Below are 57,671 nucleotides of genomic sequence, written 5' to 3'. Positions count from 1 at the left end.
GGTCATAGATATCGTCGGCATCACGCACGCCGTATGGCGCGTTCGCGCTGTCGCCCAGATAGACCAGCGGCAGGTCCGGTAGCCGCTTTGCGATGGCATCAAGAACGGTCAGCCCGCCCAAACCGCTGTCGAAAATTCCCACCGCCATTGCTGTGCCCTTTATACCTTGCCTCGAACTCGAATCCCAAAGCGACGGGATCGATCGGTCTTGGGCTCAGGTCATACGTCGCTTTGCGCAGGAAATCCATGCAGGCATTTGCGTCGTGGCGATGGGCATGAAGGGCAGATGGCGGAATCGGTTTTCCCACGACAAGCCGCACCGGACTGTCCAGTTTGCGGACAAATTCCGGGATCAGCAGCCCCATCCGCAGGTTGTAGTTCAGGTGGCTGGCGATCTGGAACAAACGGCTGTTCGCACCGTCAAAAAAAATCGGCACAACGGTCGCGCCGGATTTGGCGATCATCTTGGCTGCAAACGACCGCCAGACGGGGTCAAGCGGCGCACCGAGCGGTGTCCGCGCGGTCGATACCGTGCCGCCCGGAAAGATGCCGACACAGCCCCCGCTGCGCAGATAGGCCAGCGCCGCGCTGCGCGTCTGCATGTTTTGCACAGTCGCGTCTTTGGTGCCATCAAATGAAATTGGCAGGATGACGCGTTCCAGATCCGCCGCGCGGTGAAACACCTTGTTTGCTAGAATACGAAACTCGCCCTGTCTTGCGTCAGACAGGATGCGGCCCAAAATCAGCCCGTCCAAAATTCCGTAAGGGTGGTTTGCCACAACGACCAAAGGGCCGGTTGCCGGCAGATCGGCAAGACTGCCACCGATGAATTCGATCCCAAGTCCGTAGCGATCGGTCATGTCGGTCCAGAAATTCGCATCCGCCGATAGCCCGCCGTCATAACCGCGCGCACGCCGCAGCAGGCCCAGCCTGCCGCCTGCGTTTTCCATCGCCCGGATCATAAGCCGGCCAGACCGGCGCCGGGCCGCGCTGGCATAACTGATGTCACCTGCAATCTGGCGAATATTCAACGCGCGCCCCGTCCGCTGTTCTGGGGCCGCAACGTGACAGCGTTTTGTGTCAGCGCTGTGACGCGTTATTCCGCCGCGATTTGCTGGTCAGGTCCGTCCAATGCGGACAGCAGGGTTTCGCGGGTCTTTTCCGCCTTGGCGGCGTTGGCCTGTTTGACCGGACCAAAGCCGCGAATATCCAGCGGCAAGCGGGCCAGTGCCACGGCGGCATCGGACGGTGCTTGGTCTGCGATCTTGTCCATATCGCGTTCGTATTGCGCGATCAGCGCCCGTTCCATGCGCCGTTCCTCGGTCCGTCCGAACGGATCGAACGGCGTGCCGCGCAGCACCTTTAGCCGTGCCAGCCATGGAAACGCCGTGGCGATCCCGCCCCCGAATGCGCGTTTCACGGGCCGACCGTCCGGCCCAGTGCGGGACAGCATGGGCGGGGCAAGGTGGTAGGTGAGTTTCAGATCACCATCAAAGGTGTTTCGCACCTTGGCCTGCGTGTCTTGCAGCAGGCGCGCCACCTCGTATTCGTCCTTGTAGGCCAGCAGCTTGTGATAGCCCAGTGCGACAGCCTCGCGCATCGCAGGATCATCAAAACGGTCGACCATGGCGCGATAGCGCCGCGCCAGACGCTTGCCCTGATACGCGGTCAAGTGGCGTTCGCGATACGCGATACGGTCGTCCAGTGACTGGGGCAGCGCGACGACCTGCGGCTGGGCCACGCGGGCGGCCTGTTCGGGGTGCAACACCGCCCAACGTCCCAGATCGAACGCTTGGGTATTGCGCGCGACGGCAGCGCCATTCAGGTCAATGGCGCGGCGGATGGCGTCCAGCGAAACCGGGATCGCACCCATCTGCCACGCAGCCCCAAAGACCATCATGTTGGAATAGATACTGTCGCCCATCGTGGCCTTGGCCAGTTCGGTGGCATCGAACAACGCCAGACGATCGGACAGCCGCCGCGACAGACTAAGTTTCAGCGCGTCCACGGGGAGCTGGAATTCCGTATTACGGGTGAAATCGCCGGTGATGATCTCGTGTGCGTTGACCACGCCGCGGGTGCGGCCGGTTTTCATCAGGCCCAGAGTTTTGGCGCCCGCGCTGACCACCAGATCACCGCCGATCAGGGCATCGCATTCGCCGGTGGCGACCCGGATCGCGCTGATGTCTTCGGGGCGGTTGGCAAGGCGGCAGTGGATGTGGACGGCCCCACCCTTTTGCGCAAGGCCCGCCATTTCCATCATGCCCGCACCCTTGTCGTCCAGATGGGCCGCCATGGCCAGCACCGCACCGATGGTCACAACACCCGTGCCCCCGACGCCGGTGATGACGACGTTATGGGTGCCGTGGATCGCGGGCAGATCGGGCAACGGCAGATCGCCCACATCGACGGTTCTGGTCGCGGCTTTTTTCAGCTGTGCGCCCGCCACGGTCACAAAGGACGGGCAGAACCCTTTGACGCAGGAAAAATCCTTGTTGCAGGACGATTGATCAATCGCACGCTTGCGGCCCAGTTCGGTTTCTGCGGGCACGATGGACACGCAGTTCGACTGCACCCCGCAATCACCGCAGCCTTCGCAGACGTCGGTGTTGATGAACACGCGCTTGTCGGGGTCGGGAAACTGGCCACGCTTGCGCCGTCTGCGTTTTTCTGCGGCACAGGTCTGGATATAGACCAGCGCGCTGACGCCCGTGACCTTGGCCAGTTCCGCCTGAACGCGGGGCAGGTCCGCCCGTTCTGACATTGGCACACCCTTGGGAAAACGGGTGTGATCCACGTCTTCCTTTTCATCATAAACGACACGCACGTCGCGCACGCCCATCGCCTGCAGTTCGCGCACGATCTGGTCGGCCTGCAGGTCGCCATCGTTGCCCTGCCCGCCGGTCATGGCGACCGCGTCATTATACAGAATCTTGTAGGTGATGGTGGTCCCTGCCATCAACGCAAAGCGGATCGCCTGCACACCTGAATGGTTATAAGTGCCGTCGCCAAGGTTCTGGAACACATGGCCGGTCTTGCTGAATGGCGCCTCTCCGACCCAGTTGGCGCCTTCGCCGCCCATCTGGGTAAAACCGACCGTATCGCGGTCCATCCATTGCACCATATAGTGGCAACCGATTCCGGCATAGGCACGCGATCCTTCGGGCACCCGCGTGCTGGAATTATGCGGACAGCCCGAACAGAAATAGGGCAACCGCGCCGCGATTTCGGGCACATTGTCAGCCCGGCGTGCCTGCGCCAGCGTGTCCAGCCCTTGCGTCACCGCGTCAGATGCACAGCCTTCTTCGGTCAGGATGCCGCCCAGTTTTTCCGCGATCCAGATCGGGTCCAGCGCGTGGCGGGTCGGGAATACTTCTTCACGGCGGCCGGCGGAATGTTCGTCGCCCTTATGCCAGCCGTAAACGCGGGTGCGGGTGTCGTCGAACAATGCCTCTTTCACCTGCACTTCGATCAGTTTGCGCTTTTCTTCGACCACGATGACCAGATCCAGACCCTCTGCCCAGTCATGGAACGATGCCATATCCAGCGGCCAGACCTGCCCGACCTTATAGGTGGTGATGCCCAGCCTTTCCGCCTCTGCCGCGTCGATTCCCAGCAGGGACAGCGCGTGGACCAGATCCAGCCAGTTCTTGCCCGCTGCGACGAAACCGATCCGCGCGCCGGGCTTGCCCCATTTGCGCTGGTCCATCTTGTTGGCCCGCGAAAACGCTTCTGCGGCAAAACGTTTATGGTCGATCATGCGCGCCTCTTGCGCGACGGGGGTGTCGATCAACCGGATGTTCAGGCCACCGTCGGGCAAGGCCAGATCGGGTGTCACGAACGACAAACGGTGCGGGTCACCATCGACGACGGACGTGACTTCAATCGTGTCCTTCATGGTTTTCAGGCCGACCCAGACGCCCGCATAGCGTGACAGCGCCCAGGCAAATAGCCCGTAGTCCAGCACCTCTTGCACGCCAGCGGGGCTGACGATGGGCATATAGGCATCGACCATTGCGAAATCGGACTGATGCAGGGTGGTCGAGCTTTCGCCGGTGTGATCGTCACCCATCGCCATGATGACGCCGCCATGCGGCGACGTGCCGGCCATGTTGGCGTGGCGCATCACGTCGCCTGATCTGTCGACACCCGGCCCCTTACCATACCACAGGCCAAAGACGCCGTCGTATTTGCCTTCGCCGCGCAGTTCGGCCTGCTGGCTGCCCCACAGGGCGGTGGCGGCCAGATCTTCGTTCAGGCCCGGCTGGAACGTGACCTGTGCCGTGCGCAGCGTATCACCCGCGCGTTCCATTTGCAGATCAACCGCGCCTAGCGGTGATCCGCGATATCCGGTTACATACCCCGCCGTATTCAGCCCGGCCCGCGCATCGCGTGCCCGTTGCATAAGCATCAACCGCACCAATGCCTGTGTTCCGTTCAACAACACATGCTGCTTGGACAAATCAAAGCGATCTTTGAGCGAAATATCTTGACGGGTCATGCAAACCTCCCTGCACTCCCTATGTTATAGGTCGCACTTGCTGACCTACAAAGCAGAATAATCGAAGGATGTACGATTTGTATTTGTCTTTAATTCAGCGTAATCAAATACCATATACACATTGATGTTTAACTTGGCGGGCCGTTGATGGACTGGGATAAGCTTAGGATATTTCATGCCGTCGCAGACGCGGGTTCGCTGACGCATGCCGGTGATGTCCTGCATCTGTCACAATCCGCTGTCAGTCGGCAAATTCGTGCGTTGGAAGAATCGCTGAACACCACCCTGTTTCACCGCCATGCGCGGGGACTGATTCTGACCGAACAGGGTGAACTGCTGTTCGATGCCACAAAATCCATGACCCGCCGTCTGGACGCCGCATCCGCACGCATCCGCGATAGCGAAGAAGAAGTGTTCGGCGAATTGCGCGTCACGACCACGACGGGGTTCGGTACGCTGTGGCTCGCGCCGCGGCTGCCGAAACTTTACGAAATGCATCCCGACATCAAGATCGATCTGATGCTGGAAGAACGCGTGCTGGACCTGCCCATGCGCGAAGCTGACGTCGCAATCCGGATGAAAGAGCCGTCGCAGGCCGACCTGATCCGCAAACGCCTGATGAGCGTGCGGATGCGGCTTTACGCGACCGAAGAATACCTGAAAGGGCGCAAGCCGCTGGACACCATTACAGACGTGTCCGAACACAGGCTTATCTGCCAACAATTGTCATCGACGCAGGTCAGCGCCGGCGCGATCCTGATTCACCACCTGCTCTCGCATCACGTCGGATCGATCTTTACGGTCAACAACTACTTTGGCGTGCTTCAGGCCGTCATCAACAATCTGGGCGTCGGCGTGCTGCCGGATTATGTCGTGCAGGACTTTCCCCATCTGGTTCGCTGCCTGCCCGATGTCGAAAGCGGCGAAGTGCCTGTTTTCCTCGCCTATCCCGAAGAATTGCGGCAATCCAAACGGATCATGGCCTTCCGCGACTTTGTTCAGGACGAAATTTTTGCCCACCGTAAATCACTGGCAGAGCTTGGGCGCGGCGATTAAGTGTTGCGTCATGCACTCACTGCATGACGGGTCTGCACAAAGGCGTCCGCTTTTTTCTTGATCGCTTAATCTTTGCGCCCTATCTGCTGAAACAGAGGCGTTTACACCTTATGGGTGTGCCTCTACCTCCCTGTTGGACTGCGCCGGGCCTTTGTGCCCGGCATTTTTTTTGCGCGGTCACAGGCGGATGGCTGTCTGGGCGCATCGGCTTTCCCTTCCCCGCGCGCTGTCATAAAAGGCCATTATACAGACGAGGGGGAAACCATGTCCGATCCGATCATCACCGAAGACGTCATTGCGGCCCACGGCTTTTCGCCCGACGAATGGCAAGAGGTGCTGACGATCCTTGGCCGTGATCCGACATTCACGGAAATGGGAATCTTTTCCGCCATGTGGAACGAACATTGTTCCTATAAATCGTCAAAGAAATGGCTGCGGACGCTGCCCACCACTGGCCCGCAGGTGATCTGCGGCCCCGGTGAAAACGCAGGCGTGGTGGATATCGGTGACGGTCAGGCCGTGGTGTTCAAGATGGAAAGCCACAACCACCCTAGCTACATTGAACCCTATCAGGGGGCTGCGACCGGTGTCGGCGGCATCCTGCGCGACGTGTTCACCATGGGCGCCCGCCCGATTGCCGCGATGAATTCGCTGTCGTTCGGTGAACCCGACCACCCCAAAACGAAATCGCTGGTCAGTGGCGTTGTCGCCGGTGTGGGCGGCTACGGGAATTGCTTTGGCGTGCCCACCGTGGGCGGAGAGGTCCGTTTCGACAAATCCTACAACGGCAATTGCCTTGTGAATGCGTTTGCCGCCGGACTGGCCGACGCAGACAAGATTTTCTATTCCGCCGCGTCGGGCGTCGGCATGCCCGTCGTCTATCTGGGCGCGAAGACAGGCCGTGACGGCGTCGGCGGGGCCACGATGGCATCCGCCGAATTCGACGACACGATCGAAGACAAGCGCCCCACAGTGCAGGTCGGCGACCCGTTCACCGAAAAGCGCCTGATGGAAGCAACGCTGGAACTGATGGCCACGGGTGCCGTGATTTCCATTCAGGACATGGGCGCGGCCGGTCTGACGTGCTCTGCCGTGGAAATGGGGGACAAGGGCGGTCTGGGCGTGCGGCTGGACCTAGAAAACGTCCCCCAACGCGAAGACGGCATGACAGCCTATGAAATGATGCTGTCCGAAAGTCAGGAACGCATGCTGATGGTCCTGAAACCGGAACTGGAAGCAGAAGCGCGGGCCGTGTTCGTGAAATGGGATCTCGATTTTGCCATCGTCGGAGAAACCATCGCCGAAGACCGGTTTCTGATCATCCATAACGGAGAGGTCAAAGCAGACCTGCCGCTGTCGAAACTGTCGTCCAGCGCCCCCGAATACGACCGCCCGTGGGAAGAAACCCCTGCCCCCGCCCCCGTGGGTGACGTGCCGCAGGTCGACCCCATCGACGGTCTGCGCAGCCTGATCGGCAGCCCGAATTATGCCAGCAAGGCGTGGGTATATGAACAATACGACAGTCAGGTCATGGCCGACACCCTGCGCACACCCGGCGCGGGGTCCGGTATCGTGCGTGTCCACGGCACGTCAAAGGCGCTGGCGTTCACCTCTGACGTGACACCGCGCTACGTGTTTGCCAACCCGGTGGAGGGCGGCAAACAGGCCGTCGCAGAAGCCTATCGCAACCTGACGTCTGTGGGCGCCAAACCGCTGGCCACGACCGACAACATGAATTTCGGCAACCCGCAAAAGCCACGGATCATGGGCCAGTTTGTCGGCGCGATCAAAGGCATCGGTGAAGCGGTCACGGCGTTGGATATGCCGATCGTGTCCGGCAACGTATCGCTATACAACGAAACCGACGGAGCGGGCATCCTTCCGACCCCAACCATCGGCGCGGTCGGTCTGATCGACGATTACACGACGGCCATCACCGGCACGCTGCAACCCGGCCAGATGCTGTTGTTGCTGGGCGATACCGCGGGCCACATGGGCCAAACGGCACTGCTGGCCGAACACCTGAACCGCAACGAAGGCGATGCGCCCCCTGTCGATCTGTATGCGGAACGCGCGCACGGTGATTTCGTGCGCGACAACCGTGGCTGGATCGCGGCCTGCACCGACCTGTCCGACGGCGGGCTTGCGCTTGCTGCATTCGAAATGGCTGCCGCATCTGGCACAGGCATCACGCTGGACACTGACGACACCGCGCAGCTTTTTGCCGAAGATCAGGCGCGTTATCTGATCGCCGCCGATTTCGACGGGGCAGAGGCACTGTTCACCGCAGCAGGGGCCGCCGGCGTGCCGCTGACGCGCGTGGGCGTGGCAGGCGGCACGGATATCAGCTTTGGGTCCGTCTCCGCGCCGCTGGCCGATCTTGCGCAGGTGTATCAGACCGCATTCGCGCGCAGCGTAGCCTGATCCGTGCGACGCAGGCCACGCGGAAGGCGACAGGCACTTGCCCCCGCCGCGCCGCCTTCTTACCTTAGGCCAAAGACTGCAAGGAGTGCTGCATGACCATCACCGCCCACGATATCGAAAGCCTGATCCGGGACGCCTTTCCCGACGCGCAGATCACCGTGCAGGGCGATGATGGCGCGCATTTCGCGGCAGAAGTCGTTGACGCCAGCTTTGCCGGGAAAAACCGGGTGCAGCAGCAACGGGCCGTCTACGCCGCCCTCAAGGGCAAGATGGATGGCAGCGCCGGTGAACTTCACGCCCTTGCCCTGACAACCCGCGCACCGGACTGATCGGCGCGCGCTCCAGATTTTCGCAGAAAATTTGGCCCCCCATAGATAAGGACACAGCCATGACCGCCGAAGACCAGATCAAACAGACCGTGACCAGCAACGATGTCGTGCTGTTCATGAAAGGCACCAAAACGATGCCGCAGTGCGGGTTTTCATCCCGTGTCGCGGGCGTGCTGAATTTCATGGGCGTGGAATATGCGGACGTGAACGTGCTGGCCGACGATGGCGTGCGTCAGGGCATCAAGGATTATTCCGACTGGCCCACCATCCCGCAGCTTTATGTCAAAGGCGAATTTGTCGGCGGTTGCGACATCATCACCGAAATGACCCTGTCGGGCGAGCTTGATACGCTGTTTTCGGAACATGGCGTGGCTTTTGACAAAGCCGCAGCTGACAAGATCCGCGAAGCGAACGGTTAAACCCCTTCTTATTGTGGGGCGCAGCGCGCTGCGCCCCACAATGACTACACATTGCCGTCCAGATCGTCCGCAAGCGATTCCGCGCGCGCTGCAATCTCTGCAAGGCTATCAGTGACTTCTGCCGGAATGACCGGCACCTCGACCCGTTCCGGCGGCCTGGACTGCATGTCGGACAGTTGCGCCTGCACATGTGCCAACGCGCGCTCTGCCTCTTGCAGACGCTCTGCGATGCCTGCCGTCCGGTCCGCCAACATCAGCCCGGACATCAACAACATCCGCGCTTCCGGCATCCGCCCGATCTGATTGGACAAATGCTGCGCTTCTTCGTCCAGCAACGCAGAGGCCGTGCGCAGGAAATGTTCTTCGCCGTCCTGACAGGCGACTTCGAAACTGCGGCCGCCGATGGTGATTTCAACTTGCGGCATGGGTTCAGTTTCCTTGGTCCAGAACGGGTTTCAATGTGCCCAGCAGGGCCGCGATTTCAGCGCTTTCGGCCGCACGGTCGGCGCGCAGCGCCTCCAGCTCTGCCACCAGCGCACGGTTGATCGCTTCTGCATCGACCACGCCGTCGGTGGCGGCGTTGCGCAGTGCCTCTGCCTCTTCGCGCAGATCGGCATTGGCCGCGCGCAGGCGCTGGATCGCGCCATCCAGTGTTTCCAGACGGTCCGCATGCGCGGTCGCTTCCTCTTCCAGTGCTGCAATCCGTGTGTCCTGCCGATCTTTCAATGCGGCGACACGGTCTTCCAGATCAGCCTTGGCCTGTTGTTCCCGGGTCAGCCGCACTTGCAGATCGGCATCCCCCTTGTCACGCATGGCATGGGCGCGGATACGATCCAACGCCACTTTGATCCGGGCTTCCAATGTCTTGATTTCGCTCATCGCGTCAAAGATCCCTTCCGCACGATTCGTCTTTGCCTACCCGCAAACCCTATGTCAAAGGCCCAAGGCGCACAAATGGCACGCTTGAACTGACCGCCTTGGCTGGTATGACACAGGCCACTGAACATTGCACCCGACAGGAACCGACCCATGGACATCGAAGACCTGAAAACCAAACATCCCGCGCATTGGCAAAAAGCCGCCGCAATCCGCGCGCTGACACTGGATGCCGTCGCTGCCGCAAACTCCGGCCATTCCGGCATGCCGATGGGCATGGCCGACGTGGCGACGGTTCTTTATGAAAAGCACCTGAATTTCGACCCCGCTGCCCCGCTTTGGTCCGACCGCGACCGTTTCATCCTGTCGGCAGGACACGGATCGATGCTGCTGTATGCGTTGCTGTATCTGACGGGCTACGAAGATTTCCCTCTGGAGCAGATCAAGAATTTCCGCCAGTGGGGATCACGCACCGCAGGACACCCTGAATACGGTCATGGGCGCGGAATCGAAGTCACGACCGGTCCGCTGGGTCAGGGCATCGCGAATTCCGTGGGTTTTGCCATCGCCGAAGAACACCAGCGCGCCGTCTGGGGTGAAAAGATCAGCAATCACTACACCTATGTTCTGGCGGGCGACGGTTGCCTGATGGAAGGCATCAGCCAAGAAGCAATCGGGCTGGCGGGCATGCAAAAGCTGGGCCATCTGATCGTTTTGTTCGACAACAACGACATCACCATCGACGGACACGTCGGGCTGGCGGACACCACCGACCAATGTGCCCGTTTTGAAGCGTCGGGATGGCACGTTCAGGCAATCGACGGACACGATCCCGAAGCCATCGACGCGGCCATCACCGCCGCCAAGAAAGACAAGCGTCCATCAATGATCGCGTGCAAGACACATATCGCGCTGGGTCACGCGGCGCAGGGCACGTCAAAAGGTCACGGCGCACTGACCGATCCCCAGCAATTGAGCGATGCAAAGGAACGCTACGACTGGCACTATGGTCCGTTCGAAATTCCCGACGATGTCAAATCCCAGTGGGAAGCCACCGCAGAACGTGGCCGCGCGGCACACAGCGCATGGCAAGAACGGTTCGCCACGCTGTCGGAATCGAAGCAGCGCGAATTCAAGCGGACCTACGATCTGGACGCACCAAAAAAACTGTCCTCGACCATCCGGGCGTTCAAAAAGCAGGCGGTCGAATCCTTGCCGAACGTCGCCACGCGCAAGGCGTCAGAAAACGTGCTGGAAGTCATCAATCCGATCATGCCCGAAACGATGGGTGGATCGGCCGACCTGACCGGATCAAACAATACCAAATCGTCGGATATGGGCGTGTTCGGCCCCGACAACCGCAAGGGTCGCTATATCCATTTCGGCATCCGCGAACACGGCATGGCCGCGGCGATGAACGGCATGGTGCTGCACGGCGGTGTGCGGCCTTATGGCGGCACTTTCATGTGTTTCACCGACTATGCCCGTGGCGCGATGCGTCTGTCGGGCCTGATGTCGGTGCCGACTGTCTATGTGATGACCCACGACAGCATCGGTCTGGGCGAAGACGGCCCGACGCACCAGCCAGTCGAACACCTGTCGATGCTGCGCGCGACACCGAATTACAAGGTGTTCCGCCCCGCAGACACCGTGGAAACCGCAGAAGCATGGGAATTGGCGCTGACCGATCTGGACTGCCCGTCGGTGCTGGCCCTGTCGCGGCAGAACCTGCCGGCGGTCCGCAAGGAACACAAAACCAAGAACCTGAGCGCGCAGGGCGGTTACGTGCTGGCCGAAGCGACGGGCAAGCGCAGCGTGATCCTGATCGCCACCGGGTCCGAAGTGCATCTGGCCATGGAAGCGCGCGACGCATTGCAGGCCGAAGGCATCGGCACCCGCGTCGTGTCCATGCCCTGCATGGAATTGTTCATGCAGCAGGACGAAGCGTATCGCCGCCGCGTTTTGCCCGCTGGTCCGGTCCGCGTCGCGGTCGAAGCAGGCGTGCGCCAGTCCTGGGATATGATCCTGATGGGCGAACGCGGATCTGCGAAGAAAGCGGCCTTTGTCGGTATGACCGGGTTTGGCGCCTCTGCCCCCGCAGAGGAGCTGTTCGAACACTTTGGTATCACGTCCAAAGCCGTGGCCAGCGCCGCACGCGATTTGCTGTAATCATTGGGCAGGGTGGCCGACTGACCGCCCTGCCCTTGACGTTCACGCCGGATCAGACAGCGCCGCCTGTTTCGATGTGAACAACCGTGCCGCAATGCTTGCAATGGCTGGCATCGCGATCATGCTTTTGCAGACCGCATTCATAGCATTCGAACCTGACCTTGTTCGGGCGGAACAATACGCGGGCCAGTTGTAAAAACAGCGTCACACCGAAAATCATCGCCACCACGGCCAGCAGGCGCCCCCACCACCCTTCGGCAACGATATCGCCATAACCGGTGGTCGTCAGCGTGGACACGGTAAAATAGAACGCGTCGGCGTAGTTGCGCACCGCATCATTGACCTGCACCTGCGACGCATAAAACAGCCCCGTCATGACGAATAGAAAAACGCCCAAATTCACGGTCGCCATGAACACTTCTTCGTTCTTGCGGAAATATGCGGAATCGTGCCGCAGGCGTCGCATCGTTTCATAGCTTTTCAGCAGCCGCAGCGTCCGCAGAACACGCAAGAACCCAAGCCCTTGGGCAAAGATCGGCCCCAGAAAACCGATGACCGCAATAATGTCCGCCCAGGTTGAAAGCCGGGTCAGCGCCCGTTTCCAGTCGTTCGACAGCCAGGCGCGGATGCAGAAATCGATCAAGATCAGAACGCCGAACACGACGTCAAACACGAACATCCACGTTTGCGTCACAAAAAACGACGTGACGATCACATAGACCAGTGTGACCAGATCAAACGCCAGCAACCCATAACGAAACGCGATCGCGGTGTCGCTGTCGCCTTTGTATAATTCTCGAAGTTTTTCACGCAAAGCCATGATCCCGCCGCAGTGCCCACGCGCCAGATCCCGCAACAGACAGTGCAAGACAGCCACCCGCCACTGACCAGTTTTTCACAAAGATCGTCAATTGCCACGCATCGTCTTGCGACAGGTAGATCGACAGATGGAAAAAACTGGTCAGGGCGCAATAGCCGGCCACAATCACCGCGACAGACCGCACACCGATCCCCAGCCAAAGCGCCATCCCGGTGACCACGTTGAATGCCAGCGCGGGCCAGACCAATGCCTGTGGCAAGCCACCCCCCGTCAGCAACGCACTGGCACCGTCAGGGCCGACCGCTTTGTTGACCGCACCGCCAATCATCAGGAACCCGATCAGAAACCGGGCTATGAACAGCGCGGCATCCCTCACGCTGGCAGGACGGCGGCGGTGATGGGTTTGATGACCTTTGCCACGACGGGAATCAGCGCCAACCCGATGAAAAAGCCCAGGATACCGTCACTGCCCGCCGTTACGACCCATGCGACAATGCCCTGCCAACCATCGGCGACACCGGCACTGGCCGCCACGGCCCAGCCGTGAATCAGGTCTTCTGGCCCATGCCAGCCCAACTGGCCAAGCGCGTGAACAATGATCTGCCCTCCGACCCACAACATCGCGGCGGTGCCCACCCATGTCAGCACAAACAGAAATTTCGGCATGCCGGCCACGACACCACGTCCCACCATGCGCGTAAGGCCCAGATTGCCGCTTTTCGCCATGAACAGGCCGACGTCGTCTGCTTTGACGATCAGCGCCACGGCACCGTAAACGACGGCCGTGATGCCGATCGCCACGACCAGCAGCACTAGCGCCCGCATCCACAAACTGTCGGTTTCAATGGCCGCCAAGGCGATTGTCATGATTTCGGCGGACAGGATGAAATCCGTCTTGATCGCGCCCTTTACCTTTTCTTCTTCCAGATGCGCGGGGTCGCCGGACGCTTTTGAATGCGGGTCCTTGTGGCCGAAGGCGTGGACAATCTTTTCAGCGCCCTCGTAACACAGATAGCCGCCACCCAGCATCAAAAGCGGCGGGATCAACCACGGCGCAAAGACTGACAACAGCAGGGCCAGCGGCAACAGGATCAGCACCTTGTTCCGGATCGAACCCCAAGCGATTTTGCCGACAATGGGCAGCTCTCGGGCGGGCGCGAACCCTTGCACGTACTTTGGACTGACGGCGGCATCGTCGATCACGGCACCTGCGGCCTTTGCCCCGGCTTTTGTTGCTTGTCCGATCACATCGTCCACGCTGGCTGCGGCAACCTTTGCAATAGCGGCCACATCATCCAGCAGCGCCAATAGTCCGCTCATGTTCAATCCTTTCAAACGTCGCCACGAACCTAGCGCACCGCTGCGCCACTACAACCCTGTAACTGAGGGCGCTAACGGTTAGCGATAACCGGCGCCCGTTACCGTTATCATACTGTTTTGGATGTATTTTTGCTTTGTCCTGCCCCATATTTACCCTAAGCCGACCAGCGACATGCATACCATAGGATACCGTCATGACCGTCACGCTTGGGATCAATGGCTTCGGCCGCATCGGCCGTTGCACGCTGGGGCATATCGCTGAAACCCTGCGCGACGACGTTCGGGTCACACGGATCAATGCCACCGGTCCCATCGCCACGAACGCCCACCTGATGAAATATGACAGTGTGCATGGCCGTTTCGCCCGCCCGGTGACCGTCAGCGGCAACACGCTGGACGTCGGCACCGGACCGATCACCGTCATGTCGACCTATGATCCGGCCCAGTTGGATTGGTCCGGCGTTGACGTCGTGCTGGAATGCACCGGCAAGTTCAACGATGGCCACAAGGCAGCGATCCATCTGGACCGCGGCGCGAAAAAGGTCCTGATCTCTGCCCCGGCCACCAACGTTGATCGCACGGTCGTCTACGGTGTGAACCACCGCGACCTGTCGGGTGGTGATCGGATGATTTCAAACGGGTCCTGTACGACGAATTGTCTGGCCCCGCTGGTCAAGACGCTGAACGATACCGTGGGCATCGCACGCGGCATCATGACGACGATCCACAGCTACACCGGTGATCAGCCCACGTTGGACCGGCGACACGATGATCTGTACCGCGCCCGCGCCGCCGCGCTGGCGATGATCCCGACATCGACGGGTGCCGCCAAGGCACTCGCCGACGTGCTGCCGGAAATGGCGGGCAAACTGGACGGCAGTGCGATCCGCGTGCCAACCCCCAACGTGTCTGCTGTCGATCTGACGTTCGAGGCGGACCGCCAGACCAGCGTGGCCGAAATCAACATGATCCTGCAAGACGCCGCCGGCGGTGCGCTGCTGGGCGTCATGGCCTATGATGCCGAAGCCAAGGTCAGCATCGATTTCAACCACACCACCGAAAGCTGCACCGTGGCCCCCGACCAGACAAAGGTGGTTGGCGGCCGGACCGTGCGTGTGCTGGCGTGGTACGACAACGAATGGGGTTTTTCCGCGCGCATGGCCGATGTGGCCGCGACACTGGGCCGGCTGAACTGAACCATGCACGGGTCAGACGCTTTACCTGACCCGCGCCGGGCGCTACCACAACGCACATGAGCAACGCCGTCGCCATCGGATTACTGGTCTTTATTGCCGCGTTTTTCGCGTTGGATCATTTTGTGTTGCAGCTGGATGCACCGATTTTCATGGCGCGCAAATTCGCAGATCTTTTGCATTGGCTGGCATTCTGGCGGTAGCCGACCCCGAATTGTTGCCGGCAACGGTTGACCTTTCGCCAAAAAAGACAATGTTTGCGCTAACTGCGTCGCCGTCGCTGGCGCACCTCATGCAAACGGAGTCCCCCTCATGGCTGTGAAAGTCGCAATCAACGGATTTGGACGGATTGGTCGCAACATCTTGCGGTCCATCATCGAATCCGGCCGCACCGATATCGAAGTCATCGCGATCAACGATCTGGGCCCGGTCGAAACCAATGCGCACCTGTTGCGGTTCGACAGCGTTCATGGACGTTTCCCCGCGACAGTCACCACGACAGAAGACACGATCGACGTCGGACGTGGCCCGATCCGCGTCACCGCGATGCGCGACCCTGCCGATCTGCCGTGGTCGGATGTGGATATCGTGATGGAATGCACCGGCATTTTCACCAGCAAGGAAAAATGTCAGGCGCATCTTCAAAACGGGTCCAGCCGCGTGCTGATCTCTGCCCCCGGCACCGATGCGGACAAGACCATCGTCTACGGCGTCAACCACGACACACTGACGGCCGACGATATCATCGTATCGAACGCGTCCTGCACCACCAACTGTCTGTCACCCGTGGCCAAGGTGCTGAACGATGCCGTCGGCATCAACAAGGGATTCATGACGACGATCCACAGCTACACAGGTGACCAGCCGACGCTGGACACGATGCACAAGGATCTGTACCGCGCCCGCGCCGCAGCCCTGTCGATGATCCCGACATCGACCGGTGCAGCCAAGGCTGTCGGTCTGGTACTGCCCGAACTGAACGGCAAGCTCGACGGCGTCGCGATCCGCGTGCCGACGCCCAACGTGTCCGTGGTCGATCTGACGTTCGAAGCCAGCCGCGACACCACTGTCGAAGAAATCAACGATGCGATCCGTGCGGCCGCAGACGGCCCGATGAAAGGCGTTCTGGCCTATACCGACCTGCCGATGGTCAGCATCGATTTCAACCACGATCCGCATTCCTCCACGTTCCACATGGACCAGACAAAGGTTCTGGCAGGCAACATGGTCCGCATCCTGACGTGGTATGACAACGAATGGGGCTTTTCCAACCGGATGAGCGATACCGCCGTCGCCATGGGCAAGTTCCTGTAACATCCATTTCGTGCGACAATGACGGGTCGTCCCATCACGGGGCGGCCCGTTGACGTTTTCTGCGTCCGGCACACCATCCCCCACAGACCCAACGCAATCAAAGGTGACCCGATGACTGCCATACACGGCCTTGTGCCGCTTCCGACCGACCATCCGTTTGTCTATGCCTTCGAAGTGACGACCGCATTGGACGACGCAGGCATGGCCCAGATGGCTGACATGATGAACACCGCGTTCAGTGAACATGACGACAAGGTCAACATCCTGATCCGGTTCACGGATTTCAAAGCCTCTGACGTGCCGAACACCGGGCTGTCGGGTATCGGCGCGCAGGTCCGTAGCCTGACGAACGTGCATCGCTATGCGACCGTCGGTGCGCCGGACACTGCAGAAAAGATGATATCCTTCTTCAGCAAACTGATCCCTGTGGATGCGAAAACCTTTGCCGCAGCGGACGAGGAAGCCGCTTGGGATTTCGTCAACGTGCCGGAAAATGTGACAAAATCATGACGATTGCCCTGCACGCGGTGCAAGGCTGCCTTGTGGATATGTGTGTTGTGCTGCGCTGCAGCATAACTAGGTTGGGGTCAACGCAACAGCCCTTGGAAAGGAGCTACCATGACCCTGATCGATTCCATTCGCACCACGCTCCACAAGCGTGCAGTCTATTACAAGACCCGCAAGGAAATCGAATCCATGCCGCTTGATGTGGCACTGGATCTGGATATCGACCGTCAGGACGCCGACCGCATCGCACGTCACGCCGTCTACGGCTGACCGCAGCACCACGGCACCTGATTGGCATAATGGGCGGCATGCGGGAAAACCCGGATGCCGCCCTTTTTACAGACAGGCCGCTGAATCCGAAACGCGCACTCAGTCCGTCAGCTTGCGTTTCAATGCCTGTTCGACGGCGGGTGTGACGAATTTGGAAACGTCGCCGCCCAACCTTGCGATTTCCTTGACCAGCTTGCTGGCGATGGCCTGATTTTTGGCGTCGGCCATCAGGAAAACCGTCTCGATGCTGTTATCCAGACTGCGGTTCATGCCGACCATCTGAAATTCGTATTCAAAATCGGCCACGGCCCGCAAACCCCGGATGATGACCCCCGCGCCCACATCACGCGCGCAGTGGATCAGCAGGTTTTCAAACGGATGCACAATGATTTCGGTGCCCAGCGGCTTGCCCAACGGGACGACTTCTGACCGGATCATTTCGACCCGTTCGTTCAGATCGAACAACGGCCCCTTGTCGCGGTTGATCGCCACACCGATGAACAACCTGTCCACCAGCGAACAGGCGCGCCGCACGATATCTATGTGCCCATGCGTCACCGGGTCAAAGGTGCCGGGGTAAAGTCCTGTGCGCATCGGCACCTCTTGTCTTTGGTGGTTTTCGCGTTTCGGGCCGTCAGTAGCCTTTGATCATGCCTTCCAGCGCGTCTTTTTCCATCGACAGCTGGGACAGTCGCGCTTTGACGACATCCCCGATGGAAATCAACCCGATCATGCTGTCGTTATCCATCACGGGCAAGTGCCGGAACCGGCCTTCGGTCATCAGGGTCAGCACCTGATCGGCATTGTCGCGCATGGTACAGGTCGTGATCGTGTCGGTCATCATGCTGTCCACACGGTCTGTCAGACAGCCCGTGCCGCGCTTGCCGATTTCGCGCACGATATCGCGTTCCGACAGAATTCCCATCAGCGTCTTGCCATCGGTCGACACCACAACAGTGCCGATCCGGTTTTCGGACATCACCTTTGCCGCGTCAGCGACGCTGCTGTCAGGACTGACCCAGAACATATCCTGCGACGCTTTCGATTTAAGTATCTGTTGAACAAGCATGATAGTACCTCCCGGTTGCCTGTTGACCGTTCCAGACCGCTTCACGCAGGTCAAGAACGATTGCCAGTGCTGCCGCTTTGGGCGTAGCGTTACCTGACCAGATAGGACCCCCATATGACCCCCGAATTGACCATTCTGACGATCAATGCGGTGTTTGTGGTCTTTGCCTACGGGCTTGCCTATCCATTGCTGCGGGTGCGAACGATCGGCGCCTTGGCGCTCTATGATGCGATCATCTGTTCGGTCGCGGTGGGCCTGGCAGGCGTGCTGTTCTGGGGCAGTGGGACTGCGTTTTCACTGGTCCTATTCGATACCAATTGGTTTGTTTTCAGCCTGTTGACCCTCATGTTGATCGAAGCCCTGCCGGCGATGGCTTACCTCAAACGCCACAACATCAATCTGGCCGACCCGGATCAGGATTAAATTCCAGCCGCGCGACTTCGGCTTTTAGCCCTGCCAGCAACAGATCGGCAAAGCGCGACAGCCGTTCCGACCGGCGGTCCGCATCGTGGCGCACCAGATAGAACGACCGCGTCAGCGAAACATCATCTATCAGCACACGCTTCAGGTCCGGTGCAAATGGTAACGCAAAATCATGCACGATTCCGATGCCCTGCCCCGCCCGCAACATCTGTAATTGCACCGACACGGAATTCGACGCCAGATGTACCCCGTCACGGGCGAGCGGCCCCAGATAATCCAGTGCGGCGTCGAATATCATATCCGGGATATATCCCACCATCGCGCGACCCCGCAGCGCATCACGGTCGGCGGGATCGGGCAGGTCGCGGTGCTGCGCCAGATGCAGGTGATAGTCTGTGATCTTCTGCACCGTCAGGCGTCCCGCTTGCGGTGGGCTGACGGTAATCGCCATGTCCGCTTCGCGCCGGGACAGGTTGACGACGCGCGGCAGCGATAGGATCTGCACCTCTAGTTCGGGGTTGTCGGCCTGAATGTCGGCGCAGACCTGTGGCAGCAGATAATTCGCACAGCCATCCGGTGCGCCGATCCGGATTTGCCCCGACAGGCCCGCGCTGGGGGCTTGCCCCATGTCCAGCGCCCGCCCCAGCGCGATTTCAGCCTGCTCTGCCGCGTCCTGCATCCGCGCGCCCAGATCCGTCACCGCATAGCCCTGCGGCGATTTCACGAACAATGCTGCCCCCAGCCCCTGTTCCAGCCGCGCAATCCGACGCCCCAGCGTGGCCGGGTCCATCCGCAACGCCGGTGCAGCACCCGACAGGCTTTCAGCGCGTGCAACCGCCAGAAACACCCGCATATCGTCCCAATTCATCACGTACCTGCATTTTTGCAAAACCGATTTGTTAAAATGACGCTTTGCCGCACAAAAATGCAAGACTACGGTATCCCCAAATCACAGGAGGATTCCATGCAAGAGCTGACCCATTACATCGACGGTGCACGTGTCAACGGCACCTCGGGCCGTTTCGCCGACGTCTACAACCCCGCCACCGGCGAAGTGCAGGCCAAGGTGCCGCTTGCCAATGCCGCAGAGCTGGACCACGCCGTACAGATCGCCGCCAAAGCACAGCCCGCATGGGCCGCAACCAACCCCCAGCGCCGGGCGCGGGTGATGATGAAATTCGTCGCACTGCTGCACCGCGACATGGACAAGCTGGCCGAGGCGCTGAGCCGCGAACATGGCAAGACCCTGCCCGACGCCGCCGGTGATGTGCAGCGCGGGCTAGAGGTCGTCGAATACTGCATCGGCGCGCCGGAGTTGCTGAAAGGTGAATTTACCGACGGCGCAGGCCCCGGCATCGACATGTATTCCATGCGGCAACCACTGGGCGTCAGCGCGGGCATCACGCCGTTCAACTTTCCGGCCATGATCCCGATGTGGATGTTCGCGCCCGCCATCGTCTGCGGCAACGCGTTTATCCTCAAACCGTCTGAACGCGACCCGTCGGTGCCGCTGATGCTGGCCGAATTGCTGGAAGAAGCCGGCCTGCCCAAAGGCATCCTGCAAGTGGTGAACGGGGACAAGGACGCTGTGGATGCGATCCTTGACCACGACGTCATCCAGTCGGTCGGTTTCGTGGGTTCCACCCCAATCGCGGAATACATCTATGGCCGCGGCTGTTCCAACGGCAAGCGCGTGCAGTGTTTTGGTGGTGCAAAAAACCACATGATCATCATGCCCGATGCGGACATGGATCAAGCTGCCGATGCGCTGATTGGTGCAGGATATGGTGCCGCCGGCGAACGCTGCATGGCGATTTCCGTGGCCGTTCCCGTGGGTGACGCAACCGCAGACGCCTTGATCGAAAAGCTGAAGCCGCGCATCGATGCGCTGAAGGTCGGCCCCTACACCGCAGGAAAGGACGTAGATTACGGCCCTGTCGTCACGGCCGCAGCCAAGGCCAATATCCTCAAACTGATCGAATCCGGTGTGGAACAAGGCGCCGATCTGGTGGTCGATGGTCGCGATTTCAGCCTGCAGGGCTACGAAGACGGTTTCTTTGTCGGGCCGCACCTGTTCGACCGCGTGACCAAGGACATGGACATCTACCAAAAGGAAATCTTTGGCCCCGTCCTGTCCGTCGTCCGTGCCAAGGACTATGAAGAAGCGCTGGGTCTGGCGATGGACCATGAAATGGGCAACGGCACCGCGATCTATACCCGCGACGGCGACGCCGCGCGCGATTTCGCAAATCGCGTCAACGTCGGCATGATCGGCATCAACGTCCCGATCCCCGTGCCGCTGGCCTATCACACGTTTGGCGGCTGGAAAAAATCTGTCTTTGGCGACCTGAACCAGCATGGGCCCGACGCGTTCCGTTTCTATACCCGGACCAAAACCGTCACGTCCCGCTGGCCGTCAGGCATCAAGGAAGGCGGCGAATTCAATTTCAAGCCGATGGACTGACACCCATCACACGGTTGGATCAGAGGGGTGGCGCACATCGCTGTGCGCCACCCTTTTTTGTGCGGTTTTCCCGACATCTGGCTGCCATGGCTGATCAAGGCGGCGCGACCGGCAAAAACCTTTTCATTGATTGAAACCATTTTTGCGTGACTATCGTGCCTGAAATGACAATCAGGAGGAAATGTCACATGTCCAGTTCGATGAACCGCCGCGCAGCCCTGCGCCTGATGGCGTCTTCTGCCGCCATGCCGCTGCTGGCGACGACCGCCTATGCCGCTGCCCATGCGCAACCCACGACGCATACCGTCACGATCATGAACATGGCCTTCAGCCCGGCAAACCTGACGATCAAGGCCGGTGACACGGTGATTTTCAAAAACGAAGATCGCACGCCCCACGACGCAACCGCCAACAACGGTGCGTTCAAAACCCCACGTCTGAGTACGGGGCAGTCCGCACAGCTGACATTCCCCGCTGCTGCGACATATGGCTACATCTGTTCGATCCACCCGCGCATGACCGGTTCGATCACGGTCACCTGACCCCGAAACAGGCGGCCTGATCGGTGCGGCCCGCACGCCTGAGGCTAGGCGTGCGGGCCAATTTATTCTGCGGCGACGCGTTTGGCATCCAGCATCGGTTTAAGGTAGCGGCCGGTATGGCTTTCAGCGACCTCTGCCACCTTTTCAGGTGTCCCTGTGGCCACGACACGACCACCGCCATCGCCACCTTCGGGACCGATGTCGATCAGATGGTCAGCGGTTTTGATGACGTCCAGATTGTGTTCGATCACGACGACCGAATTTCCCTGATCGACCAATTCGTGCAGCACTTCCAAAAGCTTGCGGACGTCTTCGAAATGCAGGCCCGTGGTCGGTTCGTCCAGAATATACAGCGTGCGCCCCGTGGACTGGCGCGCCAGTTCCTTTGACAGTTTCACGCGCTGCGCTTCGCCACCTGACAGGGTCGTCGCCTGCTGGCCCACCTTGATATAGCCCAGACCGACCCGCATCAGCGCGTCCATCTTGGTCCGGATCGACGGGACAGCACGAAAGAATTCCTGCGCGTCCTCGACCGTCATATCCAGCACATCTGCGATGCTTTTGCCCTTGAACTGGATTTCCAGCGTTTCGCGGTTATAGCGCGCGCCTTTGCAGGTTTCGCAGGTCACATAGACGTCGGGCAAAAAGTGCATCTCGATCTTGATGACACCGTCACCCTGACAGGCCTCGCAGCGGCCACCCTTGACGTTGAAACTGAAACGTCCGGGCTTGTAGCCGCGGGCCTTGGCCTCTGGCAGACCGGCGAACCAGTCCCGGATCGGCGTGAACGCCCCGGTATAGGTCGCGGGATTGCTGCGCGGTGTGCGCCCAATGGGGCGCTGATCAATGTCGATGACCTTATCCAGATGTTCGAACCCCGCGATGGTTTCGCACGGACCCGGCACCTGCCGCGCGCCGTTCAATTTCATCGCGGCGTTCTTGAACAGCGTTTCGATGGTCAGCGTCGATTTGCCGCCACCCGAAACGCCGGTCACACAGACGAATTGCCCCAGTGGGAAATCGACGGTCACGTTTTGCAGGTTGTTGCCGGTCGCCTTCTTGACCGTCAGTTTCTTGCCGCTGCCCTTGCGTCGGTTGGTGGGCACAGCAATTTCACGCCGTCCCGCCAGATAATCCCCCGTGACAGAGGCCGGGTTGTCGATGATTTCCTGCGGCGTGCCGTGGGCTACGACATTGCCGCCATGCACCCCAGCCCCCGGCCCGATGTCGAAAACATAATCGGCTTCGCGGATCGCCTCTTCGTCATGTTCGACCACGATCACCGTATTGCCCTGATCGCGCAGGTTTTTCAGGGTGGTCAGCAGACGGTCATTGTCGCGCTGATGCAGCCCGATACTGGGCTCATCCAGCACATACAGCACGCCCGTCAAACCCGACCCGATCTGGCTGGCCAGTCGGATACGCTGGCTTTCGCCGCCAGACAGCGTGCCCGCGTTGCGCGCCATCGTCAGATAATTCAGGCCGACGTTGTTCAGGAATCCCAGCCGTTCGCGGATTTCCTTCAGGATCGCGCGCGCGATCTCGTTCTTTTGCTTGGACAGGCTGTCAGGCACCGCCTGACACCAATCAAACGCCTCTGCGATGGACATCTGAACGATTTCACCGATGTGCCGCATCCCGATTTTGACAGCCAAGGCTTCTTCGCGCAGCCGGTAGCCGCCACAGGTGCCACAGGGCCGGTTGTTCTGGAATTGCTCGAATTCTTCGCGGATCCAGTTGCTGTCCGTTTCACGGTAGCGGCGTTCCATGTTTGGAATGACGCCCTCGAACGGACGGCTGACGGTGTAGACGCGCCCGCCTTCGTCGTAGCGGAACTTGATTTCTTCCTTGCCGGACCCGCACAGGAACACATCCTGCACCTTAGGGTCCAGATCTTTCCAGCGGGCCGATTTCTTGAACCCGTAATGTTTGGCAATGGCTTCGATGGTTTGCAGGAAATACGGTGATTTGCCTTTGCGCCACGGGGCCAATGCGCCATCTTCGATCTTCAGCGTGACATCGGGCACGACCAGCTGCTCGTCGAAAAACAGCTCCATGCCCAGACCGTCACATTTCGGGCAGGCCCCGACGGGCGCGTTGAACGAAAACAGACGCGGTTCGATTTCGGGGATCGTGAACCCGCTGACCGGACAGGCAAAATTTTCAGAAAAGGTGATGCGGTCCGGCTCGCCTTCGGTCGGCGCGGTTTCAAGGATCGCAATACCCTGCGCCAGATCCAGCGCGGTGCGGAAACTATCGGCCAGCCGCGTCTCGAGCCCTTCGCGCACGACGATACGGTCAACGACCACGTCGATGTCGTGACGGAACTTCTTGTCCAGCGTGGGTGGTTCATCCAATTCGTAGAATGCGCCGTTCACCTTGACTCGCTGGAATCCCTGTTTGCGCAGGTCCAGAAACTCCTTGCGGTATTCGCCCTTGCGGTCACGGATGATGGGGGCCAGCAGATAGCCGCGCGTGCCTTCTTCCATCGCCATGACGCGGTCAACCATGTCCTGCACCTGCTGCGCTTCGATGGGCTGGCCGGTCGCGGGGGAATACGGCGTGCCGGCGCGCGCAAAAAGCAGACGCATATAGTCGTAGATTTCGGTAATCGTGCCGACCGTCGACCGGGGGTTCTTCGACGTGGTCTTTTGTTCAATCGAAATCGCGGGCGATAGACCGGAAATGTGATCCACGTCCGGCTTTTCCATCATATCAAGGAATTGCCGCGCATAGGCGCTCAGGCTTTCGACATAACGCCGCTGCCCTTCGGCGTAGATCGTATCGAACGCCAGCGACGATTTACCTGACCCCGACAGTCCGGTAATGACGACCAACTGGTCACGCGGAATATCCACGTCGATATTCTTGAGGTTGTGCTCGCGCGCGCCGCGCACTTCGATGTTCTTCAATTCGGCCATAATGCCCCCAAGGCGGTGTCACCCCTGAGATAGCAACCTGACGGTCATTTGCCAGCCCCGAAAATGAACAAAGAATGAACATCGCTGATTCAGCGGCGTTCATTCTTCTTCTTGCTAAAAATATCCCGGGGGTCTGGGGGCAGCGCCCCCAGCACGCTACATGTGAATGACGCGGTCGTAAGCGTCCAGGACGCTTTCGTGCATCATTTCCGACAGCGTCGGATGCGGGAAAACCGTGTTCATCAGGTCCTCCTCGGTGGTTTCAAGCTGCCGCCCGACGACATAACCCTGAATCAGTTCAGTCACTTCGGCCCCGACCATGTGCGCGCCCAGCAATTCACCGGTTTTGGCGTCAAAAATCGTTTTCACCATACCTTCGGATTCACCAAGTGCTATGGCCTTGCCGTTGCCGATGAACGGAAACCGGCCGACCTTGATGTCATAGCCCAATTCCTTGGCCTTGGCTTCGGTATAGCCGACGCTGGCGATCTGCGGATGGCAATAGGTGCAGCCCGCGATGCTTTCGGGTTTGACCGGATGCGGGTGTTTGCCGGCGATCAGCTCTGCCACCATCACACCTTCGTGGCTGGCCTTATGTGCAAGCCAAGGCGCGCCCGCAATGTCCCCGATGGCATAAAGCCCGTCGACACCCGTGCGGCAATATTCATCTGTCACGACATGGGTGCGGTCAATCTTGACGCCCAGATCTTCAAGGCCAAGGTTTTCGACATTACCCACGATCCCCACGGCAGAAATGACGGTATCGAATTCCATTGTCTGGACCTTGCCCTTGGATTCAATATGGGCGGTCACCTTGTCCTTGGCCCGGTCAAGCTGTTTGACGATGGCCTTTTCCATGATCATCATGCCCTGCTTTTCGAACTGCTTTTTGGCAAATTTGCTGATTTCGGCGTCTTCGACCGGCAGCACGCGATCCATCACTTCGACAACGGTCGTATCAGCGCCCATCGTGTTGAAAAAGCTGGCGAATTCGATTCCGATGGCACCGGACCCGATGACCAGCAGTTTCTTGGGCATATGCTTGGCCTGCAACGCGTGCTTATAGGACCAGACGCGGTCGCCGTCTGCTTCCAGCCCCGGCAGGTTGCGGGCGCGCGCACCGGTGGCCAGAACGATATTCTTGGCTTCCAGCTGTTCCTCGCCCTTGTCGGTCTTGACGCTGACCTTGCCCTTGGCGGTGATGCGCGCTTCGCCCATGATCGTAGTGATCTTGTTCTTCTTCATCAGGTGACCGATGCCGGATGACAACTGCCCGGCCACGTTGCGCGAACGTTTAATAACGGCCGCCAGATCGAAATCCGGCTTCTCGACCGACAGGCCGAATTCCTTGGCCCGGTGCATCAGATGGAACACTTCGGACGACCGCAGCAGCGCCTTGGTCGGGATGCAGCCCCAGTTCAGACAGATGCCGCCCATGTGTTCGCGTTCGACGATCACGACCTTTTGGCCCAGTTGCGCGGCACGGATGGCGGCCACATATCCACCGGGACCTGCCCCGATCACGATCACGTCGAAGTTTTGTGCGGCCATGTCACGGCTCCTGTCACCAAAATTGTTTAACGTTGAACTAATTGCTCTTCGTCAACTATATGGTGCTTGGGCCGAAGGGCAACCCGAAGTTTCAGACGCTTTCGGCCTGCACCTGCTGCAAGGTCGCCCCATAGCCGCCGCCGTCCAGATAATCCTGTTCGGCGCGGGTGGTCGGGCGATCCAGTGCGACATTGCGGTACGGGAACCGGCCAAAGTCGCGGATCACCTTGCGATGCGCGCGCGCATGAACGCCGTTGTCCGTGCCGGGCATGCGGGCATGGAACAGGCGCACGGCGCGGTCCTGATCCACCAGATTTTCCGAATGCATAAGCGGCAGGTAAAAGAACTGCCGCGCGGGCGGGTCGATCCGCAGATCCCAGTCGCGGTCAATCGCCATCTTGGCCGCCGACCTTGCCATCGCGTCAGTGGCAAATGACCGACCATCGCCGCGGAACATGTTGCGCGGAAACTGGTCTGTCAGGATGATATAGGCCAGTGCTTCCGACGGGCAGGTCAGCCACAGGCCCAGACCGCCCTCATAGGCTTCTTCCCAGCGCGAAAGGAACCTGTCGCGTATGCGTGCGTCCAATGCGTCGTCCTGTCGATACCAGTCCGAAACATCAACGTCGTCCAGCCAAAAACCAAGCACGTCTTGCGGTGTGATCATGTTCTGTAATCCGGGCGCAGGGCGCCGTCGTCCGGTTAGGTCTCATAAAACTGAAACAAATCAGAAAGCCGTGCGCAAGCGTTAGGGTGCCGGCGCACTCGATTGTGTGGTGTCTGTGTCCTCTGCGTCGCCAGCGGATTCCTCGTTCTCGATATAGACCTCTTGCGCGACTTCGGCAAAGACCGGGGTGCTGTTGGGCAGAACCGCGGAATAGCTGACCTGTTCGTAATCTTCTGCCGAGCGTTCGCGTTGCAGCATCCGCACCAGACCGTAGATGCCCATGGCGATCATCAGAACGGCAAGGAAATACCAGTACCCCCCCGGCCCGACCCAATCCAGCATGTAGCCCAGAATGATCGGACCCATGATCGCGCCGACCCCGTTGACGAACAACAGACCACCAGACGCTGCGGCCATGTCCTCACGTTCTAGGTAGTCGTTACAATAGGCGATCAGCAGCGCATAAAGCGGGTTTGATGTCCCCCCCACAAGCGCGCCGGACACCAGCGCCAGCGTGTAGGATGCCGGGAAAAATCCCGCGATCAATGATCCGAAACCGCCCAGAAACGACACCGCGATAATCAGGATGCGGCGGTCCAGCCGGTCCGACAGCCAGCCGATGGGATATTGCGCGACCAGTGCCGCCATGTAGATGCCCGACACGAACAGCGAAATCTGTCCAACGGTAAATCCAGCCCGCGCACCGTAAACCGCCGACATGCCGAACTGTGCCGAAAACACCCCGCCCAACAAGAACATGCCGACACAGGCCAGCGGCGACGCCTTGATCAGCTGTGTGACCTTCATCGGCTTGGTGCGGCCAAAGGCCGGCATCGGTTTGATCGACAAAAGGATCGGCGCAAAAGCCATCGACACCAGCGCGCTGGACACGATGAAGAGCGTGTAACCTGACACATCGCCGCGCGTGATGATGTACTGCGCCGCCACGATCCCGGCCATCTGCGTGATCATGTAGATCGACAGCGCCTGCCCGCGCGTTTCGTTGGTGGACGCATCGTTCAGCCAGCTTTCGGCGGTGACGTAAACACCGCAAAAGCAAAAACCGATCACAACCCGGCCAATCGTCCACGAAATCGGATCGGTCAGCACGGGATACATGATCAACACGGCGGACACGGTCGACCCTAATGCCGCGAACACCCGCACGTGTCCGACCCGACGGATCAATTCCGGTGCGGTTTTCGACGCGAACAGAAAACCAAGGAAATACCCCGACATGACGACCGAAATCTCCAAGGTGCTGAACCCTTCGATCTCGCCGCGCAGGCCCAGCAATGTGCCTTGCAGGCCATTGCCGATCATCAGCATGAACACCCCAAGGAACAATGCCCAGGAAGAGCTGAAAACAGAGATCATGGCAAAATCCTTTCGTGGCCGGGGCCGGTCGTTTGTCGCCCCGTCGCGCCGCAGTGAACCAATGTCAACCGTCTAACCCGCCATTCGTTACCCAGTCCCTGCGAATTCGCAAGTCCTTGTCGTTCGTGTCGTCAGACCCGTCGGTTTGGCCCCACCGCATCAAACATGCGCGCAGGGATTTGCCGACCATCGTGCTGGCCGCTTTCGTGCGGACGGGTTAGCTGCTAGCGGTCATGCAATCCCTTTAGCCGATCAATTCTTGGAGCTTTCGATGTCCTTGCGCGCCCTGTCCGTCCTTGCTGTCCTTTTGCCCGCACCCGCCTTTGCAGCCGATGCAAACGGGGAATTTGCCGTCGATGGCATCGGGCGGACGACCTGCGCCGCACTGACAGAAGCGGCGGATACGCAGGACGCCCGTACCGTCACGGCGTTCGGCAGTTGGGCATCTGGCTTCCTGACCGCGACCGCGGCCCTGTCGCCCAACACCTACGACATGACACCATGGCAAAGCGAAGGCTTGATCCTGTCGCAGATGGAAAGCTTTTGCCGCGACAACCCCGACATGCCTTTCGTCAACGCTTTGGGCCGGTTGGCGCAACTTCTGGCCCGCACCAAGCTGACTGAAGCAAGCGACCTTGTGGTGCTGACCGCAGATGGTGAAAGCACGCAGAGCTATCGCGCGGTATTGGACGGGATGCGCGACACGCTGACCGATCTTGATTACGACGTGGCAGAGGGTGAAGATGGACTGATGGCCGCGATCAGCGCCTTTCAGGCCGACAACGATCTGGAAACGACCGGACTGCCTGACCAGCGCACCCTGTTGGCTCTGTTCAACCGCTAGGATCGCCGCCCGGCAACAAAAGCGACGCATCCCCATAAGAAAAAAAGCGATACCGCGCCGCAATGGCGTGGTCATAGATCGATTTGACCCGGTCCACGCCCATCAGGGCCGACACCAGCATCATCAGCGTCGATTTGGGCAGGTGAAAGTTCGTCATCAGTGCGTCGGCCACCCGGAACCTGAAACCGGGCGTGATGAAAATATCCGTCGCGCCAGTCCACGGCGTGATGCCGTCGTCCGTTGCGGCGGTTTCGATCAGGCGCAGGGCCGTGGTGCCAACGGGAATGATACGGCCACCCGCCGCCTTTGTCGCGTTGATCTGGGCCGCAGCCTCTGCCGTGACTTCGCCCCATTCCGCATGCATCTTGTGATCCGCGATATCGTCAACCTTGACCGGCAGGAACGTGCCTGCGCCCACGTGCAGCGTGACATAGCTGAACGTCACGCCGCGCGCGTGCAGCGCCTGCAGCAGATCGTCGTCGAAATGCAGTGATGCGGTCGGTGCGGCAACCGCGCCCGACGCCCGCGCCCAGGCGGTCTGGTAATCGACGCGGTCCGCATCGTCCGCCGGACGCAGCGCCGCGATATAGGGGGGCAATGGCATCTGTCCGGCCTGATCCAGTGCGGCATCGAAATCATCGCCTTGCAGGTCGAAATCCAGATGTGCCTGACCATCCTGCCGCCCCACGACGCGCGCCTGCAAGTGTTCGGAAAACACGATGATTTCACCATCGCGCACCTTTTTCAGCGGCTTGACCAGTGCCGACCAGCCCCGCGCCAGTGGTGTCAGCAACGTCACTTCGATCCGGGCGGTCGTATCGCCGTCTGCGCCCTGCCGCGTGCGGCTGCCGGTCAGGCGGGCCGGAATAACCTTTGTATCGTTCAGGACCAGCCGGTCGCCGGGTTGCAGCACGTCGATCAGGTCGGATACGCGGCGATCGTCGATCCGGTCCGGCGTCGCCACAAGCAACCGCGCGGACGTGCGGGGCCGTGCAGGACGCACGGCAATCAGGTCTTCGGGCAGGTCGAAATCGAAATCAGACAGCTTCATTGCGCAAGCTCCGGTGGCGGTCGGCGGAAAATGTCCCGGAACATGCCCGGCGTGAACAATGACAGCGGATTGACGCTGACCTGCGGGGCCGCCGCTGTGCCGGACAGGTTGAAATTGAACCCGATCAGTCCTTCGCCCCGCCGGGTCAGGAAACTGCCGATCCCGTTGAGAATATAGAAAGGAGAAACCACGCCCTGAAACCTTACCTGTTTGCTGGCGAGCATGTAGATCCCGTCAAGCGAGATGCCAAGCCCCGGCCCAACGGCACTGGACTGCGTGACCGTAATCGCGTCGCGATCCAATCGAAAACTGGCATCGACGGTATCGAACGCAATCCCCTGCCCATCCAGTTGTTGCAGCAGTCCCACCACGCTGATCGCATCCAGCAGCGCCGCAACACCGGGGGCATCGCGGACACGCAGGTTGCGGATGGCCAATGCACCATCGTAGCTGCCGCGGTCCGGTGCCGGCAACAGCGTCAGGTCCAGCGTGCCACCCTGCGCACCCTGCATGAAACCGCCCGCACGCAGCACCGCGCCCGCGTCCTGCGCGCCGATCTGGACGGCGGTGCGTCCATCGCGGGGCGCGACCCGCCCGGTGACCGGGGCCGTACCGTTGAAACGTCCGTCAAATCGGCCCGTCAGTCCGCCCGTCGTGTCGAACCGTCCGCGAAAATCAGTCAGCGCCAGACCGCCCGCAATGTCCAACCGGTTCAAGGCCACATCGATCGGACCGCCCTGCCCGTTGCCTGTGCCACCACCCAGTTGCGCGCGGGACAAATCCAGCACGCCACTCGTGATCTCGACCCCCACCGGTTGGCCCGGACCGCGTCCCGTCAGTGTGACAGGCCCGTCAAACCAGTCGCTGACGCGGACCCTGTCGAACCGGGCCGTCTGCAATTGACCGTTCGCCAGCCGCACCGCACCGGATGCGCGCAGGCCTGCGGCATCCAACGTCAGGCGCTGCACCTGCGGGGCCGCGCCCAAGGTTGCCGTGACGGCCAGGTCCGCGCGGGTGCCTGCTGGTTTGGTCCAGTTGATCGCAGGCACCGAAAGCCCGATCCCCGACAGGTCAGACACCACGGCAAGCTGCGGCGGCGCACCGCCGGGCAAGGTCAGATCGATGCGGGCCTGACCGCGCCCGCGCACCGCACCCGGCGGCAAGGCAATGCCGAAGGTCTGCAATGCTTCTGGCGTCACGGTCACGTCCGCCGTCACGCGGGGTGGCGCGCTGTCAGGGCCGAATTCTTGCACGTATTGGCCGCGCAGCGGGACGCCATCCAATGTCGCCGGACCATCCAACGTCAGCCCCGCGCGGTCGATCTGGGCCATCAGTCCGGTGCTGTCCAACCGCCTGCCGGGAATCAATGTCTCGCTTCTGATCCGCGACAGGCTTGCGGTGGCCTCAAACGTCACATCCGCCCCCCTGATGCCGGGTCGCAGCGGCAAGCTGACCGCAGCCTCAACATCGGCCCGGCCATCGGTCAGCGTGACCGGCAGGTTCGCGCGGTCCAGCAACCGCAGCGGTTGCAGGTTCAAAAGTGACAGTGCGGCGGTCACGGTGCTGCTGGTCCGCAGGTCCAGATCCAGTTGTGCGGGTTGGCGCGTCAGGTCAGCGATCAGCAACGTCGAACCGGCCATGTCCACAGCCCCACCCTGCGGTGCAGTGACCCGGCCTGCATCCAGCGCCAGCGAAAACCTGTCCTGCGCCAGCGTGGCAAAGCCACCTGCCCCCGTAATTAGCGGATGTGCGGGCAAATAACTGACCGATGCGTCCGCAAACCCGAACGTCACTGCAAGGGTCGGCGCCGCATCCGGTCGCCGCCGCAGACCCAGTGTCAGATCGTGCAGCATGCCACCCGCGATATTGCCGGCGATCCAACTGCGGGTGCCGGGCCGCAGGCTGGCCGGCCAAATTCGCATCAGGGCCGCACTGCTTAACCTGTCAGACTGCACGTCCAGCCGCGTCATCCAGCCATCCGGTGCGTTTTCCACCGTCAGTGCGGCCCGTGCGGTCAGTTTCGGGTCCGTCACCGCCACCTGCCCCACCCGCAGCCGGAACGGCGCAAGCGACAGGCGAATATCCACATCGGCGCGGTCGATCGTCAACGGTGCGTCGTACAGATCGCGCGGATCCAGCGATATATTCCGCACCGCCATTTGCATCACGAAACTACGCGGCAGGCTAGCTTTGAAATCCTGCAACAGGACATGCCCCGTTGCATCAAACCGGCTACCCGCCGCGACGACCGCCATGTCGGTAATCTGCACTCTGTCCTTGGCGGGATCGTATTGCGCGGCCAGACGCGCGGAATTGATCGGGATCGGATCAGGACCGCCCGTGATCTGGCCTGCGCCGATATCCATTTGGACCTGCAACGGCGCCAACGTGCCATCAGCCAGAACAGAGGTATCCAGCCGCGCCGACACCGGTGCATCCAGTGTTTCCAGCACGCGCAGTGCTGCGGATTGACTGGCCAGATCGCGGGCTGGCAGACCGTCGACCGCGATACGTATATCGGCGGCTGGCGTATCGCGCGGGCTGTCCAGCGTGACATCCACGCGGGCCGTGCCATGATCGCCCGCGACTTGCAGTGCGATGGCCGCTGTCGTCCGGCGGGCAGTTGTCGTCAGGTCGAACTGACCGCCCGCCACCGTCCAGACCCGGTCCGCGCGTGCGTCGGTATAAACAAGATCCACATCATCCAGCCGCAGGTGTTCCAGTGCCGCCAATGCGGGGCGGTCGCGCAAGCCATCAATCTGCGCGACCAAGCCGCCCAACCCGTCCGCCAGCAGCGCACCGTTTCCGCCCGGTCGGTCAAAGGCGAAACGAAATGCGCCATTGCTATCCCGTGCAACCTGAATATCGGTGCCAGTCAGCGCGATCCGCTGAACCAGTGCCGCCCGTTCAAACAAAAGACCGCGCGGCGACAGCCCGGCCTGTAGCCGGTCGATCCGGGCCAGCGTTGCCCCCGTCGCGTCACGCAGCACGGTGTCGATCAGATCCACCTGCGGATGCAGATCGCGGCTGATCCGCAGCGTGATGTCACCAAAGCTGAGCGTGCCACCGCCCAGGAAGTGCGCGGCACGTGCCTCGACATTTTGTCGCAGCCATTGGGGGGCGGTGATGTCACGGTCGATCAGCATCAGTGCCGCGGCAAGCAACGCCACGACAGGCAAGGCCAGCAGCCATCCCGCAACCCGCAAAGCACGCCGTTTGCGGCGCGGGTGGCGCGCCGTTGCCGGCGCGGACGGATCGGTCCGGGGGTCGGTCATGGATTGCCTGTTTGCCTCACATCCTTATTGTCGCCGCAAGGCTGCCGGAACGAAACCCCGAACACCGGCCCGCGATAAAGGATCACAGATATGTCACAACTTTCCCCCGGCGATCTTGCCCCTGCGATTGACCTGCCCGCTGCTGACGGTGCGACAGTGACACTGTCACAGTTTCAGGGGCAAAAGGTCGTTGTCTATTTTTACCCGCGTGACGACACCCCCGGCTGCACCAAAGAAGCCATCGGTTTTTCAGAACAGGCGGCCGCATTCGCGCAGGCCGGTGCCGCCGTCATCGGCGTGTCAAAGGATACTGTCGCAAAGCATCTGAAGTTTCAGGATAAGCATGGCCTGAAGGTGATCTTGCTGTCCGATGAAAACGGCGATGTCTGTGAACGCTACGGCGTCTGGGGTGAAAAACAGATGTACGGCAAGACGTTCCACGGCATCGAACGCACCACGTTTTTGATCGATGGCGAAGGCCGGATCGCGCAGGTCTGGAACAAGGTCAAGGTGCCGGGCCATGTCGATGCGGTTCTGGACGCCGTCCGGACCTTGTGATCAAGCCACTCGCAGACATGGCGGTCGAGGTGCTGAAAACCGCCGACGGTCGCGAAAAGACCGCGTTGAGCCATGCGCATGCGGCCGCCTGGCGGGCCGCCCGCGCCGACGGTGCTGTTCCGGTGATCGGAACCGCCACGCCACCTGATCGCCCCGCGAGGCCGGATTCGCCTGCATTGCTGGAACCGCGCGACGTGCCGCAACGCAAACCCGGCTCTCCTGAAGGGCGGTTGGCGTTGCTACACGCGGTCGCGCATATCGAACTGAACGCGGTCGATCTGCACTGGGACATCATCGCACGGTTTTCTGATACCCCGCTGCCGATTGGTTTCTATGACGACTGGGTCAAGGCAGCAGACGAAGAATCAAAACATTTCAACCTGATGTGCGACAGGCTTGAAGCCCACGGGTCATGGTATGGCGCATTGCCAGCCCATGCGGGGATGTGGCGCGCAGCCGAAGATACAGCCACCGATCTGATGGGACGGCTGGCCGTGGTCCCGATGGTATTGGAAGCGCGCGGACTGGATGTGACCCCGAACATGATAGAGGTGTTCAAACGCGCGGGCGACAAGGACACGGTCGCGGCCCTGAACGTGATCTATGCCGAAGAGGTGCATCACGTGTCGTATGGGTCCAGATGGTTCCATTTTCTGTGTGGCCGAAACGACATGGACCCGGCACCTTTATTTCACGCACTGGTGCGCCGTTATTTTCACGGACCGCTGAAACCGCCCTTCAACGAAGAAAAGCGTGCGGAATCAGGGATTCCACCCGATTTTTACTGGCCACTTGCCGAAAAGCGCTGACTCAGATTCGGTGAAGCTCGGCACATTTTCGCCCAGACGAAGTAAATGCAGCTTCATTTTCTGAAAAGCGTTGCTCCATTGCGTCAGTCTTTGTAAACGAATGTGACGCGGACGAAAACAAGATACAGGTAAGCCGCGCCGAGGGACAGGTTTGGGAGAATTACGTGAGATCACGTCTTGCGCTGGCTGTGCATGCACGCCTTGAAAAACGGTTTCCGGAAAAGCGACTGTTCATTCGGTCGGACACCGAAACGCGATTCATTCGGCTGCGTCCGTCTCACCAGCTTGTAGGGTGGTCCGTGGCAACCGTTCTTGTCGGTTGGACAATCATTTCGACGGCCATCATGCTGATGGATAGCATCGGTGCGGGGAATTTCCGCGCCCAGGCCCAGCGTGACCAGATCATCTATGAACATCGGCTGAATGCCCTGTCCGCCGAACGTGATGCGCGCGCCGCCGAAGCGGTCGCCGCCCAGCAGCGGTTCAGCGCGGCACTGAACCAGATTTCCGTGATGCAAAGCGAGCTTTTGTCCACCGAAGACCAGCGCCGCGAACTGGAAACCGGGTTGGATGTGGTGCAGACGACATTGCGCAATACGATGCAGGACGTGAAATCGTCCCGCACCCAGCTAGCCGCACTGATGTCCGAGGACGGATCACCCGCCGCCGGCGCCCTGCAATCCCAACAGGCAGATACGACCGTCGATCTGCTGGCCACAGCCTTGGCCGAAACCGCAGCGGAACGTGACAAGATCGCCGCCGACGCCCAATTCGCGCTGGATAACGCCGCCGAAAGCCAAATGGAATTGCGTCTGCTGCAAGAACGCAACGACGATATCTTTCGCCAACTCGAAGACGCGATGACAGTGTCCGTGGAACCGCTGGAAAAAATGTTCCGCGCTGCCGGTATGAACCCGGACAACATCATCAGTCAGGTGCGCCGCGGCTATTCCGGGTCCGGTGGTCCGCTGACGCCGCTGTCATTCTCGACGCGCGGCGGTGCGCCCGATCCCAACGCCGAACGCGCCAATGGCATCCTGAACCGGTTGGACGCCATCAACCTGTATCGGATCGCAGCCGAAAAGGCGCCATTCGATACCCCCGTCAAATCCAGCTTTCGTTTCACATCCGGCTTTGGCCAGCGATGGGGACGCCTGCATGCGGGAACCGATTTCGCAGCGCCCATCGGCACGCCGATCTATTCCACCGCTGATGGTGTCGTGACAGAGGCAGGCTGGGCATCCGGCTACGGTCGATTGATCAAAATTCAGCACGAGTTCGGGATCGAAACACGCTATGCACATCTGTCTGCAATGCGCGTGAAGGTCGGTCAAAGGGTCTCGCGCGGGGAACGGATCGGTGATATGGGCAACTCAGGACGTTCAACTGGTCCCCACTTGCATTACGAAGTGCGTGTGGGCGGCACACCCGTCAATCCAATGACATATATAAGAGCTGGACAAGATGTTTTCTAAATCCAAGATCAACGAACCTGGCCCCAAAGCCGACACAACCGCGCCGCAGCCGTCCAACGCTGCGCCGGCGTCCGGCAGCGATTACAAACCGTCAGCCCCGGCAAAGGCAAAGCCGCCCGCGTCCATCCTGTCCGCTGACCTGCTTGTCACGGGCAATATGAAAACAACGGGCGATGTCCAGATCGAAGGTCAGGTCGAAGGCGATATCCGCGCCCACCTACTGACCGTCGGCGAAGGTGCGACCGTCAAGGGTGAAGTCATGGGCGACGATATCGTCATTCATGGCCGCATCGTCGGTCGCGTGCGCGGCCTGAAGGTGCGACTGACCTCGACTGCCCGCGTCGAAGGCGACATCATCCACAAGACAATCGCCATCGAATCCGGTGCCCATTTCGAAGGCTCCGTGCAGCGTCAGGACGACCCGCTGTCGTCTGGTGGCAAAGCCACCAAGATGCCAACCTCTGCGACGCCCGCCCCCAAGGCGGCCGGGGACGCCGACAAAAGCTGATCCTTGACCCTTCCAACGCCTCCTGAACGGGCCCCGTCCGACCGGACGCGGCCCGTTTTCGTACCGGATTTCGCACGCGAAAACCGCCGCGGCTGGATTCTGGCTGCCGGGGTTCTGGCCTCGTCGATGGGATTCATCGACGGCACCGTGGTCAGCATCGCAATCCCCGCGATCAGATCATCACTTGGTGCATCGCTGAACCAAGCGACCTGGATCAACAACGCTTACATGCTGACCCTGTCCGCGCTGATCCTGACGGGCGGTGCATTTGGCGACAGGTTCGGCTTGGCAAAGGTGTTTTCCATCGGCGTGGGCCTGTTTCTGGTCACCTCGGTTCTATGTGCATTGGCGCCGTCGCCTGACGCATTGATCGTCGCGCGTCTGGCGCAGGGCACCGGGGCCGCACTGATGGTGCCGGGATCGCTTGCGATGATCTCGCGTGCCTATCCCCGCGAAGAACGTGGCCGCGCCATCGGCATATGGGCTGCGGCATCGGGGCTGACGACCGCAGCCGGGCCAATCATCGGCGGCCTGATCCTGTCCGCCGGAGAAGACGACGCATGGCGCGGCATTTTCGCCATCAACCTACCGCTGGGGTTGGTGACGTTGGTGCTGGTGTGGCGCGCCGTACACTCTGACCCCCGGCGCAAGGGCGAACGCGTCGATCTGACGGGTGCAGCACTGGCAGTGCTGGGGCTGGGCCTGCTGGCGTGGACGCTGACGCATCTGGAACGCAGCAATGACACCCGTATCACCATCGCCACGGGAATCGCGGGCACCGTGATCCTGACGATTTTTCTGTGGCAGCAACGCCGCAACGACACGCCCATGATGCCATTGTGGATGTTCGCCAACCGCACATTTTCGGCTGCCAACGGATCGACGTTCCTGCTGTATTTCGGCATGTCCGCGATCCTGTTCTTTTTGCCGATGCTGACCGTCGCCGGATGGGGTCTGACCGCGTTTGAGACGATCTTTGCCTTTGGGCCGATCACCATTTTCATCGCCACGCTGTCCACCCGTTTTGGCAAGATGGCCGACACCCACGGCGCGGGGCCCCTGATTACCACCGGGTCCATTCTGGTGTCTGTGGGCTATGCCAGTCTGGCGCTGGTCATTCCATCAGAAGAATTCTGGCTGGGTGTGCTGCCCACCATGGCCATCGTCGGTCTGGGGATGAGCATGGTGGTGGCCCCACTGTCCGCCTGCATCATGGGGGCAGCCGGTCCGGGGCGTGACGGCACGGCATCGGGCATCAACAACGCCGTCAGCCGGATCGCGGGCCTGATCGCCGTCGCCGCAATGAGTTCGATCGTCACCATCAGTTACACCATCAGTGGCGGCCCTGCGAGCTTTGGCGAAGTGTCGCCCCTGCCCGGCCATCTGGACGCGATGAACGCGGGTTTCGCCACAATCGCGTGGGTCGCATCGGCGCTGGCCGCCGTGTCTGCATTGGTGGCAGGACTGTTCGTCAGGCGGTGATCCGGTGCCAGCCCTGCGCCAGTTCCAGCAACCGGCGGTCATCGCGGGCACGTCCGATGAATTGCAACCCCATCGGGCCTTGCGGTGTGACGGGAAACGGCACCGCGACCGCAGGCAGGCCAATCAGCGACGCGGGCACCACGATTTCCATCCAGCGGTGATAACTGTCCATGGCGACGCCACCGATGGATTTGGGCCAGTCCCATTCCACTGGGAACGGCCAGCATTGTGCGGTCGGCAGCGCAATCGCATCCAGCGTGTCGAACAACCGCGCCGCGGTGCGGAACCAGTCAGACCGGATGTTGCTGGCGCGTTGGATCTGCAGCACCGTCAATGCCCGCCCGCGTTCGATTTCCCAGATGGCGGCAGGTTTCAGCGCGTCACGCGTCGCTGGATCGTCGTAAAGTGCCCCAAGGCTTGCCGCGACGGCAAAACTGCGCAGCGCGATCCAGCTGTCCCACAGGGCTGCGGCGCTGAACGGTGGCGCAATCACCGTCACGTCGCAGCCAGCATCAGACAGACGCGCGACCTGTGCTGCGGTGTGATCCAGCACCCCGCTTTCCATCGGATAGGCACCGCCCCAGTCGCCCAGCCAGCCAATGCGCCGGCCCGTCAGGTCAACGTCCAGTGGCCCGTCCTGATAGGCGGTCAACCCATGCGGCTGGCGCGCATCGGGGCCGCTTTGCGTCGCCAGCAGGGCTGACAGATCGCGCGGACAGCGTGCCATCGGACCGTTGGTGGACAGTTGATGCAGGAAACTGTCGCCCGCAGGTTCGGACGGCACCAGCCCCCATGTCGGGCGCATCCCGTAGACCCCGTTCCAGCCCGCAGGATTGCGCAGACTGCCCATCATGTCGGACCCGTCCGCGACCGCGATCATGCCCGCCGCCAGCGCCACGGCTGCCCCGCCAGATGATCCACCCGCCGTGCGGCCTGGCATCAGTGCGTTCTGGGTGGGCCCGAACACCGGGTTGAACGTGTGACTGCCCAGACCAAATTCGGGCGTGTTCGTTTTGCCGATGATGATGGCGCCTGCATCCTGCATGCGCTGCACCATGATGTCGGATGTTGCAGCCACACGCCCCGCCAGCGCCGGTGACCCCATCGACGTTGGCAATCCCGCCACATTGGCCAGATCCTTGACCGCGATGTGGATGCCATGCAGCCAGCCCTTGCGCGGGCTGGCGTCGGCAGCCTCCGCCTCTACCATCAGGGTGTCCGCGTCGCGCAGGGACACGATGGCGTTCAGTGCCAGATTGCGATCCGCGATCCGCGCCAGCGTGGCGTCCATCAGTTCGGCTGCGGTCAGGGTGCCGGACGCCAAAGCGTCCGACAGGTCATGTGCGTTCAGATCATTGATGTTGTCCATGCCGTCACCAGACCGCGCAACGGCTGGTTTGGCAAGCCGGACTTAATCTTCTGCCGTGGCTTCGGCCCGACTTTTGCCGCTGACATCCATGGCCAGCGTCGCGGCCATCAACCCGTCCAGATCACCGTCCAGCACGCCGGAGGTGTCAGAGGTTTCAAACCGTGTCCGCAGATCTTTGACCATCTGGTAAGGTTGCAAAACATAGGATCGGATCTGGTTGCCCCAGCCCGCGTCGCCCTTGTTTTCGTGGGCTTCGTTGATGGCTGCGTTCCGCCGGTCCAGTTCCATCTGATACAGGCGCGATTTCAGCGCCTTCATGGCGATATCACGGTTCTGGTGCTGGGACTTTTCCGACGAGGTAACGACGATCCCGGTCGGTTCATGGGTGATCCGGACGGCAGAATCGGTCGTGTTCACGTGCTGGCCGCCTGCCCCTGACGACCGGTAGGTGTCGATGCGGATGTCAGACGGGTTCACTTCGATTTCAATGTTGTCATCGACGACCGGATAGACCCAGACAGATGAAAACGACGTGTGCCGCTTGGCCGCGCTGTCATAGGGGCTGATCCGCACCAGCCGGTGTACACCGCTTTCGGATTTCAGCCAGCCATAGGCGTTGGGGCCGCTGATTTTCAGCGCCGTCGATTTGATCCCGACTTCTTCGCCCTGACTTTCGGATTGCAGTTCGACCTTGTAGCCCTTTTTTTCGGCCCAGCGGATATACATTCGTTTGAGCATGTTGGCCCAATCACAGGATTCGGTCCCGCCCGCACCTGCGTTGATTTCAAGGAAGGTGTCATTGCCGTCGGCTTCGCCGTCCAGCAACGCTTCCAGTTCCTTTTCTGCTGCCTTGGCGCGCAGGTCATTCAGCGCTGCTTCGGCTTCTGCCACGACGCCGGCGTCGTCTTCGATTTCACCCAGTTCGATCAGTTCCACGTTGTCGGACAGATCCTGCTTGATCGCGTGGTAGCTATCCAGCGCGTCAACCAGCGACTGGCGTTCGCGCATCAGCTTTTGTGCGTTGGCGGGGTCGTCCCACAGGGTCGGGTCTTCGACACGGGCATTGAATTCTTCCAGCCGGTGCGGCGCCGTTTCATAGTCCAGCCGCTGCGCCAGAAGCGACAGCGATTTGCGGATGGCGGCGATGGTGGTTTCGGTCTCGGCGCGCATGGGCAGCCCCTTGTAAAACAGGATCGGGCCGGGAATACCCCGGCCCGCGATCATCGGCAAGCGATGTGGGTCAGTAGAGCCCGCCGGACGACAGTGCGCCCGACGTGGCGCGTGGTCCCACGGTCGCGGTGCCACCGGTTGACGTCGTCACCTGACGGGCGGCCTGCGGCACGTCGTCGAACAGCGGCAGATCAGCAGACATGGCGAATCCACCGTCAAACGTGATGCCGAACACCGGTTCTTCGCCGGGGCGGAAGCATTCCGCGATCACGTTCGTGCCCGATGCGCCGTCCGGCAGACGCGCCCCGGTGAAACGGTCGATATTGATGAACTGACAGTTTTCCGGCACGCTGAAGGCCGTGCCACCATAGGTCTTGATCGCTTCGGACATAAAGGCGTTGAACACGGGCGCACAGATACCGCCGCCGGACGCGCTTTTGCCCATCGGGCGGGGGTTGTCGAACCCGATGTAGCAACCCGCTGCAATGTTGGACGAAAAGCCCACGAACCACGCGTCTTTTTCGTCATTGGTCGTCCCGGTCTTGCCCGCGATCGGCACCGGCAGATTGATTGCATTCTGGGCCGTGCCCCGTTCGACAACACCCTGCATCATGCTGGTCAGCTGATAGGCGGTGATTTCATTCATGACGCGCTGGCGATTCGACTGGATCGTGGGTGCCTCGCCCGCTGGCAGACTGGCCAACTGGCAATCTTCGCAGATGCGCTGATCGTGACGATAGACGGTCGTGCCGAACCGGTCCTGCACACGGTCGACAAGGGTTGGTTCCACACGTTCACCACCGTTGGCGAACATGGCATAGGCGGCAACCATCTTGAACAGCGTGGTTTCATCCGAACCCAAGGACGCGGCCAGCACGCGGTTCATGTTATCATAAACACCAAACTTTTCGGCATACCGGCCAACGGTATCAATCCCGACCTCTTGGGCCAGACGGATCGTCATCAGGTTGCGCGACTGTTCGATGCCTGTGCGCAGCGGTGTGGGCCCGTAAAAGCGGTTGGAATAGTTCTGCGGACGCCACACACCCTGCGGCGTGTTGATCTCGATCGGGGCGTCGACCACTATGGTGGCGGGGCTGTAGCCTGAATCCAGTGCGGCGGCGTAAACAAATGGCTTGAAACTGGACCCCGGCTGACGGTTCGCCTGTGTCGCGCGGTTGAAAACGGACGCCTGATAGGAAAAACCTCCCTGCATCGCCAGAACGCGCCCGGTGTTCACATCCATCGCCATGAACGCGCCCTGCACCTGCGGCACCTGACGCAATGTCCAGCGGATCAGCGATCCGTCGCTGTCATTTTTCATCTGGCGGACGTGGACCACGTCACCACGTTCAAAGTTGTCGACAAAGCTGCCGGACATCCATGCGATATCTTCGCGCGGAATATCCTTTGTCTCGTCCTGCCCTTCGGCGCCGACCGTCATTTGCTGGTCACCGATTTCAAGCACGACCGCCGGAAGCCACGGGCTTTCCAGCGTGATATCGCGGGCGACCTGCACTGCGGAAAGCGCGGTGCGCCAATCGTCCATCTGGTCCGCTGGAATGGATTTTCCCGTGCCACGCCAGCGCCCCTGCCCGCGATCATAGGTTTCCAGCGCGCGTTGCAGGGCATGTGCGGCTTCGACCTGAAGGTCAGCGTCAACGGTGGCACGAATGGCAAGACCGCCGGAATAAAATTCATCTTCGCCAAAGTTCTGGCTGAGCTGGCGGCGGATTTCGTCCGTGAAGTAATCACGCGGCGGCAGTTCCGACCGAAAGCTTTCAAAATCACCGCCCTGGACGGTGCGCAACGGCGCATTGGTCGCGGTCTCATAGGTGGCTTCGTCAATATAGCCGTTTTCCCACATTTCGCGCAGCACGAATCCACGCCGCGCGATGGACCGGTCGTATTGGCGCACGGGGTCATAGTCGGATGGCGCTTTGGGCAGGATCGCCAGATAAGCGACCTCTTCGACGGTCAGTTCGGACAGGGGCTTGTTGAAATAGGTCAGGGCCGCCGCCGTGACGCCATAGCTGTTCTTGCCCAGAAAAATCTCGTTCAGGTAAAGTTCAAGGATCTTTTCCTTGGGCATCGCGCCTTCGATGCGGCTTGCCAGTATGATTTCCTTGATCTTTCGCTCTGCCGACCGCGACCCGTCCAGCAAAAAGTTCTTCATCACCTGCTGGGTGATGGTGGACGCACCGCGCAATTCGTCGCCGCGCGATTTGACGGCGTCGACGAATGCAGACGCCATCCCCATCGGATCATAACCGGCGTGGGTGTAAAAATTCTTGTCCTCGGCCGAAATGAACGCCTGCTTGACGATATCGGGGATGTCTTCGGCAGGCGTAAACAGGCGACGTTCCACCGCGAATTCGTCGATGATGTTGCCTTCGCCTGAATAGATCCGGCTGATCGTCTTGGGCGTATATTGCGCCAGCGTGTCATAGGACGGCAGATCACGGCCATACAGATAGAAAACCGCACCGATGCTGACCGCCAGCATGGCAAGCCCCAATGTCGCCATCGAAAAGATCGCGCCGAAAAAAGACATGATAAATCGCAGCACGGCAGGACCACCTTTGGGTGCGGAAAACTTGCCCGCTTATAGGGGCGGAACCGGCAGCCGTCAAAAGCAGATCAGCGCGAACCACACGTGTTTTCGCGTAATCGACCATCACGTCTGCAAGAGGTCGGCGTGCAATCTTATCGGCGGCGCAGCGGCGCGATGGCGGCTTGCGCGTCGGCCCATGATGCAATCGCACTCGCCAGCCCTGCCACGATGGGGGCGCGGCCCTGTGCTGTCGACAGGTTGGCACGGTCACGGTCGTCAGACAAAAAGCCGACTTCGACCAGGACAGACGCGAAATCGGCGGCATTCAGCACGGCCAGCCGTCCATCACGGCGCGGGCGCGAATTGACCCGTGCCCCCGATTGACGCAGGCCTGTGACGATTGCATCGGCCAGCGCTGTGGATGCCGGCTGCGTCTGCGCCCGCGCCAGATCCATCAGGACGGTGGCAACCCTGTCATCCTGCCCGGTCAGGTCCAGCCCCGACAACAAATCGCTGCGTTCGTGACGTTCGGCCATGCGTTGCGCTGCCCGGTCCACACCATCCTTGTTCAAGGTATAGACCGACGCGCCACGCGCGCCGCCTTCGTCCAGCGCATCGGCGTGCAGCGACACCAGCGCGGTGGCCCCGGCAGCCCGCGCAATCGTCATGCGCGCTTCGAGCGGGACAAAAACATCCGAATTTCGCGTCAGAACGGCTTGCAAGGTGCCGGTACGATCGATCGCCTCTGCCAGTTCAATCGCAAGGGCCAGCATCAAATCGGCCTCTTTGACGCCACCGCGCAGCGCGCCGGGATCGACGCCACCGTGACCGGGATCAATCACGATGATGGGCGGTCCGGTAACCTGAACCGGTGCGGTGATCGTGGGTGCTGGCAAGACGGGAACGGATGGCCCGCCTGTCGACATCGCAAACCGTTCAGCATCCGTCGGGGCCATCCGGACCGTCAAACGGCCCTGCCCGGTTTGCGGATCGACCCGCAACCCTGCTTCGGTCAGGGCCAGCGGTGCTGCCAGATCGACGGTCAATGACGTCCAATCGGCGCGTGGTTCGCCAAAGCGGGCACCCAACGCCAAGCCGGGTTGCAACAGATCCTCTGGCAGCAGGCCGGTCCAGTCGATGGTGCGGAATTCGACCACCAGCCGACGTGGCGCATCCAGCGTATAGACGCGGTATGGCACAGCCTGTGTCAGTGACAGATCCACAACCAAGCCATCGTCGGCGTCCGCGATCCGGCTATTAACCGGATCGACCCGCGCCAGCGCACCGAAATCCTGCGCCATGACCGGCCCCGCCAGACACAGCAACACAGCAAGCCAGCGGATCATCGCGCGGCCATGAACGCGGTCAGACGGCGCAGCCCTTCGGCCATGTCGTCGGTGCGCCCGGCATAGGAAAACCGCAGCCAGCGGTGCCCGTCCTGCGGGTCGAAATCCAGACCCGGCGTGACCGCGACCCCGGCCTTGTCCAAAATCTCTGCGGCGAATGCGCGGGCATCATCGGTGTAGGCGCTGACATCCGCATAAATATAGAACGCACCGTCAGGCGGGGCAAAAGCGGTGAACCCGGCCTGTGGCAAACCATCCAGCAGCAGCGCCCGGTTGGCCGCATAAACATCCAGATTGGCATCCAGTTCCGGGCGGGCATCCATCGCGTGCAGCGCCAACCGCTGTGACGCGTGGGACGGGCAGATAAACATATTCTGCGCCAGCCGTTCGACCCGGCGCACATGATCGTGGGGGACGACCATCCAGCCGACACGCCACCCGGTCATCGAAAAATACTTGGAAAAGGAATTGATCACATAGACGTCTTCTGTGACCTCCAGCGCGGTGACAGCGCGCTTGCCATAGCCGATGCCGTGGTAAATCTCGTCCGAGATCAGCGCTGTGCCTGCGCGGTTGCAGGCCTGTGCCAGTGCGGTCAGTTCATCGCGGTCCAGCATTGTCCCGGTGGGGTTGGCAGGCGATGCGACGATCAGACCGGCCAGCCCGGCCACGTCATCCGGTTGCGGTTGATAACGGCCTGCGGCGGTGGTGCGGATTTCGACGGGGTCCAACCCCATCGCCCGCAAAATCTGACGGTAGCTGGGGTAGCACGGCAGCCCCAGCCCCACGTGTTCGCCGTTATCGAACAGCGCCGAAAACGCCAGCACAAAAGCACCGGACGCACCTGCCGTCACGACAACCCGCGCGGGATCAAGATCGACCCCGTAAACATCGGCGTAGTGGCGTGCGATCCGCTGGCGCAATGCCGGCAGCCCCAGCCCGACGGTATATCCCAGCGGTTCCGAAAGGTCGGCCTGCAACGCATCCAGCGCGGATTGCGGCGCACCGGTGCCGGGTTGCCCGACCTCCATATGGATGATCGACCGCCCGGCATCTTCTGCCGCACGGGCTGCTTCCATGACATCCATCACGATAAAGGGATCGACGTCGCCGCGGGTGGAATGTCTCATGCCTGGCCTTCTTCTGCTCTTGCACGTGCTTGTGCCCGCGCCGGGGGTCATGCGTCAACCGTGTGGCTTGGCACGCGGCGGCTTCTGTGGTCATGTGCCACGCGAACGTTAGAGAAAGTCAGCCCATGCGCCTTGTCCTGTCCGCCTTTGCAGCCCTTGTTCTGGCCCTGCCCGCCTTGGCAGAGTCCCACATGACACCGTCAGAGCGCGACGCATTCCGATCAGAGGTCCGCAACTATCTGATGGAAAACCCCGAAGTCATCATGGAAGCCATCAACCTGCTGCAAACGCGCGAAGCAGAAGCACAGGCACAAGCCGAAGTGGCGATGGTGCAAAACCAGATGGATGCGCTGGTCAACGATGGCGTGTCCTACGTGGACGGAAATCCCGATGGCGACATTACAATCGTGGAATTCATGGATTACCGCTGCGGCTTTTGTAAGCGCGCTCACCCAGAGGTCGAAAGCCTGCTGTCAGCAGATGGCAATGTCCGGTTGATCATCAAGGAATTTCCGATTCTGGGCGAAGAATCCGTGCTGGCATCACGTTTCGCCATCGCGACAAAGATGGTTGCAGGTGACGAAGCCTATAAGACGGTTCACGATACGCTGATGTCGTTCGACGGACAGCCGGACATGGATACGCTGGTCCGGCTTGGAAATACGCTGGGGCTGGATACCGACGCGATTACCGCGATGATGGACGACGATGCCGTCACACAGGTGATCGCGGACAACCGCGCGTTGGGTCAGGCGTTGCAGATCAACGGTACGCCGACCTTTGTGGTCGCCGACCAGATGGTGCGCGGCTATGTGCCCGCCGAACAACTGCAACAACTGGTGGATGATCTGCGCGGCTGACGCCCGCAAGCACGACAGTTGCCGGGGCGTGACCCTGCGCTAGATCAGTCTTGAACTGATTTAACGGAGATTCTCATGACCCCGAACCGACGCGCTTTTCTGATGACCGGCGCTGCTGCCGGATCAATGACATTGCTGCCCTTTGCGGCCCATGCTGCGGCACATACGTCAAACGTGTTCAACACCGATGCCGGCGATATTACGGTCCATCCCGTCGAACATGCGTCCATCGTGATGGAAACGCCCATCGGCACGATCTATGTCGATCCGGTGGGGGATGTGGCGCAATACGACGCATTTCCGCGCGCCGATCTCGTGTTGATCACCCATGAACACGGCGACCATTACAACCTGGACACGCTGAATGGCATCGTGACCGAAAGCACGCAGATCATTACAAATCCGGCTGTGCATGACATGCTGCCGGACAACCTTCGGGCGCTGGCCACGGCATTGGCCAACGGCGAGTCCGGAACGTATGACACGCTGTCGATCGATGCCATTGCAGCCTATAACACCACACCAGAGCGGGCGAATTTCCATCCCGAAGGCCGTGACAACGGTTATGTGCTGGGGTTCGACGGTTTCCGTGTCTACATTTCCGGCGATACCGAAGCGACGCCCGAAATGCTGGCCCTGGAAAACATCGATCTGGCCTTTGTCTGCATGAACCTGCCCTTCACCATGAGCAAGGAAAGTGCCGCCATCGCGGTCAACACCTTTGCGCCCACCTATGTCTATCCCTACCACTACCGTGGGCAGGAAGACGGCACACAAGATCCCGAAGCCTTTGCCGGGCTTGTCAACGACGGGATCGAGGTGCGGATCGGAAACTGGTACGGCGGCGACGTCCTGCCGTCCTGATCGACCGCACCACCACAACGACAAAGTGCCGGAGCAATCCGGCGCTTTTTTGCGTTACTGCGCTGCGGTCGCTTCAGCTGCGGCTTGGGCTTCCAGTTCTTCGGCCTTTTTTTCCACCTGTTCGACGATGTGTTCGATCATCGTGGCATTGTCCTGCCGGTGGCTTTGCTTACCCGCCAGATAGACCATGCCGTTGCCCGCCCCGCCGCCGGTGAATCCGACGTCGGTCATCAGCGCCTCACCAGGGCCGTTGACGACGCATCCGATGATCGACAGCGACATCGGCGTCTTGATGTGTTCCAGTCGCTGTTCCAGAATTTCCACCGTCTTGATCACGTCGAACCCCTGCCGCGCGCAGGACGGGCAGGAAATGATGTTCACACCGCGGTGCCGCAACCCCAAGGATTTGAGGATCTCAAACCCCATCTTGACCTCTTCCACCGGATCGGCGGACAGGCTGACGCGGATGGTGTCACCGATCCCCGCCCACAGCAGGTTGCCCATACCGATGGCGGATTTGACAGTGCCGGAAATCAGCCCGCCTGCTTCGGTGATTCCCAGATGAATGGGCGCATCTGTCGCGTCAGCCAATTGTTGATAGGCCGCAGCGGCCATGAACACGTCGGACGCTTTGCAACTGATCTTGAATTCATGGAAATCGTTGTCTTGCAGGATCTTGATGTGATCCAAACCGCTTTCGACCATCGCGTCCGGGCAGGGTTCGCCATATTTTTCCAGCAGGTGCCGTTCCAGACTGCCCGCGTTCACGCCGATCCGGATGCTGCAATTATGGTCGCGTGCGGCCTTGATGACCTCTTTCACGCGTTTTTCGTCACCGATATTGCCGGGATTGATCCGCAAGCAGGCCGCTCCCGCCTCTGCCGCTTCGATCCCGCGTTTGTAATGGAAATGGATGTCCGCCACGATCGGCACGCTGACCTCTGGCACGATCTCGCGTAGCGCCCTGCTGGATGCTTCGTCAGGAACAGACACGCGCACGATGTCTGCACCCGCATCGGCGGCCGCCTGCACCTGCGCGATAGTGCCTTTGATATCTGTCGTCAGCGTGTTGGTCATCGTCTGCACCGTGATCGGTGCATCGCCGCCGACCGGAACGTTGCCGACCATGATTTGACGGGATTTGCGACGTTCGATGTGACGCCAGGGACGAATGGAATTCAGCGACATGACGCAGCTTTCAGATCAGGACGTGTTGCCGTGAACCTAAGCCTTGCGCCGTGCTCCGACAACCGCACAGATCAGGTTATTCGGGAACGATTTCGGCAACATTCACCACGGCTGCCAGATCGCCGTCGGCTTCCAGATCGGCCAGTTCAAAGGTCGATGTCAGGCTGTCGGCGGACAGCGCAAGGTTCGACGTCACGGTCCCGCTTGGCCCAGCCGGACCATAGTGCTGGCCGTTTACAGCGAAATACACAGCGCCGCTTTCACCCACACGCAGGGTTGCGGGTTCTTCGGTATTGGGTAGGGCAAAGGTATCGCCCGCGTTCATGATGCCTTCGTAAATGACGGAATCATCGGCCGCGCGCACCCTGACCCAGGCCGGGCGCACAGCGACAAGCTGCACACCGGGGGTTGGATCTTCGCTGACCTGAATGGGCGGCAGATCCATCGTGACCGCTTCGTCGACTGCATTCGCAATGGCTTGCGCCTGACTTGTCGCATCGCTTTTGGGGATCAGCGTGCCGTAGGTTCCGGGGTTCAGCGTCGAAATCGGTGCATCCCGCGCGACCAGCACGGGCACGTCCAGTGCCTGTGGCCGATACAGACGGTCCAATGCTTCGGAAGAGGTGGCTGCAAATTCCGGCGTGACATCGTCAACGCTGTCGGGAATGGCAGTCGCCCCGGCCAGCGGATCAAGATCGCTAAGCACCACAGGCGCCTGTTCGACGGGGGCCAGACGGACCTTTTGCACTTCTTGAAGGATCGAATATCCACCCCACCCCAGACCGCCGATCAGGGCAACCAGAACCAGAACGGACCCGACCGCTGCCGGTTCGACACCGGTAAACATCCGTTCGCCACGCGGCACAAACGATGTGGCCGATGACGCGAAAATATCCTTGCCGAATGCGCCTTGCGCGGGGCGCGACGATGGTTTGGCTGACGAGGCTTCTTTTGACATGCCGTGCGCCGTGGCAAAGCCACTTTCGCGGCAGAACGTATCAAAGGCCCAGTCAGGGTCCATTTTCAGATACCGCGCGTAGGACCGGACATAGCCCGCGATAAAACCGGGTGTGTCGAATGCGCCGGGATCGGAATTTTCAATGGCAGCGATATAGGCGGCTTTGATCTTGAGCTCGCCCTGAACATCCAAAAGGCTTTTACCCAATGTGGCGCGTTCACCGCGCATCAGGTCGCCAAGACGAAGATCAAAAGCGTCAAAGCCTTTGGATTCAGTATCCGAAAGCGCTTTGCCGCGCCGGAATGTCTTTACGATCATTGGATTAACCGCCGTATGCCCTGCCTGACGCCATTATTTCACATAATCGAGACCAGAAGTCGAATTATTTATGAAACATTGACGCAACAGCCCTAGCAGTTGCCTGCCCCCTTTGCACCCGCAGAAACATCATCCGGCCAATTCGGCACGATTCAGCGCACAATGCGACCACAGGCTGTCCAGCGACCGCACCAGCGCATCCATTTCGCGTGGACCATGCACAGGCGATGGCGTGAACCGCAGCCGTTCCGTGCCACGTGGCACGGTAGGATAATTGATCGGTTGGACGTATATGCCGAAATCGGTCAACAGCATGTCTGACAGCTGCTTTGTATGTTTCGGATCGCCCACAATCAGCGGCACGATATGGCTGCCATGGTCAATGATTGGCAGGCCCATCCCCTTCAGCCGCGTTTTCAGGATGCGGGCCTGTGTCTGCTGAGAGCTGCGCAACGCCTGATCGTCTTTCAGGTGGCGCACGCTTGCGGCAGCACCCGCCGCGACCGCAGGCGGCAGCGACGTGGTAAAGATAAATCCAGGCGCATAGGACCGGATCGCATCGCACATACGTGCCGATGCCGAGATATAGCCGCCCATGACACCATAGGCTTTGGCCAACGTGCCGTTGATGATGTCGATACGGTCCATCAACCCGTCACGTTCCGCCACGCCGCCGCCCCGTGGGCCATACATACCGACGGCATGTACTTCGTCGATATAGGTCAGCGCGCCGAATTCTTCGGCCAGATCGCAGATTTCCGCGATGGGCCCAAAATCGCCGTCCATCGAATAGATCGATTCGAACGCAATCAGCTTGGGCGCATCGGGATCGTCGGCGGCGAGCAATGCGCGCAGATGCGCCACGTCATTATGGCGAAAGATGCGTTTGGCCCCGCCGTTGCGGCGCACGCCTTCGATCATAGAGGCGTGATTCAGCGCGTCGGAATAGATGATCAGACCCGGAAACAGCCGCGGCAGCGTGGACAGCGTCGCGTCATTGGCGATGTATGCGCTGGTGAACAAAAGCGCCGCTTCTTTCTGGTGCAGGTCCGCAAGTTCTGCTTCCAGCCGCTTGTGATAGACCGTGGTGCCGGAAATGTTGCGCGTGCCACCCGATCCTGCACCCGTGGCGTCCAATGCCTCGTGCATGGCAGCCAAGACAACGGGGTGCTGCCCCATGCCCAGATAATCGTTACCGCACCAGACCGTTACAGGCTGGGTCGTGCCATCGGGCTTGTTCCACACCGCATGGGGATATTGACCGCGCGTCCGCTCGATATCAATAAATGTGCGGTACCGGTCCTCGGTGTGCAGGCGTTCGATGGCGGTATCGAGGGCAGCATCATAATTCACCGGTCTTCCTTTCGTGTGGCTGACGCGACCAGCAACCAGCGGGCTGTGCGCGTCTTTCGTCCGTGCTGCATATAGGGCGCAGGCCCGCCGGGCAACACGCGACCTGTTGTCACTTAACTGCATGACCAATGACTTGCCCGCTTTGATCCATATCAAATGGATGCATGGCCGCACCGCGTAAACCGCATTTAAAGGCAAAGTGATTAACAGATCAGCGCGCCCAAACCGCAGGGCAATCAGCCAAAGTTCCGCAGCGTCACCACCGCCCGCAACCATCCCGAACAGGCACGCGCGACACGCAGGCCACCACCGCCCCGCTGCTTGACCTCTGGCACAAAGGGGCAGAGTCTGACGTGGAACCGTCCAATGCCAAGGCCTGCTTATGACCGATACGATCCTTTCCCCCGTCCTGTCCCGCATCGATACAGACCTTGAACACGCAACGGACAGGCTGCTGGACCTGCTGCGTATTCCGTCGATTTCGACAGACCCGGCCTATAAGCCCGATTGTGAACGCGCCGCCGATTGGCTGGTGTCGGATTTGCAAAGCATCGGATTCGACGCCGCCAAACATCCGACGACCGGGCATCCGATGGTCGTGGCCCAGACCGGCGGCGACGGCCCCCGTATTCTGTTTTACGGCCATTATGACGTTCAGCCCGCCGACCCGCTGCATCTGTGGGATCGCGACCCGTTCGACCCAGCCGTGGAAGACACCGCCAAAGGCCGCGTGATCCGCGGGCGTGGATCATCCGATGACAAGGGCCAGTTGATGACGTTCATAGAGGCATGTCGCGCCTGGAAACAGGTCCACGGCCAATTGCCCGCCAACATCACCATTTTCCTCGAAGGCGAAGAGGAATCGGGGTCGCCGTCCCTGATCCCGTTCTTGCAGGACAATACCGACCTGCTGCGCGCCGATATCGCGCTGATTTGCGACACAGGCCTTTATGGCGATTCGACCCCGGCCATCATCACCCAATTGCGCGGGCTGCTGGGCGAAGAAATCACCATCACCGGACCGTCCAAGGATCTGCATTCAGGCATGTACGGCGGGATCGCGATGAACCCCGCCCGCGTGCTGGCGCGCATCATTGCTGATCTGCACGACGAAACCGGTCGCATCACCGTGCCCGGTTTTTACGACGGCGTGCCGGAACTGTCGAACGAACTGGCCGCCGCGTGGGACGATCTGGATTTCGACGCCGCTGCGTTTCTGGGTCAGGTCGGTCTGAAATATCCCGCAGGCGAACAAGGCCGCCGTCCGCTGGAAATGATCTGGTCACGCCCCACCTGCGAAGTGAACGGAATGACAGCCGGTTACACCGGCGACGGGTTCAAAACGGTCCTGCCCTCGCAGGCTACAGCCAAGATCAGCTTTCGCCTTGTCGGTCAGCAGGACCCACACGCCATTCGTGACGCGTTTCGCGCGCAGGTCCGCGCGGCAATCCCCGCCGATTGTAGCGTCGCATTTACGCCGCACGGCGCATCGGCAGCGGGGCAGATGACCACAACGCATCCCGCATTCGATCAGGCGCGGCACGCCCTGTCAGATGAATGGCCGAATGCGGCGGCCTTTGTCGGATGTGGCGGGTCGATCCCGATTGCGGCCTATTTCAAAACCTACCTTGATATGGATGCCATGCTGATCGGATTCGGCAAGGACGACGACCAGATCCATTCGCCCAACGAAAAATACGACCTGTCGTCGTTCCACAAGGGCACCCGCAGTTGGGCGCGAATCCTGCACGCGATGACGCAAGCGTAACACGCGCGCCATTTTGCGAAAATGAACGCCGCATCCGGATCATCCCGGATGCGGATAACATTGTTCGCAGAAACAACGACCGAGGGTGATATAGACTAAGGGGTGAAATGGCGCGGTTGACGGGGCTCGAACCCGCGACCCCCGGCGTGACAGGCCGGTACTCTAACCAACTGAGCTACAACCGCGCATTTCAACACGATTGCGACATCTGGGGGTCAATGGCGCGGTTGACGGGGCTCGAACCCGCGACCCCCGGCGTGACAGGCCGGTACTCTAACCAACTGAGCTACAACCGCGCACCTTGACCGCCCTGCATGTCGCAAAGCGTGTCGCGCTTCTATGCAAGCCCCCCTGCCCCGTCAAGCATGAGATCGCGCAAAAACACCCCCAAATGCGAAAAGACCAAAACACGCCATTCCGACCGGCGTTGCCCGCTGTCAGCCCACCGTGCAGCGGGCGCGCAGATCGGCGCGGATAATCTTGCCCGTGGTCGTCATGGGCAGGGTTTCGACAAATCGCACCTCGCGCGGTGCTTCGTGTGCGGCCAGCCGATGACGCACATGATCCGTCAGCGCAGCGGCCAGCGCCGCATCTGCGACCACCCCGTCGCGCAACTGGACAAATGCCACGATGGCCTGCCCCCGGATCGCATCGGGCGCACCGACGACACCGGCCATCCGCACGGCATCGTGGGTCAGCAGGCAATCCTCGATCTCGGCAGGACCAATCCGGTAGCCGGCTGATGATATCACGTCATCATCACGGCCTTTGAACCTGATCCGTCCACTGGCGGTCGGAATGCCGCGATCCCCGGTCAGCAGCCAGTCGCCGCGAAACTTGGCCGCCGTCGCGGTCGGATTGTTCCAGTAGCGCAGGAACATCACCGGGTCAGGGGCGCGGCAGGCAATGTCACCTTCCACGTCGACCGGACAGGGTGTGCCGTCCGCATCCAGAACCCGGACGTCATGACCCGGCACGGCAAAGCCCATCACACCCGGTTCCGCAGCGGCCAGCGCCGCACACGAACTGACGATCATGTTGCATTCTGTCTGGCCGTAGAATTCGTTGATCGTGCAACCCAGCACGCGCTGCCCCCAGTCGATCAACTCTGCGCCAAGGGTCTCTCCACCGCTGGCGACCGATCGCAGGGACACCGCAGGCGGGTCGGCCATCTGCCGCATCATCTTGAGCGCGGTCGGGGGCAGAAACGCATTGCGCACATTCAGATCGCGCATCAGCGCAAAAGCGGCCTCTGCCGTGAACTTGGGAAACCGGCAGGCCACCACCGGCACAGCGTGATGCAATGCGGGCAACAGCACATCCAGCAGCCCGCCGATCCAGGCCCAGTCTGCCGGGGTCCATATGAGGTCACCCGGTTGGGGAAAGAAATCATGGCTCATCTCGACCCCCGGCAGATGACCGGGCAGCACACGATGCGCATGCAATGCACCCTTTGGCGCCCCCGTCGTGCCAGAGGTGTAGATCAGCAACGCGGGATCATCGGCCAGCGTATCCACCGGGTCGAACTGGTCAGACTGACTGGCCAACAAGGTGTCAAGATCAGCACCGACAATGATGATCCGCCGCAGGTCCGGCAGATCGTCACGCAGCGCCGCCAGCTTTGCCGCGCCATCCGTATCGGTCACCACCACCCGTGCGCCCGAATCGCGCAGCCGGTGCAGCAGGGCGTCCACACCGAACAGCGTAAACAGCGGAATGGAAATCGCGCCCATCTTGAAGGCCGTCAGATGGGTGACGGCCGTTTCAATCGATTGCGGCAACAAGACCGCGATCCTGTCACCCGGACCGATGTCGCCCGCCAGTGCGTTGGCCAGGCGGTTCGTCAGACCGCGCAAAGCGCCGAATGTCACTGTCCGCAACTCAATGCCAGAGGCATCGATGATCGCCACCGCATCGGGCCGGTCCATAGCAATCCGGTCACAGCAATCGACGCCGATATTGTAATGCGTGGGCACATCCCAGCAAAAGGCATCGCGTGTCTGATTGTAATCGGATTTGCGGGTCAACATGCCACGATCAGGCCCGGCAATCGCGCGCAGGTCAAGCCGTAAGGTGCCGGGGTATATGGTGGGTGGTGAGGGGCTCGAACCCCCGACATTTTCGGTGTAAACGAAACGCTCTACCAACTGAGCTAACCACCCGCCCCGCACCGATTACCCAAACTTCGCGGCTAGCGCAACTCTTGCTGTGTGCCTTGTGACAGGTAGAATACATTTCCCTGCCCGCCGGGCAGGTCCGCCAATGCGTCGCGGTCCAGACCCAGCACGATCACGCGCAACACGCGGCTGATAATGCCGTGACAGACCAGCACCGCAGGGCCATCCAGATCGTCCAGAAACGCGCGCGCGCGCAAGAATAGCGCATCCATGCCCTCGCCCGGTGCACGGGCATAGATGGATACATCGCCGTCCGGCCCTTCGACCAGTTCGCCCGTCACCAGATCCCGTCGCAGCAGTCCTGCCCAGGCGCCTACGTCGATTTCCATCAGCCGGTCATCGGTGCGGATCGTCGTCACGAGCGGCCCAAGCACCAGGGCCGCCGTCTGCACCGCACGCCCCAAGGGCGAGGCATAGCACGCAAATCCGGGCAGATCGCGCGATGCCATGATATCAGCCTGTCGCGCCGCCTGCGCCAGACCACGCGGGCTCAGCGGCGAATTCAGATGCCCCTGCATCCGGCCTTCGGCGTTCCACAGCGTTTCACCGTGCCGCAGGATATACAGATCAGGATAGGTCATCACATGGCTTTCCGCTATTGCCCGGCCCTTGCGGGTCGCTACGAGAAAGGGCGCCACCTTGCGGCGACGCCCCTGAATTCTGGTGGGTGATAAGAGATTTGAACTCCTGACATCTTCGATGTGAACGAAGCGCTCTACCACTGAGCTAATCACCCGGTGCGCGGGATTTAGCTGTCCTCGTCGTCGTCTGCAACCCCGGTTTTTGCAGCACCGGTGCCTGCACCGTCTTTCATTGTCCGCAGCTTGAGGGTCAGCATTTGCGCGCCGTCGCCCAGATCCTTGGACTTGATGGATTTCAGCTTGCCCATGGGCGGCAAAATCAGCTCTCCTCCGCCGGCCAGGATGTCGGCCAGTTCGGCAAGTGCTGCTTCGATGGCGGGTTTGGCATCTTTTTTCTTGATACCGGACCGTGCGACGGCTCGGTCAAGGAATTCGGGCTTCTTGATCGCTTCTCCGACATCCAGCATCACCGCAGGCTCGACGACCTTTGGCGTCGGCGCGGCAGGCGACGTAGATGATGGCGTGACCTGCGCACGCGGGGCAGCAGGGCTCAGCTTGACCGTCTTGGAGTCGGGTTTTGGCTCTATAGGTTTGGCTGACATCGGAAACTCCGGTTAATGCGTTACCTCATCTTAGTCGATCTTTACGGCGAGACCATGACTGATGCAGAAGTCCTTGCCGCCGGTATTGTCAACTGCGCGCAACCCTGCCGCTTAGTGATACAAAAGCATCAACCGCACGCCGCGCACGCAATTTCAGAAACGATTTGCGACAAAAGTGACGGTAGACCTGCGCGATGAGATCGGACGGCTGAGTGTCGGGGTTGCCGCGCAACCCAAGCTGATCCATCGCAGCGATCAATTTTCCAATCCCTTCAGGACTGATGACCGCGAGGTCCGTATCCAAATCGACCGACGGGTCGCAATGGCCGATGGAATCAGTCTGCAATGTAAAGCCTGCTATTTTTTCCACCCAGGCCACGTCATCACCATCGAGTTGCGAATAAACATGCGCGGTTGGCAGGGCAAATGCTGGGCCGGTCACATTGTCCTGAAGGAAATGTACCGTCTGTGAAAGCGGCCTTACATGATTGACCTTTCGACATTCCGCAGAATGGCGTGTTAGCAGAAGGTATAGCAGACGCGTCGCGTCCGCAGAGAGGCGTTCGTTTGACGTGCCAGACGGCAGGTCAGGGCGGATGTCGATGCGGTAGGCGAGGTCTTCGACACTGGACCCGTTTCGCAGGCAGGTCCGGTCGAATTTCACGAAGTGCACATTGTCCGCACCAAACACGCGTACGAATTTGGCAAATTTTGACCGATAACGCGGCATCGGCAACGCAGCCCCTGGTTCAATGTGACCAAGGCGGCAGCGCTGCTGAAACATGCTTGATAAATAGCTGACGGGTTCGCGCACATAGGCGATCACCGTGACCTTGCGAGCGCGCAGCAACAACTCATCCCGCAATGCCTCCAACTCCGCGCGCCGCAGTCGTGGAATGGCTTCGCCGCTCAAGATCAGCTTGGCACGGTCCAACGACAATGCCCGGTCAAATTGTCGGCGGTATAACAGTCTGTAGCCGGCAACGTGAGCCTTTGTGCGTCCATGACGACGGTGGTAAGGAATGTTCTCAAAATCAGCACGAAATAGGGTTTCGATTGCGTTGCCATGGTTCGGTCCGCGGTCGCCCCATATCTTAAGATCGCCGTAGGCAGTTTTGCCATCATCGTAGCCGTCAAGAGCCCGCTGTATGGCTGTTGTTCCAGTCTTATGCATTCCGATATGCAGGATGATTTCATTGATCGCCATCGTCCACTCTCG

51 protein-coding genes and 4 tRNA genes (1 of these 55 cut by a window edge) are annotated in these 57,671 nt (G+C 60.6%); 22 read left to right on the top strand and 33 right to left on the bottom strand.

Going from position 1 to position 57,671, the window contains the following annotated elements; genetic code table 11:
* The 3 genes from murI to GZH79_RS04705 form a co-directional block, all read right to left on the bottom strand.
* Positions 1-148, bottom strand: the 5' end (the start) of a protein-coding gene (gene murI, locus GZH79_RS04715; RefSeq protein WP_211642374.1) for a glutamate racemase. The gene continues 665 nt to the left of window position 1, outside the view; the window shows 148 of its 813 coding nt (coding positions 1-148); its start codon is at positions 146-148; its stop codon lies beyond the left edge, outside the window.
* On the bottom strand, positions 99-1,031 hold the full coding sequence (locus tag GZH79_RS04710) for a lysophospholipid acyltransferase family protein (RefSeq protein WP_249218980.1): 933 nt from the start codon (positions 1,029-1,031) through the stop codon (positions 99-101). The genes murI and GZH79_RS04710 overlap by 50 nt, the downstream gene beginning before the upstream one ends.
* A gap of 65 nt (positions 1,032-1,096) precedes the next feature.
* On the bottom strand, positions 1,097-4,501 hold the full coding sequence (locus GZH79_RS04705; protein ID WP_211642372.1) for an indolepyruvate ferredoxin oxidoreductase family protein: 3,405 nt from the start codon (positions 4,499-4,501) through the stop codon (positions 1,097-1,099).
* Positions 4,502-4,648: 147 nt separating this feature from the next.
* Between GZH79_RS04705 and GZH79_RS04700 the strand changes: the two genes are divergently transcribed.
* From GZH79_RS04700 to grxD, 4 genes are all read left to right on the top strand, one after another.
* Positions 4,649-5,557: a LysR family transcriptional regulator gene (locus GZH79_RS04700; protein WP_211642370.1), complete on the top strand. Its 909-nt coding sequence runs from the start codon at positions 4,649-4,651 to the stop codon at positions 5,555-5,557.
* Positions 5,558-5,821: 264 nt separating this feature from the next.
* Positions 5,822-7,981 carry a phosphoribosylformylglycinamidine synthase subunit PurL gene (gene purL / locus GZH79_RS04695; RefSeq protein WP_211642368.1) on the top strand — a complete coding sequence of 720 codons (2,160 nt, stop codon included), beginning with the start codon at positions 5,822-5,824 and terminating at the stop codon, positions 7,979-7,981.
* A 92-nt stretch (positions 7,982-8,073) separates the two neighbouring features.
* Complete coding sequence (locus GZH79_RS04690) at positions 8,074-8,310, top strand: BolA/IbaG family iron-sulfur metabolism protein (protein WP_211642366.1); 237 nt, start codon at positions 8,074-8,076, stop codon at positions 8,308-8,310.
* A 59-nt stretch (positions 8,311-8,369) separates the two neighbouring features.
* Positions 8,370-8,729: a Grx4 family monothiol glutaredoxin gene (grxD, locus tag GZH79_RS04685; protein WP_211642364.1), complete on the top strand. Its 360-nt coding sequence runs from the start codon at positions 8,370-8,372 to the stop codon at positions 8,727-8,729.
* A gap of 44 nt (positions 8,730-8,773) precedes the next feature.
* Here grxD and GZH79_RS04680 read toward each other — a convergent pair whose 3' ends face one another.
* Together GZH79_RS04680 and GZH79_RS04675 are read right to left on the bottom strand one after the other, a co-directional pair.
* Positions 8,774-9,154: a cell division protein ZapA gene (locus tag GZH79_RS04680; RefSeq protein WP_211642363.1), complete on the bottom strand. Its 381-nt coding sequence runs from the start codon at positions 9,152-9,154 to the stop codon at positions 8,774-8,776.
* Between the two features lie 4 nt (positions 9,155-9,158).
* Positions 9,159-9,608, bottom strand: a complete 450-nt coding sequence (locus tag GZH79_RS04675) for a hypothetical protein (RefSeq protein ID WP_211642361.1) — start codon at positions 9,606-9,608, stop codon at positions 9,159-9,161.
* Between the two features lie 150 nt (positions 9,609-9,758).
* On the opposite strand from GZH79_RS04675, the gene tkt reads away from it, so the two are divergent.
* Positions 9,759-11,774, top strand: coding sequence for a transketolase (gene tkt / locus GZH79_RS04670; protein ID WP_211642359.1), 2,016 nt, complete (start codon positions 9,759-9,761; stop codon positions 11,772-11,774).
* A 52-nt stretch (positions 11,775-11,826) separates the two neighbouring features.
* On the opposite strand, the gene GZH79_RS04665 is transcribed toward tkt, so the two are convergent.
* The 3 genes from GZH79_RS04665 to GZH79_RS04655 are packed head-to-tail and all read right to left on the bottom strand — an operon-like array spanning position 11,827 to position 13,914.
* Complete coding sequence (locus GZH79_RS04665) at positions 11,827-12,594, bottom strand: ion channel (protein WP_349291159.1); 768 nt, start codon at positions 12,592-12,594, stop codon at positions 11,827-11,829.
* A complete protein-coding gene (locus GZH79_RS04660) occupies positions 12,581-12,970 on the bottom strand; it encodes a DoxX family membrane protein (RefSeq protein ID WP_211642349.1) in 390 nt (129 codons plus the stop codon). The genes GZH79_RS04665 and GZH79_RS04660 overlap by 14 nt, the downstream gene beginning before the upstream one ends.
* Positions 12,967-13,914, bottom strand: coding sequence for a DUF808 domain-containing protein (locus tag GZH79_RS04655; protein WP_211642346.1), 948 nt, complete (start codon positions 13,912-13,914; stop codon positions 12,967-12,969). The genes GZH79_RS04660 and GZH79_RS04655 overlap by 4 nt, the downstream gene beginning before the upstream one ends.
* A gap of 194 nt (positions 13,915-14,108) precedes the next feature.
* Here GZH79_RS04655 and gap (GZH79_RS04650) point away from each other — a divergent pair, with 194 nt between their 5' ends.
* The 5 genes from gap (GZH79_RS04650) to GZH79_RS04630 all read left to right on the top strand — a co-directional run bounded on the left by gap (GZH79_RS04650) (position 14,109) and on the right by GZH79_RS04630 (position 17,198).
* The gene (gene gap, locus GZH79_RS04650) at positions 14,109-15,110 is read left to right on the top strand and encodes a type I glyceraldehyde-3-phosphate dehydrogenase (RefSeq protein WP_211642344.1); all 1,002 of its coding nucleotides are present in this window, start codon (positions 14,109-14,111) and stop codon (positions 15,108-15,110) included.
* 56 nt (positions 15,111-15,166) lie between these two features.
* Positions 15,167-15,310: a hypothetical protein gene (locus GZH79_RS04645; protein ID WP_211642342.1), complete on the top strand. Its 144-nt coding sequence runs from the start codon at positions 15,167-15,169 to the stop codon at positions 15,308-15,310.
* Positions 15,311-15,419: 109 nt separating this feature from the next.
* Complete coding sequence (gene gap, locus GZH79_RS04640; protein WP_211642340.1) at positions 15,420-16,421, top strand: type I glyceraldehyde-3-phosphate dehydrogenase; 1,002 nt, start codon at positions 15,420-15,422, stop codon at positions 16,419-16,421.
* Between the two features lie 111 nt (positions 16,422-16,532).
* A complete protein-coding gene (locus tag GZH79_RS04635; protein WP_211642338.1) occupies positions 16,533-16,931 on the top strand; it encodes an STAS/SEC14 domain-containing protein in 399 nt (132 codons plus the stop codon).
* A gap of 108 nt (positions 16,932-17,039) precedes the next feature.
* Positions 17,040-17,198 carry a hypothetical protein gene (locus tag GZH79_RS04630; RefSeq protein WP_211642336.1) on the top strand — a complete coding sequence of 53 codons (159 nt, stop codon included), beginning with the start codon at positions 17,040-17,042 and terminating at the stop codon, positions 17,196-17,198.
* 99 nt (positions 17,199-17,297) lie between these two features.
* On the opposite strand, the gene coaD is transcribed toward GZH79_RS04630, so the two are convergent.
* Positions 17,298-17,792 (bottom strand): pantetheine-phosphate adenylyltransferase, encoded by a 495-nt coding sequence (coaD, locus tag GZH79_RS04625; protein ID WP_211642333.1) that lies wholly within the window; start codon positions 17,790-17,792, stop codon positions 17,298-17,300.
* Positions 17,793-17,832: 40 nt separating this feature from the next.
* Complete coding sequence (locus GZH79_RS04620) at positions 17,833-18,267, bottom strand: CBS domain-containing protein (RefSeq protein WP_211642331.1); 435 nt, start codon at positions 18,265-18,267, stop codon at positions 17,833-17,835.
* 114 nt (positions 18,268-18,381) lie between these two features.
* On the opposite strand from GZH79_RS04620, the gene GZH79_RS04615 reads away from it, so the two are divergent.
* Positions 18,382-18,690, top strand: coding sequence for a hypothetical protein (locus tag GZH79_RS04615; RefSeq protein WP_211642323.1), 309 nt, complete (start codon positions 18,382-18,384; stop codon positions 18,688-18,690).
* Here the strand turns inward: GZH79_RS04615 and GZH79_RS04610 are convergent.
* Positions 18,662-19,561, bottom strand: a complete 900-nt coding sequence (locus GZH79_RS04610; RefSeq protein ID WP_349291158.1) for a LysR family transcriptional regulator — start codon at positions 19,559-19,561, stop codon at positions 18,662-18,664. The genes GZH79_RS04615 and GZH79_RS04610 overlap by 29 nt on opposite strands.
* Before the next feature lie 93 nt (positions 19,562-19,654).
* Here GZH79_RS04610 and GZH79_RS04605 point away from each other — a divergent pair, with 93 nt between their 5' ends.
* Both GZH79_RS04605 and GZH79_RS04600 read left to right on the top strand, forming a co-directional pair.
* Positions 19,655-21,154, top strand: a complete 1,500-nt coding sequence (locus tag GZH79_RS04605) for a CoA-acylating methylmalonate-semialdehyde dehydrogenase (RefSeq protein ID WP_211642319.1) — start codon at positions 19,655-19,657, stop codon at positions 21,152-21,154.
* 188 nt (positions 21,155-21,342) lie between these two features.
* A complete protein-coding gene (locus GZH79_RS04600) occupies positions 21,343-21,696 on the top strand; it encodes a cupredoxin family copper-binding protein (RefSeq protein WP_249218979.1) in 354 nt (117 codons plus the stop codon).
* Positions 21,697-21,758: 62 nt separating this feature from the next.
* On the opposite strand, the gene uvrA is transcribed toward GZH79_RS04600, so the two are convergent.
* The 4 genes from uvrA to GZH79_RS04580 all read right to left on the bottom strand — a co-directional run bounded on the left by uvrA (position 21,759) and on the right by GZH79_RS04580 (position 28,212).
* Positions 21,759-24,617 (bottom strand): excinuclease ABC subunit UvrA, encoded by a 2,859-nt coding sequence (gene uvrA, locus GZH79_RS04595; RefSeq protein WP_211642317.1) that lies wholly within the window; start codon positions 24,615-24,617, stop codon positions 21,759-21,761.
* A gap of 156 nt (positions 24,618-24,773) precedes the next feature.
* Positions 24,774-26,168 (bottom strand): dihydrolipoyl dehydrogenase, encoded by a 1,395-nt coding sequence (gene lpdA, locus GZH79_RS04590; RefSeq protein WP_211642306.1) that lies wholly within the window; start codon positions 26,166-26,168, stop codon positions 24,774-24,776.
* Positions 26,169-26,259: 91 nt separating this feature from the next.
* Positions 26,260-26,835 carry a DUF924 family protein gene (locus GZH79_RS04585; RefSeq protein WP_211642304.1) on the bottom strand — a complete coding sequence of 192 codons (576 nt, stop codon included), beginning with the start codon at positions 26,833-26,835 and terminating at the stop codon, positions 26,260-26,262.
* A gap of 81 nt (positions 26,836-26,916) precedes the next feature.
* Complete coding sequence (locus tag GZH79_RS04580; protein WP_211642302.1) at positions 26,917-28,212, bottom strand: MFS transporter; 1,296 nt, start codon at positions 28,210-28,212, stop codon at positions 26,917-26,919.
* A 271-nt stretch (positions 28,213-28,483) separates the two neighbouring features.
* Here GZH79_RS04580 and GZH79_RS04575 point away from each other — a divergent pair, with 271 nt between their 5' ends.
* Positions 28,484-29,056, top strand: a complete 573-nt coding sequence (locus GZH79_RS04575; RefSeq protein WP_211642301.1) for a hypothetical protein — start codon at positions 28,484-28,486, stop codon at positions 29,054-29,056.
* On the opposite strand, the gene queA is transcribed toward GZH79_RS04575, so the two are convergent.
* The gene (queA, locus tag GZH79_RS04570) at positions 29,046-30,107 is read right to left on the bottom strand and encodes a tRNA preQ1(34) S-adenosylmethionine ribosyltransferase-isomerase QueA (RefSeq protein WP_211642299.1); all 1,062 of its coding nucleotides are present in this window, start codon (positions 30,105-30,107) and stop codon (positions 29,046-29,048) included. The genes GZH79_RS04575 and queA overlap by 11 nt on opposite strands.
* Positions 30,104-33,382, bottom strand: coding sequence for a DUF3971 domain-containing protein (locus GZH79_RS04565; RefSeq protein WP_211642297.1), 3,279 nt, complete (start codon positions 33,380-33,382; stop codon positions 30,104-30,106). Before GZH79_RS04565 ends, queA begins: the two co-directional genes overlap by 4 nt.
* Before the next feature lie 90 nt (positions 33,383-33,472).
* Here GZH79_RS04565 and bcp point away from each other — a divergent pair, with 90 nt between their 5' ends.
* The 5 genes from bcp (at position 33,473) to GZH79_RS04540 (ending at position 38,214) form a co-directional block, all read left to right on the top strand.
* Positions 33,473-33,940, top strand: a complete 468-nt coding sequence (gene bcp, locus GZH79_RS04560) for a thioredoxin-dependent thiol peroxidase (RefSeq protein ID WP_211642295.1) — start codon at positions 33,473-33,475, stop codon at positions 33,938-33,940.
* A complete protein-coding gene (locus GZH79_RS04555; protein ID WP_349291163.1) occupies positions 33,940-34,749 on the top strand; it encodes a ferritin-like domain-containing protein in 810 nt (269 codons plus the stop codon). The genes bcp and GZH79_RS04555 overlap by 1 nt, the downstream gene beginning before the upstream one ends.
* 164 nt (positions 34,750-34,913) lie before the next feature.
* Complete coding sequence (locus GZH79_RS04550; RefSeq protein ID WP_211642293.1) at positions 34,914-36,224, top strand: M23 family metallopeptidase; 1,311 nt, start codon at positions 34,914-34,916, stop codon at positions 36,222-36,224.
* Complete coding sequence (locus tag GZH79_RS04545; RefSeq protein WP_211642291.1) at positions 36,214-36,732, top strand: polymer-forming cytoskeletal protein; 519 nt, start codon at positions 36,214-36,216, stop codon at positions 36,730-36,732. The genes GZH79_RS04550 and GZH79_RS04545 overlap by 11 nt, the downstream gene beginning before the upstream one ends.
* Before the next feature lie 3 nt (positions 36,733-36,735).
* Positions 36,736-38,214 carry an MFS transporter gene (locus GZH79_RS04540; RefSeq protein ID WP_249218978.1) on the top strand — a complete coding sequence of 493 codons (1,479 nt, stop codon included), beginning with the start codon at positions 36,736-36,738 and terminating at the stop codon, positions 38,212-38,214.
* Here the strand turns inward: GZH79_RS04540 and GZH79_RS04535 are convergent.
* From GZH79_RS04535 to GZH79_RS04515, 5 genes are all read right to left on the bottom strand, one after another.
* Complete coding sequence (locus tag GZH79_RS04535) at positions 38,204-39,583, bottom strand: amidase (protein WP_211642289.1); 1,380 nt, start codon at positions 39,581-39,583, stop codon at positions 38,204-38,206. The genes GZH79_RS04540 and GZH79_RS04535 overlap by 11 nt on opposite strands.
* Before the next feature lie 42 nt (positions 39,584-39,625).
* Positions 39,626-40,753 carry a peptide chain release factor 2 gene (prfB, locus tag GZH79_RS04530; protein ID WP_211642287.1) on the bottom strand — a complete coding sequence of 376 codons (1,128 nt, stop codon included), beginning with the start codon at positions 40,751-40,753 and terminating at the stop codon, positions 39,626-39,628.
* Between the two features lie 70 nt (positions 40,754-40,823).
* On the bottom strand, positions 40,824-43,322 hold the full coding sequence (locus GZH79_RS04525; RefSeq protein WP_349291157.1) for a PBP1A family penicillin-binding protein: 2,499 nt from the start codon (positions 43,320-43,322) through the stop codon (positions 40,824-40,826).
* Between the two features lie 137 nt (positions 43,323-43,459).
* A complete protein-coding gene (locus GZH79_RS04520; protein WP_211642285.1) occupies positions 43,460-44,653 on the bottom strand; it encodes an N-acetylmuramoyl-L-alanine amidase in 1,194 nt (397 codons plus the stop codon).
* A complete protein-coding gene (locus GZH79_RS04515) occupies positions 44,650-45,783 on the bottom strand; it encodes an aminotransferase class I/II-fold pyridoxal phosphate-dependent enzyme (RefSeq protein WP_211642283.1) in 1,134 nt (377 codons plus the stop codon). Before GZH79_RS04515 ends, GZH79_RS04520 begins: the two co-directional genes overlap by 4 nt.
* Positions 45,784-45,908: 125 nt before the next feature.
* On the opposite strand from GZH79_RS04515, the gene GZH79_RS04510 reads away from it, so the two are divergent.
* Together GZH79_RS04510 and GZH79_RS04505 are read left to right on the top strand one after the other, a co-directional pair.
* The gene (locus GZH79_RS04510) at positions 45,909-46,643 is read left to right on the top strand and encodes a DsbA family protein (RefSeq protein ID WP_211642281.1); all 735 of its coding nucleotides are present in this window, start codon (positions 45,909-45,911) and stop codon (positions 46,641-46,643) included.
* 75 nt (positions 46,644-46,718) lie between these two features.
* Positions 46,719-47,507 (top strand): MBL fold metallo-hydrolase, encoded by a 789-nt coding sequence (locus GZH79_RS04505; protein ID WP_211642279.1) that lies wholly within the window; start codon positions 46,719-46,721, stop codon positions 47,505-47,507.
* Between the two features lie 54 nt (positions 47,508-47,561).
* On the opposite strand, the gene ispG is transcribed toward GZH79_RS04505, so the two are convergent.
* The 3 genes from ispG to hemA all read right to left on the bottom strand — a co-directional run bounded on the left by ispG (position 47,562) and on the right by hemA (position 51,324).
* Positions 47,562-48,695 (bottom strand): flavodoxin-dependent (E)-4-hydroxy-3-methylbut-2-enyl-diphosphate synthase, encoded by a 1,134-nt coding sequence (gene ispG / locus GZH79_RS04500; protein ID WP_211642277.1) that lies wholly within the window; start codon positions 48,693-48,695, stop codon positions 47,562-47,564.
* Positions 48,696-48,771: 76 nt separating this feature from the next.
* Positions 48,772-49,971 carry a helix-turn-helix domain-containing protein gene (locus GZH79_RS04495; protein WP_211642275.1) on the bottom strand — a complete coding sequence of 400 codons (1,200 nt, stop codon included), beginning with the start codon at positions 49,969-49,971 and terminating at the stop codon, positions 48,772-48,774.
* 129 nt (positions 49,972-50,100) lie between these two features.
* Positions 50,101-51,324 (bottom strand): 5-aminolevulinate synthase, encoded by a 1,224-nt coding sequence (gene hemA, locus GZH79_RS04490; protein WP_211642273.1) that lies wholly within the window; start codon positions 51,322-51,324, stop codon positions 50,101-50,103.
* A 382-nt stretch (positions 51,325-51,706) separates the two neighbouring features.
* Here hemA and GZH79_RS04485 point away from each other — a divergent pair, with 382 nt between their 5' ends.
* Positions 51,707-53,092, top strand: a complete 1,386-nt coding sequence (locus GZH79_RS04485) for a M20/M25/M40 family metallo-hydrolase (RefSeq protein WP_211642271.1) — start codon at positions 51,707-51,709, stop codon at positions 53,090-53,092.
* Between the two features lie 108 nt (positions 53,093-53,200).
* Here GZH79_RS04485 and GZH79_RS04480 read toward each other — a convergent pair.
* From GZH79_RS04480 to GZH79_RS04445, 8 genes are all read right to left on the bottom strand, one after another.
* Positions 53,201-53,277, bottom strand: a tRNA-Asp gene (locus GZH79_RS04480).
* Positions 53,278-53,311: 34 nt separating this feature from the next.
* Positions 53,312-53,388 (bottom strand) — tRNA-Asp (locus GZH79_RS04475).
* A gap of 141 nt (positions 53,389-53,529) precedes the next feature.
* The gene (locus tag GZH79_RS04470) at positions 53,530-55,122 is read right to left on the bottom strand and encodes an AMP-binding protein (RefSeq protein ID WP_211642269.1); all 1,593 of its coding nucleotides are present in this window, start codon (positions 55,120-55,122) and stop codon (positions 53,530-53,532) included.
* Positions 55,123-55,178: 56 nt separating this feature from the next.
* Positions 55,179-55,254: transfer RNA gene (locus GZH79_RS04465), tRNA-Val, on the bottom strand.
* 29 nt (positions 55,255-55,283) lie between these two features.
* Positions 55,284-55,850 (bottom strand): histidine phosphatase family protein, encoded by a 567-nt coding sequence (locus tag GZH79_RS04460; protein WP_211642267.1) that lies wholly within the window; start codon positions 55,848-55,850, stop codon positions 55,284-55,286.
* A gap of 80 nt (positions 55,851-55,930) precedes the next feature.
* Positions 55,931-56,005: transfer RNA gene (locus GZH79_RS04455), tRNA-Val, on the bottom strand.
* A gap of 12 nt (positions 56,006-56,017) precedes the next feature.
* Positions 56,018-56,452, bottom strand: a complete 435-nt coding sequence (locus tag GZH79_RS04450) for a hypothetical protein (protein WP_249218977.1) — start codon at positions 56,450-56,452, stop codon at positions 56,018-56,020.
* Between the two features lie 88 nt (positions 56,453-56,540).
* Positions 56,541-57,671: hypothetical protein (locus GZH79_RS04445; protein ID WP_211642265.1), on the bottom strand; the 1,131-nt coding region annotated here is incomplete at its 5' end.

Source organism: Loktanella sp. SALINAS62 (assembly GCF_018263905.1).
In the GTDB taxonomy this organism is placed as follows: Bacteria; Pseudomonadota; Alphaproteobacteria; order Rhodobacterales; family Rhodobacteraceae; genus Loktanella.
This window is presented reverse-complemented; position numbering and strand designations above follow the sequence as displayed.

Bases quoted from the DNA above. Each gene is read 5' to 3' on its own strand.
- GZH79_RS04520 (WP_211642285.1), bottom strand. From the start codon at position 44,653: ATGATCCGCTGGCTTGCTGTGTTGCTGTGTCTGGCGGGGCCGGTCATG.
- GZH79_RS04470 (WP_211642269.1), bottom strand. From the start codon at position 55,122: ATGTTGACCCGCAAATCCGATTACAATCAGACACGCGATGCCTTTTGC.
- tkt (WP_211642359.1), top strand. From the start codon at position 9,759: ATGGACATCGAAGACCTGAAAACCAAACATCCCGCGCATTGGCAAAAA.
- GZH79_RS04665 (WP_349291159.1), bottom strand. From the start codon at position 12,594: ATGGCTTTGCGTGAAAAACTTCGAGAATTATACAAAGGCGACAGCGAC.
- prfB (WP_211642287.1), bottom strand. From the start codon at position 40,753: ATGCGCGCCGAGACCGAAACCACCATCGCCGCCATCCGCAAATCGCTG.
- GZH79_RS04655 (WP_211642346.1), bottom strand. From the start codon at position 13,914: ATGAGCGGACTATTGGCGCTGCTGGATGATGTGGCCGCTATTGCAAAG.
- GZH79_RS04680 (WP_211642363.1), bottom strand. From the start codon at position 9,154: ATGCCGCAAGTTGAAATCACCATCGGCGGCCGCAGTTTCGAAGTCGCC.
- GZH79_RS04535 (WP_211642289.1), bottom strand. From the start codon at position 39,583: ATGGACAACATCAATGATCTGAACGCACATGACCTGTCGGACGCTTTG.
- GZH79_RS04615 (WP_211642323.1), top strand. From the start codon at position 18,382: ATGACCCCCGAATTGACCATTCTGACGATCAATGCGGTGTTTGTGGTC.
- GZH79_RS04600 (WP_249218979.1), top strand. From the start codon at position 21,343: ATGTCCAGTTCGATGAACCGCCGCGCAGCCCTGCGCCTGATGGCGTCT.
- grxD (WP_211642364.1), top strand. From the start codon at position 8,370: ATGACCGCCGAAGACCAGATCAAACAGACCGTGACCAGCAACGATGTC.
- GZH79_RS04495 (WP_211642275.1), bottom strand. From the start codon at position 49,971: ATGATCGTAAAGACATTCCGGCGCGGCAAAGCGCTTTCGGATACTGAA.
- GZH79_RS04485 (WP_211642271.1), top strand. From the start codon at position 51,707: ATGACCGATACGATCCTTTCCCCCGTCCTGTCCCGCATCGATACAGAC.
- GZH79_RS04705 (WP_211642372.1), bottom strand. From the start codon at position 4,501: ATGACCCGTCAAGATATTTCGCTCAAAGATCGCTTTGATTTGTCCAAG.
- GZH79_RS04565 (WP_211642297.1), bottom strand. From the start codon at position 33,382: ATGACCGACCCCCGGACCGATCCGTCCGCGCCGGCAACGGCGCGCCAC.
- lpdA (WP_211642306.1), bottom strand. From the start codon at position 26,168: ATGGCCGCACAAAACTTCGACGTGATCGTGATCGGGGCAGGTCCCGGT.
- GZH79_RS04515 (WP_211642283.1), bottom strand. From the start codon at position 45,783: ATGAGACATTCCACCCGCGGCGACGTCGATCCCTTTATCGTGATGGAT.
- GZH79_RS04700 (WP_211642370.1), top strand. From the start codon at position 4,649: ATGGACTGGGATAAGCTTAGGATATTTCATGCCGTCGCAGACGCGGGT.
- gap (WP_211642344.1), top strand. From the start codon at position 14,109: ATGACCGTCACGCTTGGGATCAATGGCTTCGGCCGCATCGGCCGTTGC.
- GZH79_RS04585 (WP_211642304.1), bottom strand. From the start codon at position 26,835: ATGATCACACCGCAAGACGTGCTTGGTTTTTGGCTGGACGACGTTGAT.
- gap (WP_211642340.1), top strand. From the start codon at position 15,420: ATGGCTGTGAAAGTCGCAATCAACGGATTTGGACGGATTGGTCGCAAC.
- purL (WP_211642368.1), top strand. From the start codon at position 5,822: ATGTCCGATCCGATCATCACCGAAGACGTCATTGCGGCCCACGGCTTT.
- coaD (WP_211642333.1), bottom strand. From the start codon at position 17,792: ATGCGCACAGGACTTTACCCCGGCACCTTTGACCCGGTGACGCATGGG.
- GZH79_RS04620 (WP_211642331.1), bottom strand. From the start codon at position 18,267: ATGCTTGTTCAACAGATACTTAAATCGAAAGCGTCGCAGGATATGTTC.
- bcp (WP_211642295.1), top strand. From the start codon at position 33,473: ATGTCACAACTTTCCCCCGGCGATCTTGCCCCTGCGATTGACCTGCCC.
- GZH79_RS04450 (WP_249218977.1), bottom strand. From the start codon at position 56,452: ATGTCAGCCAAACCTATAGAGCCAAAACCCGACTCCAAGACGGTCAAG.
- queA (WP_211642299.1), bottom strand. From the start codon at position 30,107: ATGAAGCTGTCTGATTTCGATTTCGACCTGCCCGAAGACCTGATTGCC.
- GZH79_RS04675 (WP_211642361.1), bottom strand. From the start codon at position 9,608: ATGAGCGAAATCAAGACATTGGAAGCCCGGATCAAAGTGGCGTTGGAT.
- GZH79_RS04510 (WP_211642281.1), top strand. From the start codon at position 45,909: ATGCGCCTTGTCCTGTCCGCCTTTGCAGCCCTTGTTCTGGCCCTGCCC.
- GZH79_RS04605 (WP_211642319.1), top strand. From the start codon at position 19,655: ATGCAAGAGCTGACCCATTACATCGACGGTGCACGTGTCAACGGCACC.
- GZH79_RS04635 (WP_211642338.1), top strand. From the start codon at position 16,533: ATGACTGCCATACACGGCCTTGTGCCGCTTCCGACCGACCATCCGTTT.
- GZH79_RS04575 (WP_211642301.1), top strand. From the start codon at position 28,484: ATGTCCTTGCGCGCCCTGTCCGTCCTTGCTGTCCTTTTGCCCGCACCC.
- uvrA (WP_211642317.1), bottom strand. From the start codon at position 24,617: ATGGCCGAATTGAAGAACATCGAAGTGCGCGGCGCGCGCGAGCACAAC.
- ispG (WP_211642277.1), bottom strand. From the start codon at position 48,695: ATGTCGCTGAATTCCATTCGTCCCTGGCGTCACATCGAACGTCGCAAA.
- GZH79_RS04460 (WP_211642267.1), bottom strand. From the start codon at position 55,850: ATGACCTATCCTGATCTGTATATCCTGCGGCACGGTGAAACGCTGTGG.
- GZH79_RS04545 (WP_211642291.1), top strand. From the start codon at position 36,214: ATGTTTTCTAAATCCAAGATCAACGAACCTGGCCCCAAAGCCGACACA.
- GZH79_RS04645 (WP_211642342.1), top strand. From the start codon at position 15,167: ATGAGCAACGCCGTCGCCATCGGATTACTGGTCTTTATTGCCGCGTTT.
- GZH79_RS04580 (WP_211642302.1), bottom strand. From the start codon at position 28,212: ATGATCTCTGTTTTCAGCTCTTCCTGGGCATTGTTCCTTGGGGTGTTC.
- GZH79_RS04630 (WP_211642336.1), top strand. From the start codon at position 17,040: ATGACCCTGATCGATTCCATTCGCACCACGCTCCACAAGCGTGCAGTC.
- GZH79_RS04690 (WP_211642366.1), top strand. From the start codon at position 8,074: ATGACCATCACCGCCCACGATATCGAAAGCCTGATCCGGGACGCCTTT.
- GZH79_RS04505 (WP_211642279.1), top strand. From the start codon at position 46,719: ATGACCCCGAACCGACGCGCTTTTCTGATGACCGGCGCTGCTGCCGGA.